This window comes from Bacillus sp. SRB3LM (genome assembly GCF_015712745.1).
GTDB lineage: Bacteria > Bacillota > Bacilli > Bacillales > Bacillaceae_G > Bacillus_A > Bacillus_A thuringiensis_K.
The window spans coordinates 173,015-230,685 of sequence record NZ_VWVQ01000067.1 but is presented as its reverse complement, the minus strand read 5'-3'; the positions used below and the strand labels follow the sequence as shown (position 1 = coordinate 230,685).

The following is a 57,671-nucleotide window of genomic DNA, read 5'->3' as shown; positions in this document are numbered from 1 at the left end:
AAGGTGTTCCTTGCTCTACAATTAAGACGTCGTTTTCTTGTAAGAAATGGTACATTTGCTGCCAAAAACGTTTTTGTGTGACCATTTGTGCTTTTGGAATGAACTCTTCAGTAAAAGGTGATGATTCTAAAATAAATGGCTTAACGTCAAGGGTATCTTTATTACGATGCTCAATTGAATCACTTAAATGTTGTAAAACATCCTGCATTACAACTGGACCGTATTTTTTATCTATAATTTTCACAGTGTAGGGATGGATTTCTATAACTTGTTCTTTTGTAAAACCTTGTGTGAAGCCGCCTGTAATAGTATCAGTTAACTTCACACCAATACTAATAATACAATCCACTTTAAATTTTCATGTGGTACTACATCATCTAAAAAGCAAGATTATAATCACCAGGAACCCCGAATGTATGTTCAATTCCTAAGTCGTGTAGTCTATCCAATAAATATGTACTTACAGTATATTGTTTTTTCAAATGAATCATCTCCTAATTATGCAATGAATGTTTCAATAGACTGAACAAGTTCTAATGCGTTGATTAAAATATTCATTACTAGATTGTGGTATAATTTACATACAGGGGGAAAGTAGATGACACAACATAAAGAAGAACAGATGAATGAGGCATTAGCATTATTTTATTTTGCATATAAAACATTTACTGAAAAGCCAGATGAAATTATAAAAGAATATGGCATTCAACGAGTACATCATCGAATTTTATTTTTTATCGCACGTTTTCCAGGGATAAGTGTAAATGAGTTATTATCACTATTAGAAATAAGTAAACAAGCGCTCCACGGACCGCTACGTCAACTTGTGGAAAAGGGCTTAATTGAGAGTAATGAAGCTATGCATGATCGACGTGTGAAACAGTTGTCTTTAACAGAAAAAGGTACAGATTTAGAGAAAAAACTGAGTGATGTACAAAGACAACAAATGGGTGCTATTTTTTCAAAATTTGGTGAATCATGTGAGGACAATTGGCACCAAGTTATGAATGAAATGGCAAATAGCCGATCAGGTTTTGATGCTTGGATATCGAAACGTGAAATACCAGTCGATCAAAAATAATGAAAAAACTTCTGTTTTTATCGTTTGAAAAAGAACAAATTTTATCCATACATTTGGCAACTATCGATTAGTCATAGAGTGAATGGATAAAAAGATACATTACTAGATACTTTATACGTGTACGCAATGGAACAATAAAATTCACATTTCCGAAAGGGGAATTATAATGATAAAACTTGTACTTATTCGTCACGGACAAAGCTTATGGAATCTTGAAAATCGCTTTACTGGATGGACAGATGTTGATCTATCAGAGAATGGATTAAGTGAAGCGAGAGAAGCAGGAGCAATATTAAAGAAAAACGGATATACTTTTGATGTGGCTTATACATCAGTATTAAAACGCGCAATTCGGACGTTATGGATTGTACTTCATGAGATGGATCTTACTTGGGTTCCAATACATAAATCTTGGAAGCTAAATGAAAGACATTATGGTGCATTGCAAGGGCTGAATAAAGATGAAACTGCACAAAAATATGGTGAGGAGCAAGTTCATATTTGGAGAAGAAGTGTTGATGTAAGACCACCGGCTCTTACTGAAGACGATCCTCGATATGAAGCGACCGATCCAAGATATAAAACACTCAAAAAAGGTGAATTTCCATTAACTGAATGTTTAGAGGATACGGAGAAGAGAGTACTTGCTTATTGGCATTCAGAAATTGCGCCGACATTAAAAAGTGGTAACAAAGTAATTATTTCATCACACGGTAACACAATTCGCTCGCTAGTAAAATATTTAGACAACCTTTCAAGTGATGGTGTAGTTTCATTAAATATTCCCACTAGCATTCCGCTTGTTTATGAATTAGACGAAAACTTACGTCCGATTCGTCATTATTATTTAAGTATGGATGGAGAAGTACCTGAAGGGGAAATTCCGAAACATATTTCTTTTTAATACGAAAATTTGAAATGAATGCTTGTCTACATATACAATATAGACTCATGGTAAAGTGAAATTTTAATCAGTGGGGGTCTTACTGCCCACAAATAACAGGATAAAAGACGTGGTACTTTCTAATATATATGCGATGTAGCTAATTTTAGAAGCTTGTCCACGTCTTTTGTCATAAAGAGAGCAGCTTGCGCATGTAATGATATCGTGAGTAGTTTTTGAATGGAGGGTGATGTGATTAATGATCTCTAACATTCGAATTGGCTTATTTGTTTTAGCGATTGTCTTTGTAGTCCTTGTTTTCTTTTATTGGAAAAATGAGGAGTTGTACGAGGAGAAAAAGCAACGTATTAGAAAGACTTGGTATGGTTTGTTTATCATATCTGTCACCGTGTATTTCATGATAAAAGGAATTGATTTAACCCTCTGGAAAAATCTTTTAATGTTTACTGCAATGGCTATTTTTGTTGATATTGCGTTCATTTTAACACCTAATATTTCTGAAATATGGGGTGCGAAATTTAGCGATATTGGCAAGACAGTTCAATCAATAAAACGATCATTAATTGCATCTAAAGCGAGAGGAGAAATATACACGACAATTATTCAAAATGTTAATCCAGCAGTATTCGGTACGATGGAATGGCATACGGAAGAGGAATATACAAAGAGCTTAAATGCATTTTTAGATTCATATGGGGAAAAGATTGGCGCGAAAATTGTTGTTTTTGAAGCTGCGAAAGAGTTAAATACAAACTTTCGTGGTATTCGCTCGCAATTTAGTATTATCGTTCCGTTAGAACATATCGAGCAATTGAATGAGCAGAAAGCGGTGCAAGTAGAAAATGTCGGGATTATACCAGCAAAAATAGTAAGTGACGTTTTCATTGTTATTGATGGAAAGAAAAATAACCTGCAAGATCGGGATTTTGAAAATGTATATAATTTAACAATACATCATAGTTATTTTAGTAAATAAGGACAGAATCTTTTTCTGTCCTTTTCTTCTATACATAAATTAAAAACAAAATCCGACAAAGTTGAATAAAATTGGACAATCATTCCTACACTAGCATGTAGAGGTGATTGTAGTGGTAAAAGATTATGACAATGATTTTTTTAAAGAAGGTAACGAAGATACAACAGATTTCTCTTTAATAAAAGGAGATACGTTGCAGCAAGTAGAAGAATTAGAAGAAGAATTAAAAAGAAAATCATAAGTGTACACTCTTTTTACATTTGCTATATAATATAAATAAAAGGTTGTATCTTTTTGAAAAGGGGGAGAAGAGATGGCTGAAGTCAATGTGCAAAAGTCTTCGTTTTTTAAAGAAAAAAAAGAAGAATCCAATACAGATTTCTCTCTTGTGAAAGGTGCATTAACGGAGAATATAAATCGGTTAGAGAAACTGATGAATAATAGTAGTTCAAAATATATACAGGTGAAAAGAACAAAAGAAAATGCATAGAGCATTTTCTTTTGTTTTTTTATTTAATAGTAAACTTATCTTTTACTTTATTAGGTAAATCTGTTTTCTGAATTTCTTCATAAGACTTTACTTCAATTGATGATATTTCATTTTTGCTATTATCATCTTGATCTACATAAAGGCGTAAAAACGCGTCTTCATTTAATTTATGATTGTTTTCTTTTTTTGTACTTCTAAATGTAATTTGTTTTTTGGCTCCATCTTCATCATATGCGGGCAGCGTATAGTTTCGTAAGTTTCTACCATCTACTTTTTCGATAGTTCCTTCGCCTTTTATCTGCATGTAATATACATCTTTACCAATTCTATTTAGTGACGCTCTCTCACAGCCAATAGTAAAACTAAAAAATAATAAACATAGTGTAATAATTGCTAAAAACTTTTTCATTTTCTTTATCTCCTTTAATGTGTTTCTTTAAAAAGTATACGACTATTATTAAATGAGAAAAATCGATGTAGATTACAACGCCCTTACAATGTTGTAAGAGTGTTGTACATAAAATGAACAATAAAAGTTAAAAGAAAGATAAAATAATGAATCATGGTATAATGATATGAGACTTACATATTATTTTTTCATTTTGAGAGGAGCTTGAAAAATGTATTCTACTTTAGAACAATTAACAAAGCACCCTGTATTTTTTCATTTTGCAGAAATTTCAAAGATTCCTAGAGGATCAGGTAATGAAAAGGAAATTAGTGATTATTTAGTGGGCTTTGCAAAAGAGCGTAACTTAGAAGTCATTCAAGATGAAGCATTAAATGTCATTATTAAAAAAGAAGCAACAGCTGGTTATGAAAATGTACCAGCTATTATTATTCAAGGTCATATGGATATGGTTTGCGAAAAAAATCAAGCAACAGTACATGATTTTGAAAAAGATCCAATTGAATTACGAATCATTGGGGACATGTTATATGCAAATCAAACAACTTTAGGTGCTGATAATGGTATTGCAGTTGCGTATGCATTAGCTTTATTAGATTCAAAAGAAATTCCGCATCCAGCACTTGAAGTCGTTATCACTACTGAAGAAGAAACGACAATGGGCGGGGCTTTTGCTATTGATCCAAATCATTTTGAAGGAAAGATATTTATAAATATTGATTCTGAAGAAGATCATAAATTACTTGTAAGTAGTGCAGGTGGTGCGAAAGCTGTTGAAACAATTCAAGTAATTTGGGATGAAACGCCAGCGAATATGGATGCATACCGTCTATATGTTGGTGGTCTAAAAGGCGGCCATTCTGGTATGGAAATTGATAAACAACGCGGTAATGCGAACAAAGTATTAGGACGAGTATTACGTGATTTATCAGTACATACGGAGTTTTACATAAGTGAAGTTCACGGCGGATTAAAAACGAATGCAATTCCGCGTGAAAGTGTAGCTACAATTTTAATTCGTACAGAAGATGTAGGACAAGTAGAAGAAAAACTAGAATCATGGACACGTGTATTACAAGAAGAAATGCGTGCTGTTGATCCAGATGTTCATGTTACACTGACAAAATTGGATGAAAAAGTTGAAAAAGTATTTGCTAAAGAGACACAAAAGCAGCTTATTTCATCATTATTCTTAATTCCGAATGGCATTCAAAGTATGAGCATGGATATTAAAGGTCTTGTAGAAAGCTCAACAAATTTAGGCGTTATTGAAACGTTGCAAGATGAAATTAAATTACGTAACGAAGTGCGAAGTTCTGTAAGTAGTTTAAAACAACATGTTGCAGAAGAAATCAAATATATTGCTGAATTAGTTGGTGCTACATTTGAAATAGAGTCAGAGTATCCAGAATGGCCATACAATCCAAACTCACAAATTCGTAATTTATTTGAAAAAGTACATCAAGAAAAATACAATAAAGAAATTGAAATCTTCGCTGTACATGCGGGGATTGAGTGTAGCGCATTCGTTCAAAAGATGCCTGAATTAGATGCAATTTCATTCGGACCAGACATTTTCAACGTCCACACTCCAGATGAACATATCAGTATTTCTTCTGTAGTGAATAACTGGGGATTCTTCATTGATGTAATGAAGGGTACGAAAGAATTAGCTAAGTAATAACGACGAAATAAAAAGGAGCCTATAAAAATTTATAGGCTCCTTTTTTGTATTGGAATTTATCAAGCTATTTGCCGGGCAGCCCGATTGGTTTAAATAATAATCAGTGGGGGATGAATAAAACCACTACTGATTAAAGGTTCACTTTATGAGAAGTCATTTTTCGTTAGTATGTAATATTAAGCTTGAACAATTAATAAGGATGAATTGTTGATGTTTTTTAGTACTGATGAAGGGGTGGAGAAATGAAGGAAAGAAAGCATTTTATTGTTTGTATGTTTTTATTGTTTTTCACATTTAGTTTTATTGGTGTTCAGAAAATAATAGCAGAAGAAGTTGAATTTTCAGGAACAACAGCTCCATTGAATGTAAATGTTAGAGAGGCAAAAAGTTTAAATGCAAATATTGTAGATGTGATTCCCGGAAATACAAAAGTATCTTTTAAAGGATGGGAGTATGGTGAAACGGTTAAAGATTATTGGACAGGAAATTTAGATAATCGTTGGTTTTATTATTTTAAAGATGGAAAAAAAGTATATGTAACGTCAGCGTATATTAATGGAAATCCTCCAAATACATCAATAGATCGTAAATTATCTGTACCTAACATATTACAAGAAAGGTCAAATTGGTGTTGGGCAGGCACTTCGGTTTCAGTTTTAAATTATTTTGGGAAAACTCCTTCACAAGATCAGTACGTTAGGTATGTTAAGGGTGGATCATATAATAATCCTGCAACTTCACGTGAAATACAATATGGATTATCCGGATATGGGGTTAGCTCAGCTATAAGTTCTGGAGCAAAATCGTATGATTGGTTCAAAAGTCAAATTAATAGTAATCAGCCGATGATTGCACTCATTATGTGGCAAAATGGAGCTAACATCGGACACTTTCTAGTACTTGATGGATTTTATAAAGGGACAAATGGAACAGATTATATAACGTACATGGACCCTTGGTATGGTGATCATTATAATCATAATTTCAGTACGTTCCATAACAATAATAATTTTTGGTGGAGTGAAACTGTTTATAATATCCATGCAAACTAATAATATTAAAAGCGGGGGTTCATAAATGGGAAAACTACTTAAGCTTGTGATACCGTGCATGTGCTTAATGACCGTTATTATTTTCGCTAGTAAAATTAGTTATGCATCAAAAAATAAAAGTGAATCAGTACAATCGATCGCATTAAAAGATTATCAATATAGTAAGGGAAGTTCTTCTGAAAATTTAAGTTTTGAAAAAATAACAACATCTCCATTTTCGTTACCAATCTATGAAACAATTTCAGCACAGCAAATTTTAAATAGCTCTGAATTTAAGCATTTACTATTACCAACAAATGAAAAGCTATGGTTTATTATGAAGGGTGAGCAGCCAGAAGGACTAATTGTTGCGAATGATATTGAACCGATTCGAACGGGCGGAGAAAATAAAAGTAAAGATTTATATGGATTATATAAAGCAATAAAAAATAATACAAATGAAACAAAAGATATTAGTTATTTCGAATTTGAAGGGCAAGGAATATTGGTAGTAAATCAAAATAATGATCAAGAAATATACCTTAGTAAAGGTACCGCTGCCATATTAAAACTTCCTGCTGGTCAAAAAGTATTGAGCAGTGAAGTAATACAGAAAATGAAAGAGAGAATTGTAACTGGTTTTGAATAGTGAGAATGTCTGATTTTTTTTGTTTATACAGGGTTGAATAGGGAACAGGATTAATGGTAGCATTAGGGCATCTTTACTGTTTGAAACCTAGTAGTGTATATAAAAAGGTTAGAGAAGTTAATTCTCTAACCTTTTTATATTAATGTCTGAAATTTAAAAAGTGATGGAGTAAACCAAATAATAAAAGTATGTCTGCTCTTATATTTTTATTTGCAATTTAAACTCGTTATATTCCGCTATCTATTGTACAACCTTTTTACATAGTTGAATTTTTTTATTTGAAAATAAGGGTGCATCTATAAAACCATAATGATAAACTAAAATACCTAATTCCACTCTAGAATTAATATGCCATTTTTCTTTAATATGATTAATTATCGTTGAAATTCTTCGAGGGGTAACATATATTTTTTTGGAAATTTCTGCATCTGTATATCCTTTTGCTACATAAATAGCCACTTCTAACTCTCTTTCGGTCAACATTCTTTTCATAAAATACGCTCCTTCGAAATTATTTATATAAAAATCAAAAGAAACTATTAAAAGAAATAAAGGTGAAAAATCATATTTATTTTAATCCGGCTATTTGCGGGTAGTAAGACTTCCACCTCAAAATTTAGATGTGGCAAAGAAGTCGGACTCCCTGTAAAAGCCTGCCTGGAGTGGACTAATAATCAGTCGGGGGATAAAACTCCCCTTAATTATTAGTGAACCATATTTTAATAATTTCTCGTATTGTGATACAAGTTTGTAAAAGAAACTATAAATCCATATAATTAGTAATTATAACTATATTAATTTTACATTACATTAAAAGTTGGAAAATATTCTTATACTCATAAAGTGTTACATTTGAGGGAGGAAATATGGAATTCTACAATCTTGGTATTATTATTAAAGAACTTAGAAAGAAAAAAAACATGTCACAATCTGAATTATGTCATGGAATATGTTCACAAAGTCAAATTAGTAAGATAGAAAAAGGTATTATTTATCCATCTAGCATATTGTTGTATCAATTATCTGAAAGACTTGGTATTGATCCAAATTATATATTTGCACTAACTAAAAATAAAAAAATAAAATATATTGAAAATGTAAAATGTGTAATGAGAGATTGTGTGAAACAAAAAGAATATAATGAGCTTTACGAAATAGTGAAAAAAGAGAAAAACGAAAATAATTTCCAATCAAAAGAAGATAAACAATTTCTATTATGGCATGAAGCGATTGCTATATATTATGTAAATGGAGCAACAATTAATGCTTTTGACATTTTAAATAGAGCACTAAAACAAACTTTAAGTAGTAGTAACTTTTTATCAGAGAAAGAAATAAGCATAATGAATTCAATCGCTATAATACATGCAGAAAATGAAGAGTATGAGAAAAGCATAAATATATTAAAACAAAGTTTAATTAATTTTAATAAGATAGAATTCCCTAGAGAAAAAGAAATCAAATTAAGACTCATTCATACGTTAACAAAATGTTTATACCTTGCAAATCAATATGAAGAAGCGATAAAGTATAGTGAAATAGGTATAAAATTAGCCATAAATATGAATACTTTATACTTATTAGGTGAATTATTCTTTGAAAAAGGTGCAATTTTATTAAAAGTTCAGCACTCTAATGAAGTTGGTTTAACATACATAAAAAAGGCATTATTTATATTTGAACTAACAGAGAGAAAACAATATATAAAAATGATCAAGGAAAAATATATTAAAAATCAAAAATAAACGAGAAAGAATTCTAACATAAACTATTCCTAATTGTTATTTATTCCTAAAAAAGTACTGTAATACGAACTATTCCTAATTGTTGTTTATTGCTAAAATAAATACCGTAATATTAGATAAATATAAAGGGTGGCATTTTATGAAATCAAGAGGAATTACTCGTAAAGCAGATAGTATGGGGCGTATTGTTATTCCAATGGAAATAAGACGGAGTTTAGGAATTGTAGAAAAAGATTCTCTTGAAATGTTTATAGAAGAGGAGCAGATTATTTTACGAAAATATCAATCTCCAAGAGCTTGTGCACTTACAGGAGATATTTCAGACAGCAATATTTCGTTAGCGAATGGGAAGATTATCGTAAGTCCAAACGGTATGGAACTGTTAATAAAGAAGTTACAGCAATATCTTTTAAAGTAAAAGGTAAGTAAGAACTTTAAAATAGAATATACTTGGAAAAAGTTCTCTATTCATTTAGGGGGCTTTTTTATTGTTATCAATAAAATTGAGAGGCCGTAGTTGGTTCAATGAAATACGGATTACCTTATGAATAGTCTGACTATTTTTTATAAAAAAACTATTTATTTACATTTTTTTGTTTCGTGTTATATTTTTAGTGTTAACATAGTTGTATTGAAAATTCTGATTTTAAAATTAGGAAAACTTTAGAAAATGAAATACTCTTAATTGAATTGAAAATCATATAAACATAGTTTGAAAGTAAAGTATGAAAATGAATCAGATTTTCAAATTAAATTTGCCAAATCAATGGAGGTTCGTGGGGGAAATGTAACTAAGAAGAAATCTCTTATACTCCACGTTTTTTATTTGTAAATCGGTAATTCTAATAGCTCTGACGAAAAGTAAAGGAGTAAAAAAGAAGTGGATAGTTTGTTTAATAGAAGATAGGGTGTAAAAAATAAAACAACGGAGGTTTTATAATGAATAAAGGAATACTGCAGATTACGGAAATTGAAGAAATTACTATTCCTAATGTATTGAATGATAAAATGAAGAGTTTGATAGACAATGAATTGAAAACCCATAATCCCTATACTTGTGATCAAGAAATAGCAGCATATTTTTCAAAAGAGTGGCTTACTTGTTTGATTGAATACTCAATGGAAACTCCGAATTCAGATATAAAAAAACTACTACATATGATAAAAGTAGCGAATTGTGGTGGGAACGTACCGCCTACTCTTATTAAAAATACTCCATGTGATCCTATGGAAACCCTATTACCTGGAGAAAATCGCAAAGGTTTTAATTATGGTGAAGACGAAAACGATAGAATGAAAAAATATTTTTATGCAGAATGGGTGACATGGCTTTTTGCCACACTTTTTAATTATGATGCTTTAATTCATCCATCCGAACATGCAGGGAAAAATAGATTTCATCTCATTTCCCCTTTAAACAACGATGAAGTTTTGCGAAATGTCGGTGCAAGCACCGGTGGCGGGAACTTTTATCAACATAACGATGCCACAGTGTATACAGATATGAAAGACCAGTCAGATATTGAAGCGAGATTGAATACATTCAATACGAATTTAGAAATTGTATCAAATAGACTTAATAAATCCGTGGAACGAATAGTGTCTGAAATTACTTGTGGCAAATTTACTAGAGTTGATGCTCTTTTATTAAAAGGAGTGTTAAATTTAAAAACTCAAACTCATATTGGAACCCCAAAATTACTTCAAAAGCATCTTGAAGAAGATTTCTTCAATAAAGATGACATATTGGCGATAAGTAAAATGCCTATTGCTCATATCGCAGGAATGGCTGATGGTGAAATATCTGGATTTGTAGGGGAAATAAACCAAATTATATTTTTGGATGATAATGGCGATATTATTGCAACTTGTTTAAATGGAGCAGAAAATAGATTGATTTATGTGGGAGAAAGTGAAGAAGAAAAATTGAAATTTGACATGTTTTTAGAACTCTTACGAACAACGCCTACTTATAAGGTTCCACTTACATCTGAAGATTTATTACTTATACCAAATTCATACTATGGTAAACAAACAAATGTAACTCATGGTAGGGAAAGATTATCTGAGGAAGAATATAAAATCCCGATTGGAAATAATAAATACGGAAGAAGAATTGTTTGCAGGCAATACGTTTCCAGCCGATTACGTGATCAGAAAGAAAGTTACTTTACAGATTTAATTAACTAGTTTAAAGAGAGGAGGGATGATGGGGAGGTTTGGGGTATAATAGCTCAAGCCTTCCCATATTCTTTGTATGGATTTTACTATTGAATTACTCATACTACTATTTTTAGTAGCTGTATTAGCAGGATGGATAGATACGATTGCTGGAGGCGGTGGTATGATAACTATCCCGATAATGTTATTAGTAGGTATGTCTCCTTCTGTAGCGATAGCAACTAATAAACTGCAAGGGAGTAGCGGAACTCTCATGGCGACAGTGTTTTTTATTAAGAAGAAAGAAATTAATCTTAAAGAAATGCGTTTGTCCATCTTAATGACCTTTTTTGGATCAGTTTTGGGTGGATGGCTTGTTTTACAGATACGAGCAGAATATCTAATTATGATATTACCTTTTTTACTTGTTTTTATTGGCATTTATTTTCTATTATCTCCAAATATAGCAAACGAAGATCGACCGAGAAAAATAAGTATGTTGTTGTTTGCGTTAACAGTGGCTCCGTTAGTGGGATTTTATGATGGTTTCTTCGGCCCAGGAACAGGTAGCTTGATTGCTTTAGCATTCATTCTTTTATGTGGATATAGTGCTACACGGGCAACTGCAAATGCTAAGATTTTGAATTTTACTAGTAATTTCGCTGCTTTGTTGTATTTTATTATTTTTGGCCAAATCGATTGGACAATTGGATTGATTATGATGCTTGGTCAAATTATAGGGTCATATATTGGGGCGAAGATGGTGCTTACAAAAGGGACGTCATTAATACGACCAATAGTGGTTATTGTTTGCTTTGCCATGGCAATTAAGATTTTTTTACAAAATATGAACTAAATGTAATGAATATAGTGTTTGTATCGAAGTTAGATTGTTTTCATGTTGTTATTGCAGTATTACACTGTTTAAGATGTGTTCAAAATTAAACAATTTGACTAGTGTAATGTATTGCGTTATGCTTTTTCTAGTATAAAAGAAAGGCTTGAAGATAATGATTCGTCGTTTGAGAAAGCTAAAAAATGTAGCAGTCGTAGTAAGCTTCTAAGTAAATTATAAAATCTACTATACTTAGAAGCGAGGAATAAAGTTATGAAGTATCCATTATTTAATCATTGGTCAGAAACAAAGTATATAAAAGATATAGTAACAAATCCACTCATTGAAGTAGGAGAGTACTCCTATTATTCAGGGTATTATAGTCATCAAAATTTTGAAGATGGCTGTGTAAGGTATTTGTGGGGAGATGCTAAGTCCCAAGCACTGTTCAATCCAATTGAACAGATGGGATGGCACCTTGACAAACTCATTATTGGGAATTATGTTTGCATTGCAAGTGGAGTAGTCATTTTAATGGGTGGTAATCATAACCATCACTCAGAATGGATTACAGTATATCCATTCGCTGAGCAAATTAAACAATCATATGAACCAAAGGGTGATACAGTCATTAAAAGTGATGCTTGGATTGGAATGAATGCTATAATAATGCCTGGCGTTACTATTGGTGAAGGTGCAATTGTTGCTGCAGGATCTGTCGTAAGTAAAGATGTTCCGCCGTATACAATAGTTGGTGGAAATCCTGCTAAGGAAATAAAGAAACGATTCACTGATACAGAAATAAACATGTTAATGGAAATGCGTTGGTTTGATTGGGATAGGAAATTGATTGAGAAGGCAATTCCGCTGTTATCTAGTCCATCCATCGAATCATTATTTGCTTTTTATAAAAATGAAATGAAAAATAAATAAATCAGTTAGAAAAACTACATCCAGTATAGGGTGTAGTTTTTTATTTTTTGTAAATGTGGAACAAATGTATTATTTAGATTGTCTATTAACTGTAATCCTAAAAAATATGAAAGTGTGAATCATTTTGAAAAATATAAGGGGATTAAAAATAAGGATATGTGTGGAAATACAAAGTATTAGCGCACCTAAAAGTGTCGGATGAGATGGTCTATATGAAAGCGATTCTAACGTTTTATATGTATATACAATTTGAGAACACTGTCTATTTTTTTGCGGGATTATGTTAGAATAACGCTTTTTTAAGTACAAAGAAATTGGAGGTAACAGAAGTGAAAGGTATGTTTTGCAAGAGAGTTATTGCAATAGTAACAGTGCTTACAATATTTTGTAGCATGGTCGTTACAATTGGAAGAGCAGCAGCGGAAACAGTTCCTGCTATAGACGTTGAAGCAGGATCAGCAATTTTAATAGAAGCAAATTCCGGGAAAATTTTATATGAAAAAAATGCAGATGAATCATTGGCAATTGCTAGTATGACAAAAATGATGAGCGAATACTTAGTTCATGAAGCGGTGGATAAAGGAAAACTTAAATGGGATCAAAAAGTTAAAATCTCTGAATATGCACATAAGATTTCGCAAGATCGTTCACTATCAAATGTTCCATTAGAAAATGGTGGCTCTTATACGGTAAAAGAGTTATATGAGGCAATGGCAATTTACTCTGCAAATGGTGCAACAATTGCTTTAGTTGAACAGATTGCTGGTAAAGAGGTCAATTTTGTAAAAATGATGAACGATAAGTCAAAAGAGTTTGGTATGAAAGATTATAAGCTTGTAAACTCTACCGGCTTAACAAATCAAGATTTAAAAGGATATCATCTAGAAGGGACAACTCTAGACGAGAAAAATAAAATGTCTGCAAGGGATTGTGCAATTTTAGCACAACGTCTTATTCAAGATTTCCCCCAAATATTAAATACAGCAAAAATTCCTAAAAGAACATTTCAAGAGGGTGGTAAATATCCAATTGATATGGCGAACTTTAATTGGATGTTAAAAGGTTTAATTAAGCAATATGAAGGTGTAGATGGTTTGAAAACAGGAACGACTCCAGAAGCGGGAGATTGTTTCACTGGTACAGTAGAAAGAAATGGTATGCGCCTAATTTCTGTAGTGATAAAAGCAAAATCTCATACGGCACGTTTTGATGAAACAAAGAAATTATACGATTATGGATTTGCGAATTTTGAAGTGAAGAATGTCTACGGAAAAGATTCAGTAGTAAAAGGGCATGAAACAGTTCGAGTAGCAAATGCAAAAGAAAAAGATGTAGTAGTTCAAATGAAACAAGCTGTTTCGCTTCCAATGCCGAAGGGCAACAAAGACATTTATAAAAAAGAATTTAAAGTATCGAATACGGAACAAGAAGCGCCTATTAAAAAAGGTGTAACAATTAGTAAAATGATTATCTCGTCTAAAGATAATACAGATCCTGGGTTCTTATCAGGTAATTCATTACAAATAGACCTTGTAACAAAATCTGATGTGGAACAAGCAAATTGGCTTACACGTTTTATACGTAAAACAGGATCTTTTTTTAGTGGTATGTGGGATCGTGCGATTGATATAGTAAAAAGCTAATTTTATAGGATACAACTAAATATTAGTTTGAAACAAAAGGTTTCAAAGCACTATAGATTCTTATGTGGATAGCTTGGAATGTCAGGGTGTAATTTTTTCTTCTTACTTTGTGCATTGCAATGACACTACTTTTTTCTATAGTTTCGTATCATTTAATCGAAAAGAAATGTATCAACTGGGCAAAACAAAGCACAACAATTTTTTTGAAAAAAAGTATAATTCCTAGGGAGATTTTATTTCTTTAGTAAATATACGAATATGACCGATTCCTTAGTATACTTGGGAATCGGTCAATTTTGGATTCTAAATGTAAATATAGTAAAGTGGAATATAATTGAAATCGAAAACCACTTAGAAATAACAATTACGGTGTGAGCTATTGTATAGTATAGATATGTTTAAAAATAAAGGGGGAATACATATGTGGAAGCGATTTGTAGCAATTGGTGATAGTTTTACAGAGGGGATAGGGGATGAAGTTGAGGGAATTGCATTAAAAAGCTGGGTAGATCATTTTGTTCAACTGTGTGAAAATGATATAGAATATGCCAATTTTGCAAAGCGTGGGTTAGTAACTGAAGAAATTCGCTTGCAGCAATTGGAAAAGGCGTTAACTTTTAATCCAGATTTGGTTAGTCTCATTGCAGGGGCAAACGATGTTTTAAAAGGACGTTGGAATCATGATGCATATAAGAACGATATGGAATTTATGATAGATACATTAAGTAAAGCAGGGGCTGATATTATTATAGCAAACCTTCCAGATTTTACAGTTAGGCTCCCTTTTGCTTCTGAAAAAAAACAAGTAATAAAAGAACAATTATTAGAGGCAAATGAAGTTATACATTCACTGAGCAGAGAGTATAAGCTTCATCATGTTGATTTTTGGAATCATCATTTAGTTAATGACAATACGCTTTGGTCTAAGGATTTAATTCATCCAAACTCAAAAGGATATGTAAAAGTTGCTGAATTAATTTTTAGTAGTTTGCCTGTACAGAAGACAAAATAATAGTTTGCAATGTAACGAATATGATATTAAGTGTATGAAGCTATGTTTTTTAGTAAATGGAAAGAACTAAACATTTAGCAAACAAAGCGTTTCTACGATATATTTCTACAGTAGTGCACAAATACAGAATCACAAAGAAAGATCACCTACGGAAATAGGTGATCTTTAAACATTCTTATACCTAAATTAATATATTAGATTACTAAATAAATTCGTACTACATAAAAATTAAGTTCTTTTATAGAAAAACTGATGATACATTAGCGTAAAATATATTATATCTTACAAGAGATTCATAACAACATTATATAATAATATAGTCAAATTATATTTTAGGGATTTATCCCGATTGTGTATAATGTGTAATTTTTTTGAAGCAGTAATGTCTAATAGATTAAATAGGTAGTAAATGTATAGGTTCAATACTATATGATTCAATCTTTGTTATGAGTGCATTAGTAATTGTTAGTATTATATTTTTAATATCTATTTTAGTTATTGGAATTAATTTGAATAGAAAATATGTAGGATAGAGAAAGGTACATATACTTTAATGTATATGTATCTTTTTATTTAGTAGGATTTATAGTCTCTATAAACTATTATGTTAATAAAATTAAAAAACTTTATTCTTAATATCCCTATGGTTAAAGCTATCTATAAAATGAAAATATAACTAAATAATAGTTTTGTTATGATTTGTGGATTTGGTTTTTTATCCGAATTTTCTGATTCAAATATTTCAACTTTATGAATATAGTAGGTGAAATATTTGTGTGATAGTATTTGAGATAGAAAAAAGCCAACTTTAAAAAGGATGTGAATTGAATGTGCAAACAACTGTAAATGGTTATATTAAGGTAATGTTTAACTAAGGCAAAGGTCTATTTTGTAACAGTTGATATAAAGACGAAGAAATAGGTGCACTCTTATTTATCAGACTATTTAAAATATGAGAAACCTTGAGATTAGTCTAGGTTTTGACGAAGTTAAATTCTAGATGAAATCTTTATAATGATTAATTAGGTTTAATAAAGGGGTACCTTATACGCAAAGGTGTTTATATTAGTAACCTAAGGAGCTTGCTTTTATGAAAACTACTGATTCAAAAGGCCTATTAGGAAATAGGGTTTATTTACAAGTTTTCTCTGCTTATTCATTGCTTATGCTTGGTGTTTTTATTGATATGTTAGCGATTATGACTATAGTTGGATTTGAATGGGAAGTAGATCCTACTATGATTGGATTGATTCCTGTTGCATACGCACTTCCAGGAATTATTTTTGGCTCATGGGCAGGTGTTATTGCAGATCGTTTTAGAAAAATTCCAATTATGATGTTCTGTAATCTAATGGTTGGTCTAATAACGATTGCTCTTTTATTTGTACAAGATATCCACTGGCTCTTAGTAGCATTAATGATTCGTTCCATTTTTATTGTTTTCTATTATCCTGCACAGCAAACACTAACAAGACAGATTGTATCCCCGGATTTGCTTACTAAAGCAGTAAGTATCAACGGAATAGTAGAGCAGGGTACCAAAATAGTAGGCCCGCTTATAGGGGGGATGTTGCTGAGTTGGTTTCAACCAGAGTTCTGCCTCATTATAAGAGCTATAAGTTGTTTATTAGCTACCTTAGTTCTGATACCCACAATAAAATTTAAAGAAACTATATCGAAAGAATTTGTTGAAAAGCAAAAACAAAGTACTTGGACCGCTTGGGTACAAGGATGGAGTTATGTGTTATCTAATCGGATAATATTATCAACTATGATTTTCGTTACAATAGCCATGGCAGTATTACAATTAGTAGACTCACAATTTCCAACTTTATTTAAGAGCTTATTCCCACATGATAAAAGTAAAATGGGATATATCATTTCTATTATTGGTCTTGGCGGAATACTTGGTGCATTACTAACTCAGAAATTAAAACAATTTCAATATGGCTGGGTAGTATGTGGAGGTATGGTTTTAATGGGAATTGGTTTTGGCGGGATCGGTTTGATAACGCCCAGTACGGTCTTCGTTTTGGCCTACTTAATTAGTTTTATCGCTGGTATTGGAAGTGGGCTGATGCTTGTATCTAATCAAGTCATTTTACAAATAGAATCCGATCAAGATCAAGTAGGAAGAGTATTTGGTATTCAAAGCAGTTTAACAAACGCAGTTCTAATTATTTCTCCTGCTATGAGTGGCCCATTAGTGCATTTGTTTGGAGTAACTCAACTCTATGTTTATGGAGGGGTTGGGCTTGTTATTATTGGAGTAATTGGAGTTTCACTGCAGAAATATTTATGGGCTAAACATAAACACGAACCTATAAGAGCAAATAATTTTTGAAGGGGAGATTTTTATGACCAATGAGGAATGTTATCCATTAAGCCATCCGCAGCGAAGAATATGGTATACAGAAGTTATTCATTCTGATAAAGGAATATGTAATTTAAGATTTTTATTTAAACTTCATCGGAAAATGAATTATTCAAAATTAAACCAAGTTGTGAATCGCGTTATCAGTGAAAATGACGGTCTGTGCATTAGGTTAAAAGAAAATGGGCATCAGGAACCAAAACAATATTTTATTAAACATGAAGAACAAGAATTTGAGTTTTTTGATTTCAGTAATGTGGAGAATACAAATTTGCTTGAGGAATGGATTGAGCAGAAAACAAAAGAAACGTTTACATTATTTAATTCAAATTTATATTATTTCGCTTTAATAAAATTAAACGATAATGAATGTGCAGTCTTTGGAAATGTTCATCATATTATTATGGATGGTTTATCAATTCAAATATTTACTGAGCAAATTGCAAAATATTATTATGAAATGCATAACGAGAATGAGGAAGGCGAAATTAAAAATTCATATGTTCAATTCCTGACTAATGAACAAACATACTTGAATAGTAGTCGCTTTCAAAAAGATCAAAAATTCTGGTTAGAGGAATTTAAAACACTGCCATCTGTGACTGGATTGAAGCCCTATAATACGTACCAAGTTAGTACCAAAGCATCACGTGAGACATTTATATTAACGGAGCATTTGAAGAGAAAGATAGAAAAATTTTCTGAAGATTACAAAATTAGTTTATACACTTTTTTTGTTGCTGCTTTCTCGTTGTCCATGTATCGGTGGACTTTATCGCTTGATATTGGTTTAGGAATGGCTTACGGCAACCGTATGACTAAAATGGAACGAAAATTGATTGGAATGATGGTGAGTACAGTTCCTTTAAGAATGGATATTGATCCAGAAGAAGAAGTACTTTCATTTATTAGTAGGGTGTCCAGAAAACAAAGCAAATTATTGAGACACCAGAAATATCCATTTGATTTGTTGTTAAAGCAGATTAATAAAGAGAATAATAGTAATGTGAGACTTTTCGGAACTACGATTGATTATAGGGATCGCGATGAAAGTGGTGACTCACTATGGATTCCAAACCATGAAGAGGTACAAGATTTTGCAGTGCATATTGAAAATCTAATTGATATTGACTCTTTACATGTACATATTGATTATCGTGAGGAGCTATTTTCTAAGGAAGAGATAAAACGGTTTTTTAACGTGATGTTAGCGATAATGGAAAACACTTTTGAAAAACCAAAGCAGAAGGTAGCTGAAATCGAAATCATTTCTGATGAAGATAAAAGAAAAAGTTTAGTTGAGTTCAACAATCCTAAGCTGGATTTCCCATCTCAAGTAACTATTCATGAATTGTTCGAACGGCAAGCGTTGAACTATCCAAGCGATATTGCAGTTACGTATGGCAAAGAAAAAGTTACTTATAGGGAGCTTAATGAACGCGCAAATCAGTTAGCTCATTATTTGCAGAAAAAGGGAGTAAGACCTGATACTTTAGTTGGACTGTGTGTTGAACGTTCCCTCGAAATGATTGTAGGTATTTTAGGAATTTTGAAGGCTGGTGGGGCTTATGTTCCACTTGATCCAACATATCCAGAGCAGCGACTTCAATATATTCTAGAAGATGCTAGCATTCAGTTATTCGTAACGCAAGAAAGTTTAAAAGAATTGAAATGTTTACCAGAAAATGTTAAGTCGATTTTCCTGGATCGTGATCAAGATGAGATTGGGAAAGAAAGTAAGACTTTGCCTGTTTCTGATGTCAGTCCCAAAAATCTGGCATATGTAATCTATACTTCGGGATCAACGGGAAATCCAAAGGGCGTTATGATAGAGCATCACAATGTCATTCGGTTATTTAAATCGACGGATTGTTGGTATCAATTTAATGAAAAAGATACTTGGACGCTTTTTCATTCGTATGCATTTGATTTCTCAGTATGGGAAATTTGGGGAGCATTATTATATGGTGGAAAATTAGTTGTTGTTCCGTACTGGATTAGTCGATCACCTAAGGATTTTTATCAATTATTGGTGGAGGAAGAAGTCACAGTTCTAAATCAGACACCTTCCGCATTTCGACAATTAATACGAGTGTGTGAACAAGAAGATAAGAATAAAAATTTGCAGCTGCGTTACGTAATATTTGGCGGAGAAGCGTTAGAACCTATTAGCTTGTTACCGTGGTTTAAAAGGTATGGGGAGAAAAAACCACAGTTAATTAATATGTATGGAATTACAGAAACTACAGTTCATGTTACATATTATCCAATTACTTTAGATGATGTGCAGCATGCTTCAAGAAGTAATATTGGAAAGCGGATTCCCGATTTAGAAGTGTATATACTAGATGCTTATCAACAACCTGTTCCTATAGGTGTTGATGGTGAACTTTATATTGGTGGAGCAGGATTGGCACGTGGGTATTTAAATAGACCTGAATTAACAGCAGAGCGTTTTATATCTCATCCATTTAGTAGTGATCCGAAAGCAAGATTATACCGGACAGGAGACTTAGCGAGGTATTTGCCAGATGGGAATCTAGATTATCGTGGAAGAATTGATCATCAGGTTAAAATACGTGGTTTCAGAATTGAGATTGGGGAAATTGAGTCTACTTTACATACATATGCATATGTAAAAGAGGCAGTTGTAATTGTAAGAGAAGATCAGCCGGGTGATAAAAGATTAGTAGCATATGTTGTAGGAGATGGAAATGTAGATGCGTGGAGAGAGTATCTTAAAGCGAAACTACCAAGTTATATGGTTCCTGCGGGATTTGTGGCGATGGAAGCTATTCCACTTACAGCTAACGGTAAAGTTGATCGTGAGGCCTTACCTATGCCGGAGGAAACGCAGATTAATAGTGAATGTGTTGGCCCTCGGAATAGTAACGAACAGATACTAACTACCATTTGGAAGAGAGTATTAGGTGTTAAAAAGGTGGGAATCTATGATAATTTCTTTGAAATTGGTGGCGACTCGATTCTCAGTATTCAAATCATATCTCAAGCAAGTCAAGTGGGGTTAAAACTTACTCCAAAGCAAATGTTTGAATGCCCAACTATCGCTGAGCTGGCACAAGTGGCTATAGAAACGCAGGGAGTACAAGCGGAGCAGGGAATTGTGATAGGTGATGTGCCTCTTACTCCAATTCAGTGCTGGTTCTTCGAGCAAGAACATCCACATACAGAGCATTGGAATCAATCAATGCTTTTAAGAGTAAAAGAAAGATTGGATGTGAAATTACTAGAGGGAGCGATATTAAATTTACTGAAACATCATGATGCTTTACGTTTCCGGTACGAACAGTTACCAAACGGAACGTGGAGGCAGAGAAATGAAGGGACTGATGAGCTGTCAGTACTGCATGTTGTAAAACGGAATCAAGTTAATGAAAAAGAGTGGAATAAAATAATACAAGAAGAGATGAATATTCATCAAGCTAGTTTCAATTTAATTACTGGTCCGTTAATGAAAGTAGTGTACTTTGAAGATAACTTGACTGAAAATGATCGAATATTCTGGGTGATACATCATTTAGTAGTAGATGGAGTGTCATGGAGGATTCTATTGGAAGATTTACAGGTGGTATATAACCAGATGAAACAAGGTCAAGAAATTCGCTTACCTGCGAAAAGTACATCTTTTAAAGAATGGTCTGAACGACTTCAGACATACAGTGATTCGGGTATTTCAAAAGAAGTAAAGGATTATTGGAATGAACAAGTAGAAAAAGCAACGATGAAAATTCCAATGGACTATCCAATACAAGAAACGACAGAAGAATCGATTGATCAAGTGACGAGGACTTTAGGAATAGAAGAAACACAATCCTTGTTTCACGAAGTTCTAGTCACTCATAAGACAAGGATTGATGAGGTATTATTGGCGGCATTAGGACAAGCTATCGTCGATTGTACAAATCAGCAAACCGTTTCTATTCATCTAGAAGGACACGGGAGAGAAGAGATGATTGAAGGTATTGATTTATCAAGGACAGTGGGCTGGTTCACGAGTATTTATCCCGTTCATCTCAATTTTCAAGGAACTCAGACACCTATTGAAGGGTTAAAGGCAGTCAAAGAGCAATTGCGTCGAATCCCAAATCGCGGAGTTGACTATGGTATTTTACGTTACTTGAATAAAGGATTACTTCCGTTTTATCAGCAAAAGCCTTCAATAAGCTTTAACTATTTGGGCCAATTTGATCAGGTGTTTTCAAGGGACTCTTTGTTTATGCAAGAGACAGGATTTACATTTTTAGATCATGCTCCAGATTCCAAACCATCTCATCTAATTGATGTTATCGGAATGGTGAAAGATGAAAAGTTACATTTTATTTGGATGTATAGTAGGGAACAGTTTTCTAAATTAAAAATTCAAGTGATAGCAGATGGTATGTTGAGGCATCTTCGTCAACTTATAAATAAACCAACAACAGAGTCTGCTTTTACGGTATCAGATTTTGCTGATGCAGAGGATCTTACGGAAGAAAGCTTGAGCAAAGTATTACTTAAATTAACAAAGAAGAGGGTGTAAAAATGGGAGACGTTATTGATATATATGGTTTATCACCTTTGCAAAAAGGAATACTGTTTCATACTTTATACGATCAAGATGATGAACATTCTTTTTCCTATATTGTACAAGTAGGTTTCTTGCTCGGGGGGAAATTGGATGTTGATACTTTTGAAAAGGCTTGGGAATATGTTATTAATCGACATGAGGTTTTACGTTCAGTATTTGTATGGGAGGAAGTAGAAAAGCCACTACAAGCAGTTTACGAACGTCTTCCTTTTACTATTCATCAAGAGGATTGGAGTGCCCATTCGCATGAGGAAAGGGAGGAGAAATTACAACAGTTTTTGACTGCAGATCGTAGGAAAGGATTTTTATTGGATGAAGCACCATTGATGAGAGTCGCTGCGATTAAAGAAGCAAAAGAGGAAACGAGAATTATCTGGACACATCATCATATTTTGCTAGACGGATGGAGTGTGTCACTGGTCTTTAGTGAAGTGATGGAAGTTTATCTCAAGATGATAAAGGGAGAATTATTGAATCTTCCTAAATCTCTTCCTTATAAAAAATATATCCAGTGGATAAATAAACAAGATCAAAGTCTAGCAGAGGAATTTTGGAAAGAAGAATTAAAAGGGTTCTATGCACCTACTCCATTAGCAATGGAAAGAAAGGATCAAGGACAAGAGAAGGGTTATGGAGAGTGTGCTTATCAAGTATCTGAGGAACTTACGGAGAGTTTACAAAAGTGGGTACGAAATAGTCGATTAACGTTGAATACGTTAGTACAAGGTGCATGGGCTTATTTGATGAGTAGGTATAGCGGTGACAGTGACGTCGTATTTGGCGTAACTAGCGCTGGACGTCCTACTGATTTAATAGGAGCAGAGAATATGGTGGGGCTATTTATTAACACATTACCTACCAGAATTCGATTAACGGATAATACATCAGTAGTAGATTGGCTTCGTAAAATACAAATGAAAGAAATGGAACGAAGACAGTATGAGTATAATTCGTTGATAGATATTCAAGGCTGGAGTGAGGTTCCGCGAAATAGCTCCTTATTTCATACCTTGTATGTGTTTGAAAATTATCCAATTCAAGGTGAGAGAAATGATGATTTAAGATTACTAGATGTTACAAGCACGGAACAAACAAATTATCCTTTAACACTCATTGTAATGCCCGGTAAGAAAATTACTTTAAAGTTGATGTATGATCGAAGCTATTTTAATGAAGAAACAATAAATCGGATTCAGAATCATTTATTGCAAATATTAATTCAGATGACGAAAAGCCTAGATTCAAAACTATTTGAAATTACTCATTTAACAGAAGAAGAACAGATACAGTTACTAGAGGAATGGAATCATACTCAATTTAATTATTCGGCTGAAGGCATGATTCATACGATGTTTGAGGAGCAAGTTAAAAAAACACCGGAAGCAATCGCGGCTAGTTACGAAAATGAACAAATTACCTATAAAGAGTTGGAGAAGCGTGCAAATCAGCTAGCTCATTATCTACAAAAGCATGGTGTAGGCCCAGAGTCTCTAGTTGGGGTATATATGGAACGTTCATTACAAATGATGATAGCGTTATTAGGTATTCTAAAATCAGGAGCAGCGTATGTTCCACTTGACCCTACTTATCCAGAAAGTCGACTTCGATATATATTAGAGGATGCTGGAATCGAAGTACTAGTGACGGAAGAAAATTCTAAAAATTTGTTTGTATCTGAAAAAATAGAAACGATTTGTATGAATAAAGATTACACTGCAATTGAAAAAGAAGAATCAACCCCATGCATAAGTGGTGTAACAGGAGAAAATTTAGCGTATGTTATGTATACTTCAGGATCTACAGGGAATCCAAAGGGAGTAATGATTGAGCATCATTCAGTAATTAATTATCTAGAATGGATGCAACATAAATATCCGCTTTCTGAAAAGGATGTGGTCTTGCAGAAAACGCCATTCTCATTTGATGTCTCTGTTTGGGAATTGTTTTGGGGCATTCACGTTGGTGCAAGTGTATCTTTCTTACCTCCAGGTGGAGAAAAAGATCCTTCTATTATAGCTGAAGTGATTAAACAACATCAGGTTACTATAGTTCAATTTGTACCTTCGATGTTATCTGTTTTCTTAGATCACTTCAATCATATTGAATTGAACATGAATTGTTCCTCTGTACGCCATGTATTTTCTGGTGGAGAAGAACTAAGTTCAGGGTTAGTTAGACGATTTCAGCAGAAATGGAATTATAGTGGACAAGTGAAATTAACCAACTTTTATGGACCAACTGAAGCCACTATTTATATGAATGCATTTGATATCCAGCCTAATCAAGAATTTGTTTCTATTGGGCAGCCAATACAGAACACGCAATTATATGTATTAGACCAAAACCAACGCTTGCAATCAATAGGAACTGAGGGTGAGTTATATATTGGTGGTGCTGGTTTAGCGCGTGGATACTTAAATCGTCAGAATCTTACTGCTGAAAAATTCATTTCGCACCCATTTCGATTGGGGGAACGACTATATAGAACAGGAGATTCAGTAAGATATCTAACTGATGGAAATATAGAATTTATAGGTAGAATGGATCATCAAGTCAAAATGCGTGGTTTTAGGATTGAATTAGGAGAAATTGAAGCAACTTTAGAAAAATGTTCGTTTATTAAAGAGGCTGTCGTATTAGTTAGAGAAGATCGTCCAGGTGATCAACGATTGGTTGCATATGTAATAAGCGATGGAAATACCGAGGAGTGGAGAGAGTATTTACAAAACCAATTACCGAATCATATGATTCCAGCGCACTATATAGAGTTAGAACACTTCCCGCTTACTCCGAATGGGAAAATTGACCGAAAGGCCTTGCCAGCACCTGATGAGCAAGCTATTGAAGATTTAAATGTGCTACCTCGGACGCCATCGGAAGAGCTTATTGCCTCGGTTTGGAGTCAAGTGTTAGGAACAGAAAATATTGGCATTCAAGATTCCTTCTTTGAACGTGGTGGGCACTCTCTACTTGCTACTCAAATCGTCTCTAGATTGCAAGAACTGTTCCAAATTAAAATTCCATTACGTGAACTTTTCAAGCACGATACAGTGGAAGCATTGGCGAAACGAGTGGATCAGTTACGAAAAGAAGATAAAAAACGAGAGGTTGCTCCTCTTGTACCTATGAAACGAGAAGAAGTTATCCCACTTTCCTATGCGCAGAAACGTCTATGGTTTATTGATCAATTAATGCCAAATAGTGCTATGTACAATATTCATGCAGCGTGTCGCTTAACAGGTAAATGGTCAATTGAAGCATTGGAGGTCGGATGGAATCAATTGTTGGAGCGTCATGAATCATTAAGGACGACAATTCTAGAACGAGAGGGTGAACCTTTTCAACAAGTTCAATCTCCTGTGTTCAGACATATTCCTCAAACGAATCTAACAGATCTTTCTTTGGAAGATAGGGAAAGAGAAATGAAACGCCTTATTCAAAACGAGGCGGAGGCACCATTTCATTTTGGACAAGGTCCTCTAATTCGAACACGCATATTGAAAGTGGACAGGGAAGAATGGGTTCTCATTTGTACGATGCATCATATCATTTCAGATGGATGGTCAATGGGAATCTTACTTAAAGAATGGATGGCTTTTTATGAAGGAGCACTAACCGGAAAACCAGTGGAATTGAAGGAGTTATCTATCCAATATGCAGATTTTGTCATGTGGCAGAAGGAATGGCAAAAAGAGGAGAATTTGAATCAGCACCTTCAATATTGGAAGGAAGAATTATCTGGGGAACTACCGATTTTACAATTACCGATGGATCGTCCACGACCTGCAGTTCAAACCCATCGTGGTGCAAGTCAGTCCTTAATAGTGGCGAATTCCCTACAGGAGAAGCTCAAAGATTTAAGTTTGCAAGAAGGATGCACTTTATTTATGACATTGATGGCAGCGTATCAAAGCTTCCTTTCTCGTTATACAGGACAGGACGACATTATAGTTGGAAGCCCAATCGCTAATCGAAATGTGAAAGAGATTGAGGGATTAATAGGTTTCTTTGCAAATACGTTAGTTTATCGAGCTGATTTCAGTGAAAATCCGACGTTCCAAGAACTTTTGTCGCAGGTAAGAAAAAAAGCGCTAAAAGCATACGAGCATCAGGACATCCCATTTGAGAAAGTGGTAGAATCCGTAAAACCTGAACGGAATACAAGTCATTCACCAATATTTCAAACTATGTTTACTTTACAGAATATGAAACAAGAATTTCTTCAGCTATCTGAAAGACAAATGGAACTCATGGAAAGCCATGCTTCTGTTGCCAAATTTGATTTGAGTTTATTTGCTTCTGAGACGGAAGAAGGATTATCACTAACCTTTGAATATAATACTGATTTGTTTAATGATACAACCATTGAACGTATGACAAGTCATTTTAAACATTGGTTAAATCAAATTGTCTCTCATCCAAAATGTGTCCTATCAGAACTGAATATGTTATCGAAAGTAGAATATAAGCAACTACTAGAGGAATGGAATAAATCGCGTGTTATAGATATGGAAGAAAGTACGATTCATACAATGTTTGAAGAACAAGTGGAAAAAACACCAGAAGCAATTGCAGTAGTGTGCGAAGATGAAGAACTAACATATCGAGAGTTGGACGAACGCTCGAATCAGTTGGCACATTATTTACAAAAAAATGGTGTAACATGCGAATCATTAGTTGGGATTTGCGTTACACGTTCATCCGAGATGATTGTCGGTCTCTTAGGGATTATGAAGGCAGGAGGAGCATATGTCCCAATTGATCCAACGTATCCGGAAAGTCGACTGCAGTACATTTTAGAAGATGCTCAAATAAAGGTACTGGTGACACAGGAAAAGTTACAACAAAAAATGGTTATACCTACATTCGTCAACGTCATTTGTATTGATCGTAATCGAGCAGAAATAGAACAAGAAGTTACTACGGTATGCACGAGTGAAGCGACGGGTGATAACTTAGCTTATATTATCTATACTTCAGGTTCCACGGGAAATCCAAAGGGAGTAATGATTGAGCACAGAAATACAGTAACAATGATTCATTGGGCGCATCATACGTATTCTCGAAAGGAATTAGCGGGAGTATTAGCTTCAACTTCACTATCTTTTGATTTATCCGTTTTTGAAGTATTTGTTCCCTTAACGATGGGTGGTAAGGTGATTGTCGCTGAAAATGCTCTACATCTAGACAAGTTGTCTACCAAAGGTGTGACTTTGGTTAATACTGTGCCATCGGCAGCAAAGGAACTGGTTCGAGCAAAAACAATTCCTTCTTCAGTAAAGGTAATGAATTTGGCTGGAGAACCGTTACCATATCCGCTTGTTCAAGATTTATACGAGAGAAGTACGATTGAGAAGGTGTTCAACTTATATGGACCGTCTGAAGATACTACGTATTCCACGTATATGGAATTAGAAAAGGGTGTCATGCATAGGGTACCACCAATTGGTAAACCAATCTTCAATACAGAAGTATATGTATTGAGTGCTGAACAAAAAATGGTTCCAATTGGTGTAGTTGGTGAGTTGTACATTGGTGGATCAGGGTTAGCACGTGGATATTTAAAACGCCCTGACTTAACGAAAAATCGATTTATAACGCATCCGTTTAAAGAAGACGAGCGAGTATACCGGACTGGAGATCTAGTAAGGTATTTGCCGGATGGAAATTTGGAGTATGTTGGACGAATTGATCATCAGGTGAAAATTCGTGGGTTCCGGATTGAACTAGGAGAAATCGAAGCGGTATTACAAAAGCATACATTAGTTAACGAAGCTATTGTGATGGTGCGGGAAGATTATCCTGGCGATCCACGTTTGATTGCCTATGTTGTAGGAGACGGGGATGCTCAAAAGTGGCGTGATTATCTCAAGGAACAACTACCAAACTATATGATTCCATCCTATTTTGTTGGATTAAATGCATTTCCACTCACTCCTAATGGGAAAATTGATAGGAAGGCTTTACCAGCACCAGAGAAGCAGGAGATAGCAAGTTGTTATATTGCTCCTCGTACGTCTACGGAAAAAACAATTGTTTCGATATGGCATGAAGTTTTAGGTATGGAAAACATCGGAATTCAAGATTCGTTTTTTGAAATTGGTGGACATTCATTACTTGCTACGCAAGCTGTTTCCAATCTTAAAGAGGCTTTTGGAATCGAGATACCATTGCATGATTTATTTATATTTCATACGGTGCAGCAATTGGCAGAACAGATTGATCAATTGCTCGATAACAAAAATCAAGAAATGCAGAATGATAGTAAGGAGAATGTAAGTCTTCAAGACTATATTCAAAAAGAAGCAGAAGTCAGTAATGATGAAGAATTACTAGAACTGCTTAAGCAATTAGAAGAGCTATCAGAGGAAGAAGCACATGGGATATTCGAGAGTAATTTGATTGAGGAAGGGGTAAAAAAATGAGAAGTGATTTACTTGCAAAGCTGAGTTCACTTTCTCCTGAGAAGAGAGCATGGCTTCAGAAGCAAATGCAAAAAAAGGAGAATAAAGAAGCACTCCCGTTGTCTTATGCACAACAACGTTTGTGGTTTATGGACAGATTTAACCCAAACAGTTCTTTATATAATATTCCAACAGTATGGCATCTAAAAGGAAATTGGATACCTGAAGCATTAGAGAAGGGATTCAATCGACTCATTGAACGTCATGAATCATTACGAACTGTTTTTAAAGAAATAGGAGAACAGCCTGTGCAACAAATTGTCGAATTCCTTCCTAGAGCATTACCTGTAAGGGATTACTCTCAACTTCCTCTAGAAGTAAAAGAAAAAGAGGTAAATAGTTTAATTGCGAGCGAAGCGCAAGAACCATTTGATTTAATGAATGGTCCTTTAATTCGTAATCAGCTTGTTCAATTAGAGAAGGATGAATGGTTATTACTGTGTACGATGCATCATATTATTTCTGATGCTTGGTCCATTGGTATATTCATGAATGAATGCCTTGCTTTCTATGAAGAAGAAACGGGTGGAAATCCTGCTAAATTAAGTTCATTATCTATTCAATATGCAGACTTTGCGAAGTGGCAAAAGGGGTGGTTGCAAGGTGATGTGCTAAATCGTCAGCTTACGTATTGGCAGGAAGAATTGTCTGGTGAGCTTCCTATCTTACAACTGCCAGTGGATCGACCTCGACCGGTTAAGCAGACTTACTCTGGGGCTGCGCATCACGTGATTTTTCCTTATAAATTGCTCAGTCAATTGAAGGATATAAGCCGACAAGAAGGATCCACTTTATTTATGACTTTAATGGCCGCATACCAGAGCTTTCTTGCTCGTTATACGGGACAAAAAGATATTCTAGTTGGTAGCCCGATTGCAAATCGGAACCATAAGGGAGTAGAAGGATTAATTGGTTTCTTTGTTAATACGTTGGTTTATCGATCAGATTTGAGTGGCACCCCTACCTTTCGGGAGATTTTGAACCAAACAAAGAAAAAAGCGTTAAAAGCTTACGAATATCAAGATATACCATTTGAAAAAGTGGTAGAAGCTGTGCAACCTGAACGAAGCATGAGTCATTCCCCTATATTTCAGACCATGTTTACGCTACAGAATATAAAACAAGAACGACTAGATTTGCCTGATAGAAGTATTGAAATGGTAGAAAGTAATATGTCTATTGCTAAATTTGATTTGAGCTTAACTGCCTATGAAGTGGAAGAAGGTCTATTCGTCTCATTTGAATACAACACGGATTTATTTGATAGTAGTACCATTGCACGTATGGCAGGACATTTTGAGAACTGGCTAAATGAAATCACGTATCATCCAGATGAATCATATACAAAGCTGTCAATGTTATCGGATACTGAGCAAAAACAACTCCTAGAAGAATGGAATGATACGGACGTAGTTTATGGTCATGATTGTATGATTCATGAGCTATTTGAGCAGCAAGTTGCACGGACACCTGACGCAGTGGCGGTAGTTTATGAGGGTGGAAAGCTAACGTATCAAGAACTAAATGAAAAATCGAATCAATTGGCACATTTTCTACAAAAACGAGGTATCGGACCTGAATCATTGGTTGGTATATGTATTGAACGTTCTCCTGATATGATTATCGGTCTCTTTGGGATTTTGAAGGCAGGTGGGGCTTATGTCCCACTGGACCCAAGTTATCCTGAAAACCGCCTGAGATATATTTTGGAGAATTCACAAATTCAAGTGCTGTTAACAAAAGAGGCACTACAGGACTGGTTACCTAAAGATATTCAAGCAATTTGTTTAGACCGGGATCAAGTGATGATTTCTAAAGAGAGTAATTTAGCTCCGGTAAGTGGAGTAACAGCAAATAACTTAGCCTATATTATATACACTTCGGGTTCGACGGGAAATCCAAAGGGGGTAATGATTGAACATCATTCCGTTATCAACCGCCTACAGTGGATGCAGAAAAAATACCCATTGTCCGAGGAGGATACAATCCTACAAAAGACACCGTTTTCATTTGATGTTTCTGTATGGGAATTATTTTGGTGGTCATTTGTAGGAGCACGTGTTTGTTTACTTCCACCAGGAGGAGAGAAAGATCCTGCGGTGATTGAGGAGTATATTGAACGATATCGCGTGTCCACCATACACTTTGTTCCGTCGATGTTATCTACTTTTTTAGATTATATGGAACTATATAATTCGAAAAGGGATGTATCGTCTTTAATTCAAGTTTTCACTAGTGGAGAAGCGTTAAACACTGAGCATGTTCGCCGGTTTAAGGGGATCTTTTACAATGTTCAGCAAACAAAGTTAATTAACTTGTATGGTCCTACTGAAGCGACTGTGGATGTGACTTATTACAATTGTGATTTAGAAAAAGAAGCAATGATTATTCCGATTGGTCGTCCAATTGATAATACAGAGTTGTATGTGTTAGATCAATATCAACAAGTAGTCCCGATTGGTGTGGCAGGGGAACTTTACCTTGGAGGAGTAGGATTGGCACGTGGCTACTTCAATCGACCGGATTTAACTACTGAACGTTTTATTCCGCATCCTTTTAAGGACGGGGAACGATTATATCGAACGGGTGACTTGGTGAGATATATGAATGATCGTAACTTAGAATATATTGGAAGAATAGATAACCAAGTTAAAATTAGAGGATTCCGAATTGAATTGGGAGAAATTGAAGCAGCTTTACATGATCACTCATCTGTAAAAGAGGCAGTCGTGTTGGTGAAGGAAGAACGACCAGGAGATAAGCAGTTAGTAGCTTATGTAGTGGGTGAAGGGGATGCTGGAGAATGGCGTGAATATCTCAAGAAGCAATTACCACATTATATGGTTCCGGCATACTTTTTCCAAATTGAAGGTATGCCACTCACTCCAAATGGTAAAGTGAATCGGAAAGCATTATTGGAATTAGAAGAACAGTTCATAAGTGAAGATATTACTTCATCACGAACACCAGTGGAGGAGCTCATCGTTTCCGTTTGGAGCCAAGTGTTAGGAATAAAAAATATTAGTGTTCAGGATTCCTTTTTTGAAATCGGTGGTCATTCACTACTAGCTACTCAAGTAGTGTCACGTTTACAGAGAATTTTTCAAATCGAATTACCAGTACGTGAACTATTTGAATATACAACGGTGGAGTCACTGGCAAAGCGATTAGAACAGTTACGTAAAGGAGATAAAAAACGAGAGATTCCGCCACTAATACCAATGAAACGAGGAGAAGCTATTCCACTATCTTATGCCCAACAACGTTTATGGTTTATTGATCAATTTACACCTAATAGTGCCCTTTACAATATGCCAATGGTATGCCGTCTTACAGGGAATTGGCTACTTGAAGCATTGGAAACGGGATGGAATCAACTAATAGAACGTCATGAATCACTGCGGACGGTCTTTCAAGAGGTGAATGGTCAACCCGTACAGCAAATTGAACCGTATGCTTTTCAATCAATTCCGAAAACGGATTTAACTATGCTTTCTTCTGAAGATCAAGAAGAAGAAGTTAAACGTTTAATTCAACAAGAAACAGAAGTACCATTTGATTTAACAGAGGGTCCATTAATCAGGACAAGTATTTTGCACGTGGGAGAGGAAGAATGGATACTCCTTTGTACTCTACATCATATCATTTCAGATGGATGGTCAATGGGAATCCTACTTGAAGAATGGATGGCATTTTATGAGAAAGCAACGGATGGAAAGGTAGCGGAACTTGAACCATTACCGGTTCAATATGCCGACTTTGCTCAGTGGCAAAAGGGATGGCTAAAGGAGGAGGTGCTTGATCAACAACTCCAATATTGGAGGGAAGAATTGTCTGGGGAGCTTCCTGTACTCCAACTTCCTGTGGATCGCCCGCGTCCCGCAATACAAACACATCACGGGTCGACATACACTCTGGTTCTGCCAAGCACGCTACATGATAAATTGAATGAACTTAGTCGAAAAGAAGGGGCTACACTCTTCATGACGCTTTTAGCTGCATATCAAAGTTTTCTATCTCGTTATACGGGACAAGAAGACATTCTGGTCGGAAGCCCAATTGCGAATCGGAATTATAGAGAAATTGAAGGACTAATTGGTTTCTTCGTTAACACGCTGGTTTATCGAGCTAATTTGAGTGGTAGACCGACATTTCAAGATGTACTGTATCAGGTTCGTCAAAAGGCATTGAAGGCGTATGAATATCAAGATATTCCATTTGAAAAAATTGTAGAAGTTGTGCAACCGGAGCGAAGTACAAGTCATTCGCCAATTTTCCAGACTATGTTCATCTTGCAAAATATGAAACAAGAGTTACCGGTGTTATCTAGTAGAAGTATTGAAATGATAGAAAGCCATAGTCCAATTGCAAAGTTTGATTTAAGTGTAATGGCAGTTGAGACGGAAGAGGGATTACTTTTTACTTTTGAGTACAATAAGGATTTATTCAATGCTACTACTATTGAACGGATGGCAGGACACTTTGAGAAATGGCTACATGAAGTTTCTCATCGCCCACAAAATCCGTTGCATGACCTGAGCATGCTATCAGAAACCGAGCGTACTTTGTTATTAGAAACATGGAATGACACTGTAATGGAAATGTCTCATCAGGGTCTTATTTGCGACAAATTTGAGGGGCAAGTAGCAAGGCGTCCTGATGCGATTGCGGTAGTTGATCAAACAAAACAGTGGACTTATGGTGAATTGGATACACAAGCAAATCAGTTGGCAAATGTTTTACAGCGAAAGGGAGTAGCTCCAGAGTCAGTGGTAGGGGTTTATCTTCCGAGATCAGCTGAGCTGATGGTAAGTTTACTAGGCATTTTAAAAGCTGGTGGAGCTTATGTCGTTTTAGATCCGTTGTATCCAAAATCAAGGTTAGAATACATGATTGAAGATGCAGGAATTCAATTTGTAGTGACGGCGGAAGGACAAGACGGACATTTCGCACACGTCGAAATGGTGAGGTTAGAAGAATTAACGGTGGAAAGCGTAATCGCACCTACACGTCAAATAAATCCAGAGAACTTAGCCTATATTGTTTATACCTCTGGTTCTACAGGAAAACCGAAGGGTGTAATGGTTGAATATCGCTCATTAATGAATATGGTTTCTTGGCATCAGGAAGTTTATCATATTTCAGCAGAGGATCGTGCGACTCAGATTGCAGGGGTTGCTTTTGATTCGGCTGTCCAGGAGATTTGGCCGTATCTAACTGCTGGCGCAGCGCTCTACTTGTCAACAGAGGAACTGAGAATTAATCCAGAAGCACTAAGGGACTGGCTCATTGATTCACGAATAACAGCTAGCTTTGCACCTACGCCTATTCTGGAAAGACTCTTGAAATTATCTTGGCCAGATAAAACGGATCTTCGTTTTATCATTACTGGTGGGGATCAATTAACGCAGTATCCATCTAACGATATTCCTTTTGCGGTAATTAATCAGTATGGTCCATCGGAGAATACCGTTGTTACCACAGATTGTTATGTACCTGTAGGAGTGACAACAGGTACGCCATCGATTGGTCGACCGATTGCGAATACAGAAGTTTATGTGTTAGATTCTCATCTTCAGCTAGTACCAACTGGTGTAATTGGAGATCTCTATATCGGAGGGAAGAGTCTTGCACGTGGATATGCTAATCGTCCGGATCTTACAAAGGAAAAATTTATTCCACATCCTTTCAAGTCAGGAGAACGTCTCTATTATACAGGAGACAAAGCAAGTTATCTTTCTGATGGTAATCTCCAGTTCCATGGACGTATAGATGACCAAGTGAAAATTCGTGGTTTCCGGATTGAATTGGGAGAAATAGAAGCTGTTTTGCAGGCGCATTCTTCTGTGAAAGAAGCTGTTGTATTGGTGCGAGAGGATAATCAAGGTGATAAGAGATTAGTAGCTTATGTAGTTGGTGAAGGAAGTGTCCATGAATGGCGAGAACATCTACAAACACATTTACCTAATTACATGGTTCCAACAAACTTTATTGAGATGGAATTTTTACCACTTACACCGAATGGAAAACTTGATTTGAAGGCATTGCCTATACTTAGTGAACAATCCGCTGAAAATACTGTATACCCAAGAACTCCGCTGGAAGAACTTATTGCTTCAGTGTGGAGTCAAGTGCTAGGAATAAGAGGCATTGATGTTCAGGATTCTTTCTTTGAGCTCGGTGGTCACTCTCTACTTGCTACACAAGTGGTCTCACGCTTACAGGAAGTCTTTCAAATCAAATTGCCAGTACGTGAACTGTTCGAATATTCAACGGTCGAGGCATTATCGAAACGAATAGATCAGTTACGTAAGGGGAGCGAAAAACGAGAAATTCCACCATTGATGCCGATGGAACGAGGGGGAAATATTCCACTGTCTTATGCCCAACAGCGCTTATGGTTTATTGAACAATTTGCACCTAATAGTGCACTTTATAATATGCCGATGGTATGCCGGCTTACAGGGAATTGGTTACCTGAGGCATTGGAGTTGGGATGGAATCAGTTGATAGAGCGTCATGAATCTTTGCGGACTGTATTTTATGAAGAGGATGGCCATCCTGTGCAGCAGATTCAAACGTACGTTTTCCGTCCGCTTCTGCAAATGGACTTAAATAAGCTTTCATTAGAGGAGCGAGAAAGAAAGTTGGAGCAATGGATTCAAACTGAAGTCGAATCTCCATTTGATTTAGAACAAGGGCCATTATTCCGTGGGAAACTCATAAGAATTTCAGAAGAAGAATGGGTTCTTCTGTGTAATATGCATCATATTATCTCGGATGGGTGGTCGATGGAAATCTTGCTTCAAGAATGGATGGCATTTTATGAGAATGCGATTGGTGAAAAACAAGCAGAGCTGGAACCACTACAAGTTCAATATGCCGATTTTGCTCAGTGGCAAAGAGACTGGTTGAAAGATGAAGTACTATATCAACAGCTTGCATATTGGAAGGAAGAATTATCTGGTGAGTTACCAGTCTTAATGTTGCCAATGGATCGTCCGCGTCCGCCAGTGCAAACCCATCATGGATTAACTCATAATGTTTTGTTGTCACGCTCATTACTGGATAAATTAAACGAACTAAGTCGTCAAGAAGGGGCCACACTTTTCATGACCTTATTGGCATCGTATCAAAGTTTCCTTGCTCGTTATACGGGACAAACGGATATTATTGTTGGTAGCCCAATTGCAAATCGAAATTATCGAGAAATTGAGGGGCTGATTGGTTTCTTTGTCAACACTTTGGTTTATCGAGCTGATTTAAGTAATGCACCGGCATTTCAAGAGTTGTTGTCTCAAGTGCGGATAAAAGCATTGAAGGCGTATGAGTATCAAGATGTTCCGTTTGAGAAAATTGTAGAGGTTATCCAACCTGAACGAAATACAAGCCATTCCCCGATTTTTCAAACCATGTTTACTTTGCAAAATACGGGACAGAAGCTACCAGAATTACATGGAAGAAATATAGAAGTAATGGAAAGTAATGCTCCGATCACTAAGTTTGATTTAAGTTTAACTGCTGCAGAAGTGGAAGAGGGTTTATTACTTACTTTTGTTTATAGAACTGATTTATTTGACAGCTTAACTATTGAATCCATGGCTGAACATTTTGGGAACTGGTTGAATGTAATCGTGGAGAATCCTGATAAATCATTAGCTAAGTTGCCTATATTATCAGGATTACAGCAAAAACAGTTGGAGGAGTGGAATAATAATAATGTAGCATATCCACAGGAAAGTACGATTCATCAGCTGTTTGAAGAGCAAGTAAATCGTACACCTGATGCGGTAGCAGTGGTAGATGAAAAACAGCAGTTAACATATCGAGAGCTGAATGAAAAAGCTAATCAATTGGCCCACTATCTTCAGCAATGTGGGATTGGGACTGAATCATTAGTTGGAATTTGCTTTGAGCGTTCAGTTGAGATGATTGTTAGTATTATGGGGATCTGGAAGGCTGGAGCAGCATATGTTCCATTGGACCCATCATATCCAGAAAGTCGCCTACGATATATTTTGGAGGACACTGAAATTCAAGTATTAGTTACGAATGAGTCATTGGAAGGCTGGATACCCAAAGAAGTCAAGGCAGTTTGTCTAGATAGGGATCAGGCAATGATTTCAAAAGAAAGCATTTTTTCACCAAAATGTGAAGTAACAGGAGAAAACCTAGCGTATGTTATCTATACTTCGGGATCGACGGGGAATCCAAAGGGTGTCTTGATACAGCATCATTCTGTACTAAACTTGTCGCATGGTTTACAAAAAGAGGTTTTCGAACATGAGATACCATCTAACATGCATGTCGGTTTAAATGCGTCAATTGCCTTTGATGCATCTATTCAGCAATTACAAATGCTGCTTTATGGTTCAAGTTTGTATATTATTCCGAATGAAGTACGAAGTGATCCGGAACAGTTTGTAGCTTATATTAGGGAGAACAAGTTAGCAATCTTTGATATAACGCCTTCAATGCTTCAATTACTTATAGATGCCGGATTGTTAGAAACGTACGATGGCGTTCATGTTCCAAGTAAGGTATTGGTTGGCGGCGAAGCAATTATGCCGTCATTATGGGAACAGCTAGTAGAGACTGATAAAATGGAGTTTTATAATGTATATGGTCCTACAGAATGTACGGTTGATGCAACATGCTATCATATTAAAAAAGATAGTAAGAGAGTAACAATTGGGCGTCCATTGCCTAACATCCAAACTTATGTATTAGATAGAAATAGGTTGCCAGTTCCAGTTGGTGTGATGGGGGAACTTTATATCGGAGGAGCAGGTCTAGCAAGGGGGTACTTGAATCGTCCAGAGTTAACATCCGAACGATTTATTTCTCATCCATTCAAAGAAGGCGAGAGGTTATATAGAACAGGTGATCTTGTGAGATATCTTCCTGATGGTAATATAGCCTACTTAGGAAGAATGGATAATCAAGTGAAGATTAGAGGATTTCGAATTGAACTTGGAGAGATTGAGTCGACCTTACAGGAGCATTACTTAGTAAAAGAGGCAGTTGTAATGGTTAGGGAAAATCAGTCGGGAGATAAGAGGCTGGTAGCTTATGTAGTGGGCGAAGGCAGTTTAGAAGAATGGCGAGAGTATCTTAAAACAAAACTGCCAATCCATATGATACCTTCCTACTTTGTCGAAATGAAAGAATTACCGCTAACCATAAATGGAAAGGTTGATCGGAAATCGTTACCTATACCAGATTATCAAGGAACAAAAGAAGGATACGTGGCCCCAAGAAATGAACGTGAACATAGGCTTTCTATCATTTGGGAACGTGTGCTAGGTTCAAAACGTATTGGTATGAATGATAACTTCTTTGAAATTGGTGGAGATTCAATTCTTAGCATTCAGATTGTCTCGCGCGCGAAGCAAGTTGGTTTACAATTGACACCAAAACAAATATTTGAACACCAAACGATTGCTGAGTTGGCGCAAGTAGTCAAAGAAGAACAAGGTGTACAAGCTGAACAGGGAATTATAACTGGAGAGACGATACTTACACCTATTCAGCAAAGGTTTTTTGCACAAAATCATCCTAACCCACATCATTGGAATCAATCCATGTTCTTTAGAACGAAAGAGAAATTGGACATAGGATCACTGGAAAAGGCGGCAGGTAACCTTCTACTTCATCATGATGCTCTGCGTTTAAGATATGAACGTTTGCCTAATGGGGTTTGGAAACAGTGGAATGAAGGAATAGAAGAACAATTGATGCTTACTGTCATTTCATTAGACGAAGTGCCGGAAGCTGATTGGCATCAGGTTATTCAAAAAGAGATTAATGTTGCACAAGAAAGTTTGAATTTACATGATGGTCCGCTAATGAGAATGGTGTATTTTGATGAAGGTGAGCACGCTGGCCGATTATTTTGGACAATTCATCATTTAGCCGTGGATGGTGTTTCTTGGCGAATTTTATTGGAAGATTTGCAAACAGCATATACGCAAGTAGTCCAAGGGCAGAAAATTCAATTACCTATGAAGAGTACATCTTTTAAAGAATGGTCGGAGAAATTACATCATTACGCTGAAACTGGACTATCAAAAGAAGTGCTACATTACTGGGAGGAGCAGGCTGAACAAGACGTAGTTAAATTGCCGGTAGATGGTACTATAAGTAATCCAGTAAGCGCAGTAACTGAGGAAATTACTGTGGTGTTAAATGAGAATGAGACCCGTATGTTATTGCAAGAGACTTTAAGCACTCACCGTGTCCAAATCAATGAAGTATTATTAGCAGCATTAGTACAAGCTACGGCAGCATGTACGGGGCAGCCGATATTGAGCGTAGATTTAGAGGGACATGGTCGAGAAGAGATTATTGAAGATGTTGATTTATCGAGAACTGTGGGATGGTTTACAAGTATTTACCCAGTTCATTTAAATATTACTAGTGCTAATACGCCAATTGAAGCATTAAAAGCAGTTAAAGAACAAGTTCGCAAAATTCCTAATAAGGGTGTTGATTATGGGGTGTTGCGTTACATGAGCGCAACAATGTGTGAGCAATTAAGCTCCCAATATACACCGTCTATTAGTTTTAACTATCTTGGACAATTTGACCAAATGTTTTCTAGCGATGCAATGTTTATTCCGGAGAACGAATTTAAGCGTTTAGATCATGCAGCCGGTTCCAAGCGATCGCATGTAATTGATGTAATTGGGGTTGTAACGGATGGAAAACTTCAGTTCACTTGGGTATACAATGTTGGACAATTTGCCAAATCAACGATTCAAAGTATTGCACAGAATATGCTATATCAACTGAGTACATTGATTCAATTTTCAGATAGAGAATCTGCACTGACCATTTCGGATTTTGCAATGGCTAATCTTAGCCAAGAAGGTTTGACAAATGTACTAAACAAAATGCATCGCGGAAAGAACAATCAGATTACTGATTTATATCCACTATCACCTTTGCAAGAAGGTATGATTTTCCACACATTGCATGACCAAGGGGATGAACATGTTGCACCGTATATAGTGCAATTGAGTTTTATGATTCGAGGAAAAATGAATATTCCTACATTTGAGCAGGCGTGGAAATCTGTAATTCAGCGGCATGAAATTTTTCGTACAGCATTTGTATGGGACGAAATTGAAGAACCTGTACAAGTGGTGTATGAAAATATCCCATTTAAAGTGAACAAAGAAGACTGGCGTACAATGACAAGTGAAGAGATAGAGGAAAAAAGAAAAGTCTTTTTGGCATTAGATCGAAAACAAGCCTTCCAATTTGATGAAGCACCATTGATGCGGGTAACAGTCATTCAAGAAGGTGAGGAAGAATATCGGATTGTTTGGACCCATCACCATATTTTACTGGATGGATGGAGTTTACCATTAGTATTTAATGAATTACTTACAGTCTATCAGAAGAGAATGAATGGAGAAGCTGTGAAGTTACCTAAGTCCTCACCATATAAGAAATATATCCAATGGTTAAGAGAGCAAGATAAGGAGCAGGCGGAACAATTCTGGAGAGAGAAGCTAAAAGGTTTTACTGCGCCAACTTTGCTGGGCTTAGAAAGTAAAGAGGAAGAAAAAGGTTACACAGAGAAGGTTACGTATTTATCAGAAGAGCAGACTCAAGCGTTACAAGGATGGGCGAAACGCAATAAACTTACTTTGAGTACAGTAATTCAAGGTGCATGGGCATATCTCATGAGCCGATATAGTGGAGAAAATGACATTGTTTTTGGTGTAACAAGCTCAGGGCGTTCTACGGAGATTATTGATGTTGAAAACATCGTAGGTCCTTTCATTACAACGTCACCGACGCGAATTCAATTGGTGGATGATATAAAATTAATAGATTGGTTGCAGAAGATACAAGAGGAAGAGATAGAAAGAAGACAATATGAGTATGCTTCTTTGACAGAGATTCAGGGGTGGAGTGAAGTTCCTAGAGGAATACCGCTGTTCAATAGTTTATATGTGTTTGAAAATTATCCAGTGAAAGAGGAGTCTTCAGAAAATCTGGAAATTGGTGAATTGGAAGGGGTAGAACAAACCCACTACCCATTAGGGTTAGCTGTAGTTCCAGGAATCCAGTTATCGTTAAAGTTAATGTATGACTGTAGTAAGTTTAATAGAGTAACCATTGAACGAATGCTGGGTCATTTACACCAAGTGTTAATGCAAATGCTCAAAAACATTGATCAAAATCTATCGGAGCTAGTATATATTACGGAAGCTGAACAAAGAAAGCTATTGGAAGAATGGAATAATAATACTATATCCTATCCACGTGAGAATGCAATCCATCAACTATTCGAAGAGCAAGTAAATCGTACGCCTGACGCGTTGGCAGTGGTAGATGAAAAACAGCAACTAACATATCGGGAGCTGAATGAAAGAGCTAATCAATTAGCCCATCATTTACAGAAATGTGGAATTGGGACAGAGTCATTAGTTGGCCTTTGCTTTGAGCGTTCAGTTGAGATGGTTGTTGGTCTCATGGGAATTTGGAAGGCTGGAGCAGCCTATGTTCCATTGGATCCATCGAATCCGGAAAGCCGCCTGCAATATATTTTAGAAGACACAGGAATTAAAGTGTTAGTTACAAATGAGGTATTACTAGGATGGATACCTAAAGACATCAAGACAGTTTGCCTAGATAGGGACCAAGCAATGATTTCTCAAGAAAGCAAACTTTCACCAATATGTGAGGTAACAGGGGAAAACTTAGCGTATGTTATCTATACTTCTGGTTCGACAGGGAATCCAAAGGGGGCTTTAGTACAGCACCATTCTGTAATAAACCTATCCTATGGTTTACAAAAAGAAGTTTTCTCACATGAGATACCTAGTAATATGCGCGTCGGTTTGAATGCATCAATTGCCTTTGATGTATCTATTCAGCAATTACAAATGTTGCTTTATGGTTCAAGTTTATATATTATCCCAAGTGAAGTTCGCACTAATCCGGAACAATTTGTATCCTATATTAGGGAGAATAAATTGGAAATGTTTGATATGACACCTTCATTGCTTCAATTACTTATAGATGAAGGATTGCTAGAAATAAGTGCAGATGTTCATGTACCAAGTAAGATATTAGTCGGTGGTGAAGCAATCATGCCATCATTATGGGAACAGCTAGTAGAGACCGAAAAAATTGATTTTTATAACGTCTACGGTCCTACAGAATGTACGGTTGATACAACGTGTTATCATATTCAAACAGATAGTAAGAGAGTTACAATTGGACGTCCGTTGCCGAACGTGCAAACTTATGTATTGGATAAAAATTTGTTACCTGTTCCAGTTGGTGTAACAGGTGAGTTATATATCGGTGGTGCAGGTATAGCGAGAGGATACTTGAATCGTCCAGAATTAACAGCAGAGCGATTTATCCGTCATCCATTTAATGAAGAAGAGCGTTTATATCGTACTGGAGATTTGGTTCGTTATTTACCTGATGGTAATTTAGATTACTTGAGAAGAATTGATAATCAAGTGAAAATTAGGGGCTTTCGTATTGAACTTGAAGAGATTGAAGCGAATCTAGAGAGGCATCCATTGGTAAAAGAAACAGTAGTTTTGGTAACAGAGGATAAATTAGGACAGCAGAGATTGGTTGCTTATGTAGTTGGAGATGGAAGTATGCATGATTGGCGTGAATATCTCAAGAGACAAGTACCGAATTATATGGTTCCCGCACACTTTATTAAGGTAGACGAGATTCCTCTTACAACGAATGGAAAAGTTGATCGAAAGGCATTGAACAATTTAACTATTCAAAGAGAAAATAACTTCTCTACACCAATCATTCCAAGGGATGAAATTGAATATCAGTTGATTAAAATCTGGCAGGATGTGTTACAGATAGAAGATGTGTATGTAAATGATGATTTCTTTAATAGAGGGGGACACTCTCTCCTTGTAATTAAATTAGTTTCAAAAATTAAGGAGAAGTTTGGAAAAGAGATTAAGGTGTCTACATTGGTTAAGAATCCAACAGTGGAAGGAATCGCATGCCTTATTCGTGATAAGCATGATATGACGAAATCGGTATCAGCGCTGGTTCCACTGCAAGAATCAGAAAAAAGACCTTTCTTCTGCGTTCATCCGTTTATGGGGAATGTATTTTGTTACATTCAACTAGCAAGATTGCTTAAGAACCATTGTTCATTTTATGGTTTACAGAATCCTCTTATAGAAAAGAAAGAAATTGACGAGTTAACTTTGCCGGAAGTAATTCAACTTTACATCGAAGAAATAAAACGTGTTCAGCCAGAAGGCCCATATCGTCTTGGAGGATGGTCTTTAGGCGGTGCAATTGCTTATGAAATCGCAACTGTGTTAAAGAATCAAGGTGAGGAAGTTGAGTTGTTGGTACTCATGGATACTAAAGTACCTTCAGAGCAGGACTATAAAACAACGGAGGATATGCTCTCATATATATATGAGCATCTCATTCCTAGAGATTTTACTGAGCAGGGGGAAGGCCTCTTCCATGAACAAGATATGCTTGTAGAGCGACTAATTATGGAGGGAGTACTCCCTCCTGATGCAGATCTTATGAATTTGAAGCAAGTTATCAATGCTCATAGGAAATGCCTGAACATAATGGCAGAGCATGACTTGATACCATACTTTGGGGAAGTTATCTACTTTAGTGCTGAGGAGGGAAAAGAGTTGTTTACAGATTGGGGACCTTTATTAAAAGGAAGAGTAAATAAGTATTCTGTCCCTGGATCACATGAAGAAATAGTGAGCTCCCCGGCAGTTGAAAAGATAGTTAAGTACCTATTAAATGAATTTGAAGGGATAAAAGAGAAATCCATTTTATTAACGGAAAAGTAGAGAGTATAAAAGATGCAACGCAATGAACGAAAAGGGTAGACCAATACCTGCATATCAAGTGCAGGGAATAATGAATATATTAAGAGCATTACTTTTTAAGGGGATAATGTAAAAAGTAATTGGTAAAGACGTAGAAATCTTTATGAGTTATTCATAGTATGATGTAAATACTATGAAATCTTTGTAATAGAAGCGAATGCCTGATGATATTACTGAGGGAAGGTGCATATTTTCATTGATATGTAAATATGCACCTTTTCTATTGTATTTGCAATTTAATAAAGTTAATTTGAATTTATGTAACGCACATATATGAAGCCATCCTTTAAAAAAAGGAAGTGATTTATCATACACATTCAAGCTGTGAAAATACCAAAGAATATTGAAAGTCATTTGTTTAAGCAACTTAGTAACTTGGTTTCAAATGAGAAGAAAGAACGAATGAAGCGTTTATTAAACTCATGCGACATTAATAGAACTTTGATAGGGGATTTACTAATCCGATCTCTAATCTGCCAAAAGTATAAAATTAATAATGAAGAAATTAGATTTATATATAATGAGTATGGAAAACCTTTTGTTGAAAATTTTTCTGACTTTCATTTTAATCTGTCACATTCAGGAGAATGGGTGGTTTGTACTACTGCTAATTTTAATGTGGGTATTGATATAGAAAAGGTTTCAGAGATAGAGGCTCTTAAATTAGCAAATGAATTTTTTTCAGAGGAAGAATTTTATGATATATCTAATATAAATTCTGATGAACAAATTAATTATTTTTATGATTTATGGACATTAAAAGAAAGTTATATAAAAACGATTGGAAAAGGGCTTTATATCCCGTTAAATTCATTCTCTATAAAAAAAGAGTCACCAACTTTAATTTCATATAAGTATATACCTCAAAACTTTTACTTTAGACAATATAACATTGAGCCAAATTATAAGATATCTGCTTGTGCAACAAGGGATGAATTTCCGCAAGAGATAATAATTAAAGACATTTATGCAATTTGCCAAAATATATACAAATTTGAAAGTAAGGAGAAAATCAATGCAGAAGACTAAACTTTTTTGCTTTCCACATGCTGGGGGATCTGCGTTTAGTTACGCAAAATGGAAAAATCACTTTAATCCATATATTGAGGTAGTCCCGATAGAGTTAGCTGGTAGAGGATATAGAATTGAAGAAAACTTGTACCAAAGTATGGAAGAGGCAGTAAATGATGTCTACAATAAAATAGTTATGCAGATAGATGATTCGCCCTACATTCTATTCGGGCATAGCATGGGAAGTTTGATTGCCTATGAAGTAGCAAGAAAAATAAAAGATTCTAAAAACGTATCGCCTGAATTTCTTGTTTTGTCCGGTAGAAATCATCCAAATAGTAAAATAAAAAATATCCGACATAATCTTTCTAATGAGCAATTTAAAAGAGAAGTTATTGCAATGGGAGGTACACCATCCGGGGTACTTCAATCAGAAGAATTAATGGAGATTTTTCTCCCAATTCTAAGAGCAGATTTTAAAATTGTCGAGACATATATTCATGACAATAATATACAACCATGTGATATTGATTTTCTTATATTTAATGGGGAAAATGATGAATTTACTACATATGATCAAGTAATAAAATGGGAGCAATATACAAGTAGAACGTGTACTCTTCATTCTTTTGAAGGTAATCATTTCTTTCTAAATGAAAATATTGAAGAAATAGCAAAGAGTATTATAAGAAAGTTAGATTCTAAAAGATTATCAAATAGTTTTTAGAGGTTTTCTTTCATCATCAGACAGTCGTTGGATAACTGGTGAGTTAATTGATGTAAGGGGTGGATCTTGCTTATAATGCTAATTGTAAGTATTATTTACTTTAAAAACCAAAACTTTCTCAATTTAATGTTGAGAAAGTTTTGGTTTTTATTATTCTAGTAGTAATCACTTTTTAAAGTTATAGAAATTTAAAAATAAAGTATTGTATACATGTAAGTATGATTAAAAATGAAAAGTTGTAAATGCTAAATTTAATTAAATACGCCTTACTCTCTTTAACATTGGCCTGAATGAATAGTTTATAGGAGATTACACTGGCTAAAGATGCGATAATTGTTCCAAGCCCTCCAATATTTACTCCTAGTAATAAAGCTTTCCAATCAGAAGTAAAGTTTGATAGAAGAATTGAAGTAGGAAAATTGCTAATCAATTGACTCAAAAATATGGAACTAAAGAAGACTGAAGTATCTCCTCTTAAATTAGCGCGAGCAAAGGTCCCCAGCGCATCAGAATGAGAAATGTTTCCAATAAAAATAAAAAAACAGACAAAGGTTATTAGAAGAAAGTAATCAATCTTTAATAGTAAGTTTCTATCTAACGTAAAAGCTGCCATCAATGTAACTATTAGCGCAATGTAATAATTAATGAAACCAAAAATAGATGCAATGATAGTGATAAGTATCAAAATCCAGATGGTAGCTTTTTTTCGATTCTTCACGGTAATAACAGGTAGTTCTATTTTTAAATCTGTTTTTTGAAGTTTTTGAGTAAATATAAACAACAAACTAATTCCAAGTACAGCTAAAAGCAGGATTGAACCTAAAAATGGGATGAGCTTAATTCCATAGTAAGAATATAGATATAAATTTTGTGGGTTTCCCATAGGCATCAAGCTACTACCGATGTTTGCCGCAATTGTCTGCAGGATGATTGTATCCATCATGTTCATTTGTGTTTTTTTACTAATGACAAGTGTTATTGGTACAAAAGTGAGGAGAGCAACATCATTTGTTACAAACATGGAGCAAATAAAGCATAACAAAATTAGAATAATAGATATTGACCTGCTGTTATTGCATTTATTTAAAATCGCAACGGCAAGTTTGTCTAATATCTTTAGTTGTTCCAAGGCCTTAATGGCCACCATTAGATTAAATAAGCTAATTAACACTTCAAAGTTAATATATTCGACCTTTGGCGAATGTATGAAGCAGCTTACAATTGCTAGTATCAGTGAAATGGTAAGTACTAAATCCTTTTTTAAAAATTCGAATTTCATAAGGAGTCTTTTTTTATTTTGAACGAATACTATTTCTTTCACAATACACCACCTGTAATCTATGTTAGTAAATATACGTTTTTTGGGATAACTCGATATTGCTAGAAAAGAGGATGTCATAAGGTCCTAAATAAGAGTTTTGTAATGTTTCATCCCTTCAACAAAATCCTTTTTTTCTTAGTGTCTTTCATGTTGCAAATATGTCAATATAGACGAATCAAACTAGGGGGATTAATTGAGAAAACAAATGTTTTTTGTATGATACCATAAATAAATTAAATATTTTATTTTTTAAATATTCTTATAATATCCCGTTGATTCTTGATTTCAAATACTTTATATGAACTTCTAAAAGAGAAAAAATATGCATGTTTTTATGAAGAAAATAGAGGCTTGTCAAAGGTTAGGTAGAACAGCATCCGCGATGTTTGGATACTGTATAAAATTCACAAAATCTCACTGTTTTTTAGATGAAAAATCTTAAAATATTTTTTTGTTTTTATAAAAATCTGTACTTTTTCGTAACATTCTGTACTTTTAATTATAAATTAAAGACAAGCTTCTCTTAGTTGAAGATTGAAAGCGCTTTATAGATTTTTCGTGAAGTTTTTATCTAGCCTATTTTTGAGATTAGTAGTGAGAAAGGAGATATTTCCATGTTCTTGAGAAAATTAACAAAAAACCACTTAATCACTATTGATTATTATGATTTAAATGTAAATCACCGGTAAACGAAACAAACGTAATAGTACAACAACAATAGTGGATAAGAATATTAGTTTTGCAGAAAGGGATAGAGCATCGTGTGTATAATCGATAATTTTTTGAAAATTTGGGTTTTTAGGTGCATGTTGCGATGTTTGCTTAAACAGGCCAATTCTATTCATATAGAAAATTTTTATCCTTGTTGTATTTCAATATGAATGAGGTATTTATGCCACGGAATATAGGTGATTTTATATAGATTATGATAGATAAATTTTTGGTATGGAGTGATAATATGGAAAGATTTTTTGTAGAGTTAGTCGGATCAACAAATGATTTTTTATGGTCTAAATTGTTAATTATTATGCTTGTTATTTGCGGAATTTATTTTACATTTAAATTGAATTTTGTACAGTTTCGAATGTTAAAAGAGATGGTCCGTGTATTAATGGAGGGAAAAAGTGGTTCTAAAGATCAAATCTCTCCTTTTCAAGCGTTTTGTATTGGTATGGCAGCTCGCGTTGGAACAGGGAATATTACAGGAATTGCGATTGCGATTGCATTAGGAGGTCCTGGAGCTGTATTTTGGATGTGGATTATTTCTATTATTAGCTCGGCATCCAGTTTTGTTGAAAGCACATTAGCACAGATATATAAAGTAAAAGATAAAACTGGTTTCCGCGGTGGGCCATCCTATTATATGGAAAAAGGGTTAAATAAACGTTGGATGGGAGTATTATTCTCTATTTTAATTACAATTACTTTCGGTCTTGTATTCAATTCAGTACAATCAAATACAGTTACAATTGCTTTTCAAAATTCATTTGGTACAGATCGTTTAACAGTTGGGATAATCATGGCCATTGCTTTCGCCGCGATTATCTTTGGTGGTGTACAACGTATTGCAAAAATGGCTGAATACAAGGTGGTATTTTTAGCGGTATTATACATTGGAGTTGCATTATTTGTTGTAGTTACCAACATATCAAAAATGCCGGAAGTTCTTTCTCTTATTGTTCAAAACGCATTTGGTTTTAAACAAATAGCAGGAGGTTCAATTGGTGCAGCACTTATGAATGGAGTTAAACGTGGTTTATTTTCAAATGAAGCTGGTATGGGAAGTGCACCAAACGTTGCTGCAACAGCAACAACAAGTCATCCGGTGAAACAAGGACTGATTCAAGCATTTGGTGTATTAACCGATACACTGATCATTTGTACTAGTACTGCCTTTATTATTTTGCTGTCTGATGCATATAAACAACCGGGGTTAAATGGTATTGCACTTACACAAGCAGCATTAAGTGAACACATCGGTTCTTGGGCATCGGGTTGTCTTGCTATCTTTGTCTTTTTATTTGGATTTGGTGCGTTAATTGGCAACTATTATTATGGTGAAACAAATATTCGCTTCTTACATACAAGTAAAGTGTGGTTAATGACATACAGAATAAGTGTGTTGGCTATGATTGTATTTGGTTCTGTTGCAAAGGTTCAAATTGTATGGGATTTAGCGGACTTATTTATGGGATTTATGGTTATTATTAATTTAATTGCTATTACCTTACTTTCAAAAGTAGCATTTGCGGCGTTACAAGATTATATAAACCAGAAAAAAACTGGTAAAGATCCTGTTTTTTATAAAGAAAGCATTAAAGGACTTGAAAATGTTGAATGTTGGGATAGTTATGAGGAAACTTCAAAAAAGAAAAGTGTGTAATAAGAAAGATATTCAGACTGCAATGTGTCTGAATATCTTTCTTGGTTCTAGTGCAAATATTATTGATGATATTAAAGAAAAAATTATTCTATATAAAGTTAATAGTACGGGGGAATATTGTTAAATGATAAAGGATTCTATCGTTCAAATTGAGGGTCAAGAAAAAGTTTGCTTAGATCAATGGGTAGCTCATTATCGAACGTATGCAGCTAAGGGACGAAGCGCCAGTTATATTCCCGCTCTGGGGGAAATAAATGTATCGCAGTTAGGGATTTGTATAGTAAAGCCAGATGGAACAATGATAAAGTCAGGAGATTGGGAGGTACCTTTCACATTACAAAGTATATCAAAAGTAATCGGGTTTATAGCCGTTTGTTTAAGTCGTGGTATTTCTTATGTATTAGAACGAGTTGACGTAGAGCCAACTGGAGATGCCTTCAATTCGATTATTCGTTTAGAGATACATAAACCAGGAAAACCTTTTAATCCTATGATTAATGCTGGAGCGATTACGATAGCTTCACTTTTGCCAGGGATATCGGTGAAAGAAAAATTAGAATCTCTATACGTATTAATTGAAAAAATGATAGAGAAGCGTCCTGCTATTAATGAAATAGTATTTCAATCAGAATGGGAAACGGCTCATCGTAATAGAGCTTTAGCATACTATTTAAAGGAGAATGGTTTTCTAGAATCAGATGTGGAGGAGACACTAGAGGTTTACCTAAAACAATGTTCAATTGAAATAAATACAGAAGATATTGCCTTAATAGGGCTTATACTAGCACATGATGGATATCATCCTATTCGCAAAGAACAAGTGCTCCCTAAAGAAGTAGCTAGGTTAACAAAAGCTTTAATGCTTACTTGTGGAATGTACAATGCTTCCGGGAAATTTGCTGCTTTTATTGGATTACCAGCTAAGAGTGGGGTATCCGGCGGAATTATGACACTTGTTCCCTCAAAATCTAGGAAGGATTTATCGTTTCAAGATGGATGTGGTATTGGTATTTACGGACCAGCCATTGATGAATATGGGAATAGTTTACCAGGAGTTATGTTGTTAGAACATATTGCAAAAGAATGGGATTTGAGTATATTTTAAAAAGGAGCACAAATATTTTGGTGTTAGAGCGAGTCCAAAAGTGTTCAGGCCATATATTGTGTCTGAACATTTTTGAGTTATAAAGTATCTTTCTAAAGTAGAAGACTGTAATGAATACTCACAATCTGTAATACTTTCGTTTATATCTTATTTATTAGTTTTTGAAAAAAATAGAGTAAGTGTTGTATTAATACAAATAGGTTTGTATACTGACTGTTAGGCGAAAGTGGGAAGTGATTATTTTGAATCTTAGTAATTTAGTAAAAAAAGACATCTATATTCTTGTTTTAATGATACTTACAGTACCCTTAGTAGGTGAAATAAAGTCATTTCCCTTAAACGAAACATTTAGAATGAGCTTTGGTGCACCGACATTTTTCTTTTTTTTGTTATTGTTTCGACGAGTTCCAGCATTTTTACCGGGTTTTTTAACAGCAATAGTCGTTGTAGTATTTCGTATGTCAATGGATGTAATAATAAAGGGAAATATGGATTGGTTAGCCGCTTTTCATACTCACTATCCTAGTTTTTTCTTTTATTTTACGTATTCGTATCTCTTTCATTTAGCAAAAATTAAACGTTTTTATCATCAACCACTAATGATCGGTTTGATTGGTTGCGTTATTGAAATATTGTCAGACTGTGTGGAATTAATGATTCAATATTTCGTATTAAAAACATCGATCACATCCGAGGCAATAAATGAGATCGTTGTTATCGCATGTTCCCATAGTTTTATAGTTCTAAGCTTTTTCAATATGATGAAATTGTATGAAGCGCAATCAAGGGAGAGACACATAAAGAAACAAAATGAACATATGTTTATGCTCATTTCTAATTTATATGAAGATGCTGTTCATTTAAAAAAAACATTACAAGATACTGAGAATATAACAAAAAAATCCTATGATTTATATAAAACCTTAGACTCTTTTGAGCATAAACAGATGGATTTTCAGTTTCAGGATTTAAGGCAACAGGCATTACAAATTGCTGGTGAGGTGCATGACGTTAAAAAGGATAATCAACGTATTTTTGCGGGACTTTCAAAACTAATTTCTGATGAAAGTTTTACAGATTATATGTCTGTACATGAACTAGTAAACATCATTATACGGGCAAATACGAAATATGCACGGTTGCTAGAGAAAGACATCCAATTTGTATATAAAATTGATGGTGTGCATCCTCATTATCATATTTATACAATCCTATCTATTGTAAATAATATCGTGACAAACGCTGTAGAGGCTATCCAAAGTATGGGAACTATTATAATTGACATTAATAAAGACCATCATTTCGTTGAATTTCGAATAGGAGATAACGGTCCAGGTATTTCTTCAAAATATAAAGATTCAATTTTTGAGCCTGGTTTTACTTCTAAATATGATGGTTTAGGCAATCCATCGACAGGCATCGGACTATCGTATGTTAAAGAAATGGTCGAACAACTTGAAGGTGATGTTACGCTTGAGGACAGAACCGAAGGAAGAGGATCAATTTTTATAATTAGATTAGGGATTGATCATATAATTTCGAAAGGGTGATTCTATGTATTTTTATATAGTAGATGATGAAAAAGCGGTTCGTTCAATGTTGGCTCAAATTATCGAGGATGAAGATCTTGGAGAGGTTATAGGAGAAGCTGAGGATGGTTTATCTTTAGAGCAATACATGCCGATCCTTAAAAATATAGACATTTTATTTATTGATTTGTTAATGCCCATTCAAGATGGAATAAAAACAATTCGTCAAATAAAGCCTTCGTTTAAAGGGAAAATCATCATGGTCTCTCAAGTAGAATCAAAAGAATTAATTGCTGAAGCTTATTCGCTTGGCGTTGAATACTATATTATTAAGCCAATTAACCGGATTGAAGTATTAACAGTTGTCCGGAAAGTCATTGAAAGAATTCGTTTGGAAAAATCGATAAAAAACATTCAAGAATCGCTTAATACGGTACTAAAATTGGATAGTAATTCAAGTGCGCAAGAAAAATACCGTAATGAAAAACATTTAAATACTTTTAATCATTTTCAAAATTCCATTCATTTTCTTTTGTCGGAATTAGGAATAGCCAGTGAAAATGGAAGTAAAGATTTAATGGATATGCTAGATTATTTATATAAATATGAACAAGATAACACGTTGGAACAAGGTTTTCCCTCACTAAAAGAGATTTTTATGAATTTAGCTCAAAAAAAACTTGGGGATTCAGCTGAAGATACCGAATTAAAAAGGTTCATAGAAGCTTCCAAACAACGGATTCGGAGAGCAATTTATCAATCATTAAACCATTTAGCATCTCTTGGACTTACTGATTTTTTAAACCCGAAGTTCGAAAATTATGCTTCTAGATTTTTTGATTTTACTACCGTAAGGAGAAAGATGACAGAATTGAATAATGAACCAACAGTACCTGCTCGTATTGATACGAAAAAATTCATTCAAGTTCTTTATTTTGAAGCAAAACGAATACACTTGGAATTAAGATGATAAACTCTTGCTCATTATCATTTTCAATTAATAGATTGATAGTTGTTTTCATGTTATTTGTTTTATATAGTTTTTCTAAGAGAGTATTTTCCTTTCTTTCATATCATTTTTAAAATCAGAAAATTCCGTATCGATTTGGTAGAAATGTACTAACTTGGAACAAAAGAATATGTATTTCTTACACATTAATATTCATTTAAAAACGAGTATTTCCAAAATAAAATATAACTACATAGTAAGTTGAATTTAAAAAAAGATGCTATCTTCTAGCATCTTTTTTTCTTTTAGAGAAAATATCATTCATACTTATATTATTTGAAATTCAAATGCAGGCATACAAATGAAGGAATAGGAGATAATATTTAACAAATTATAATTAAAAATGGTATTTTAGGTCAGAAATGTTTTTATACTAACTAGGTTATTGGTACTAAATAAGTATAATGTCTCGCTTTTCTGCTCTTTAATCTTATCGTTATTTTTTATTAAGTACATATCGTTCTTTAGAAATTTCAATCCTAACAGAGTATATAAATTGGGTGATAAACATGTGGAACATAATTACTTCTTATTTTCCAGATTGGAAAGTCTTTGTACAAGCTTTTATTTTGTTTTTAATTCCGTATACTATCTCAAGATTTTTTCATTGGGTTCGTATGACAGAGAAAGAGTGGGAAGAATGAGTTGGTGGAAGTCCAGAGACAAACAAGTGAAGAAAAATAATATTCAAAGTAAAACGAAACAAGAGTATAAACCTTCTCAAAATGCAACCGTTCATTTCACAAACGATTTTGCCTCTAACTTAGAACTTATAAAGCAACAGATCGGACATAATTCTGATGTTCGCTTTCGGAAGTTTAATATTGGACGCACAGATATTCAAGCTGGGATCATTTTTGTTGATGGTCTATCAGATAAAGAGATCATTGACAAACATATTATGAAATTACTAATGGATGATTTTTCTGACGAATATAAAAATGAATCTTCTTATGTGGAGGGGACTGTTTCAAAAGAATATATTAAAAATAAAGTTCTTACAATTAGTGAAGTAGCAGAAGTCCATTACATAAAAGATGTGATATCCAAAGTATTGATAGGTTCAACAGCTCTTTTAATTGATGGTTTAGCAGATGTGTTTATTCTTGGTACAACAAAAGCAAATAAACGAAACATGGAAGAACCAGTATCAGAGGCATTAGTCAGAGGGCCACGGGTTGGTTTTACTGAAGTATTAAGTGATAATACCTCACTTTTGCGACGGCATTGTGCAGATGAGAACTTATCATTAGTAAAGCTACCAGTAGGAGAACGTGCAAAGAAAGAATTAGTTGTCGCATTTATTAAAGATCTTGCTAGTACAGAATTGGTGGAAGAAATAAAAAACAGAATTCAGAAAATTGACATAGACAGTGTACTCGAATCTGGTTATATAGAGCAACTCATTGAAGATAATTATCTCAGTCCTTTCCCGCAGATTCAAAATACAGAACGACCTGATCGTGTTATTAGTGCTTTGATGGAAGGCCGAGTAGCTATTTTGTTAGATGGAACACCATTTGTTTTAATTGCTCCAGTTACATTTAGTATGCTGCTGCAATCACCAGAAGATTATTATGAAAGGTGGCTTCCTGGTACGCTTCTCCGCTTATTACGCTTCATGACAGCGTTTGTTTCATTATTTGCTCCAGCACTGTATATTTCTTTTATTTCATTTCATCCAGGATTAATTCCCACCAAGCTAGCTATTTCTATTATCGGATCGCGAGAAGGAGTTCCTTTTCCCGCTTTAATCGAAGCGTTGATTATGGAAGTAGCCATCGAAGTTTTACGAGAAGCAGGTTTACGTCTGCCTAAACCGATTGGACCTGCAATGGGAATTGTGGGCGGTCTAATAATTGGTCAGGCTGCCGTAGAAGCAGGAATCGTTAGCCCAATAATGGTTATCGTTGTTGCGGTAACAGCTATTTCTTCTTTTACTATCCCACAATATAGTGTGGGAATTACGTTACGCATTCTTCGTTTTGTAGCTATGTTTTGTGCTGCGATATTTGGATTGTATGGAGTTATTCTCTTCTTTCTTTTACTTTGCAGTCATTTAGTGAAACTGAAAAGTTTTGGCGTTCCTTATACTAGCCCTGCTGTTCCGTATCGATTTAGTGACTGGAAAGATTTTATGGTTCGCATGCCATTAAAAATAATGAGACGTAGACCAAAAATAATGCATACTAAAAAAACTATCCGCAAAAAGTAGCTGATGACGAAAGGAAGTGGCCTTCAGTGATTACTAAATCCCAAGACCGAATAACAACTTCGCAAGCAGTTGTTATTATTGTAAATTACATACTTGGAACAGGAATCCTCACTCTGCCCAGAGCATCTGTGGAAAAAGTGAAAACACCAGATGTATGGCTAAGTGTGATATTAGGTGGAATACTCGCAATGGTTTCAGGAGTAATCATGGTCAAATTAAGTCAAGGATTCCCAGAAAAAACCTTTTATCAATACAGTCAAGAAATTGTAGGGAAATGGATAGGCAGGTTGCTTAGTTTTCTTATTGTAGGTTATTTTCTTACAACCTCAGCTTTTCAAATTCGTTCAATGGCAGAAGTAATAAGCTTTTTCTTGCTCGAAGGAACTCCTACATGGGCTATTATTATGCCTTTTATGTGGATAGGTCTTTATTTGATTATGGGTGGTATTAACTCAATTGCACGGATGTTTGAAATAATATTCCCTATTACTGTTTTTATTTTTTTAGTCATTTCCTTTATGAGTATCGGAATATTTGAGATAGATAATCTCCGTCCCGTATTGGGTTTTGGGATTAAACCAGTGTTAGATGGGATAAAAACAACGTCTCTCGCATATACAGGTCCTGAAATTATGTTAATTCTTTTGGTGTTTATGGAACAACGAAATAAAGCAGTAAAAGCTATTTTAGTTGGAATTTCTATTCCGTTAATCTTTTATGTAATAACTGTTGTAATGGTCATCGGTGCATTATCAATTGATGGGGTTGTAACAAGAACATGGCCGACAATTGACCTTATGCGCAGTTTTGAAATTTCTGGTTTGATATTTGAACGTTTTGAATCTTTACTACTTGTAATATGGATTATGCAAATATTTGCTACCTATACAATTAGTTACTATGCAGCTGCATTAGGATTAGCCCAACTCTTTAAAAAGAGTATTCATCCATTTATTTTTGCTTTGATTCCAATCATTTACATCATTGCTATGACTTCGAAAAATATAAATCATTTGCTTAAATTGGGGGATATGCTCGGTAATGCTGCTATATTTTTATTTGGTTTACTGCCACTGCTCCTTCTTATTATTAAGCGATTAAAAGGAGGAATAGTGTGAAAACGAAATTTAATTATATGCGGTTCTATTTGGCTTTGTTATCGATGCTTGTGCTCCTATTTTTAACAGGATGTTGGAGCAGTAAAGAAGTAGAAGAGTTGAGTTTAACTGCAGGTATAGCACTAGATAAAGGGAAGGATTCAACAATTGAGAAAGAGGATGAGGAAGGAGGATATCCTAAAAGAAATCTTATAACAGCTACTTATCAAATTGTTAGTTCGCAAGCACAAAGTAAAGGAAACGGACAACAAAAACGGTATATAAATGTTTCTGAGACCGGTGATTCCATTCATCAAATTGTTCGGGAGCTTTCATTGAAAAGAGAGAGCGAAATGTTCAGCCCGCATTTAAAAAACATTGTTATTAGTGATAGTCTTGTACGTACATACAGTTTAGAACAATTACTTGAACAGTATCTCCGTGACAATGAAGTTCGGCTGAGCTCTATGATCTTAATTAGCAAGGGGCTAGCGAAGGAGGTACTGGAATCAAACAAAAAAGGAGAAATCCCAGCATTTCGTTTGTCTGGAATTGCAGATAATAGAAATAGAACAACAAGGATTTTGGCTCCTGTATCGCTCGCTAAATTAGAAGGAAAGATGCGGTCAGGGTCCAGTTTTCTTTTGCAAAATGTAATCTCGATGAATGGGGAAACAAAATTTGCAGGAGCTGCTGTAATTAAAGGGAAGACAAAAAAATTGATGGGCTTTTTAAATGAACAGGAATTGGAAGGAGTAGTATGGATAAACGGAAAAAGGAATGGTGGTGTGATAAAAACTTTTGATAAAGAATCAAAGAAACTCATTATATACGAAATAAAGTCAATAAAAAGCAAAATCATACCACATGTTAACGGAAATAATATTTCCTTTGATGTAAACATTGAATCAGAAGGACGTTTGTCTGAAAATTGGGTGCAACCAGGAAAAGATTTTGAAAATGAATTTTTAAAAAGGGAAGAAAAAGCTATTGAAAATGAAGTAAAGCACTTAGTACATCATGTTACAAAAAAAATACAAAAAGAATATCAAGTCGATATTGCGGGTTTTGGCAACCAATTAAGAATTAAACACCCGAGAACATGGGAGGAAGTCAAAAAAGATTGGGATCGAACATTTAGTAAGGTACCGATTAAATATCATATAAATGTAACTATACAAGATTATGGAGCGTCAAGTTTAAAACGGTGAGACGTCTTAATTGACCTTATATTTACACAAAAACAAAAAGTTACAAAAATTTTAATTTGAAAATTTTTGTAACTTTTTGTTTTTTTATGTCCTTCTTATTATAGATTAAAGAAATGATTTTACCCTATACATTTCTTTTACGTTATAAAAGTAGATCACAATAGTTACTATTGGCGTTTTATTTAACGTTAGGAAAGAGGAATCGT

The 57,671-nt window shown here is 34.8% G+C and carries 32 protein-coding genes and 3 pseudogenes (1 of these 35 cut by a window edge); 31 read left to right on the top strand and 4 right to left on the bottom strand.

What is annotated here, in order from left to right:
• Positions 1-346: pseudogene (locus F3I02_RS20835) on the bottom strand (thiamine pyrophosphate-dependent enzyme); its annotated part reaches 500 nt to the left of the window's first position; the annotation flags it as partial.
• Positions 347-598: 252 nt separating this feature from the next.
• Here F3I02_RS20835 and F3I02_RS20830 point away from each other — a divergent pair.
• The 5 genes from F3I02_RS20830 to spoIISB all read left to right on the top strand — a co-directional run bounded on the left by F3I02_RS20830 (position 599) and on the right by spoIISB (position 3,451).
• On the top strand, positions 599-1,081 hold the full coding sequence (locus F3I02_RS20830) for a MarR family winged helix-turn-helix transcriptional regulator (protein ID WP_000191888.1): 483 nt from the start codon (positions 599-601) through the stop codon (positions 1,079-1,081).
• Between the two features lie 166 nt (positions 1,082-1,247).
• Complete coding sequence (gene gpmA / locus F3I02_RS20825) at positions 1,248-1,985, top strand: 2,3-diphosphoglycerate-dependent phosphoglycerate mutase (RefSeq protein WP_000594152.1); 738 nt, start codon at positions 1,248-1,250, stop codon at positions 1,983-1,985.
• A 238-nt stretch (positions 1,986-2,223) separates the two neighbouring features.
• The gene (locus tag F3I02_RS20820) at positions 2,224-2,961 is read left to right on the top strand and encodes a type II toxin-antitoxin system SpoIISA family toxin (RefSeq protein ID WP_000624975.1); all 738 of its coding nucleotides are present in this window, start codon (positions 2,224-2,226) and stop codon (positions 2,959-2,961) included.
• A gap of 112 nt (positions 2,962-3,073) precedes the next feature.
• On the top strand, positions 3,074-3,202 hold the full coding sequence (locus F3I02_RS20815) for a hypothetical protein (protein ID WP_000237819.1): 129 nt from the start codon (positions 3,074-3,076) through the stop codon (positions 3,200-3,202).
• 72 nt (positions 3,203-3,274) lie between these two features.
• The gene (spoIISB, locus tag F3I02_RS20810) at positions 3,275-3,451 is read left to right on the top strand and encodes a stage II sporulation protein SB (protein WP_000852629.1); all 177 of its coding nucleotides are present in this window, start codon (positions 3,275-3,277) and stop codon (positions 3,449-3,451) included.
• 19 nt (positions 3,452-3,470) lie between these two features.
• On the opposite strand, the gene F3I02_RS20805 is transcribed toward spoIISB, so the two are convergent.
• Positions 3,471-3,860 (bottom strand): YxeA family protein, encoded by a 390-nt coding sequence (locus tag F3I02_RS20805; protein WP_000713861.1) that lies wholly within the window; start codon positions 3,858-3,860, stop codon positions 3,471-3,473.
• A gap of 211 nt (positions 3,861-4,071) precedes the next feature.
• On the opposite strand from F3I02_RS20805, the gene pepD reads away from it, so the two are divergent.
• The 3 genes from pepD (at position 4,072) to F3I02_RS20790 (ending at position 7,224) form a co-directional block, all read left to right on the top strand.
• A complete protein-coding gene (pepD, locus tag F3I02_RS20800; protein WP_000287516.1) occupies positions 4,072-5,541 on the top strand; it encodes a beta-Ala-His dipeptidase in 1,470 nt (489 codons plus the stop codon).
• Between the two features lie 245 nt (positions 5,542-5,786).
• Entirely contained in the window at positions 5,787-6,596 is an 810-nt protein-coding gene (locus tag F3I02_RS20795; protein WP_000664545.1) for a papain-like cysteine protease family protein, read from the top strand.
• Positions 6,597-6,621: 25 nt separating this feature from the next.
• Positions 6,622-7,224: a hypothetical protein gene (locus F3I02_RS20790; RefSeq protein WP_196478357.1), complete on the top strand. Its 603-nt coding sequence runs from the start codon at positions 6,622-6,624 to the stop codon at positions 7,222-7,224.
• Between the two features lie 240 nt (positions 7,225-7,464).
• Here F3I02_RS20790 and F3I02_RS20785 read toward each other — a convergent pair whose 3' ends face one another.
• Positions 7,465-7,716: a response regulator transcription factor gene (locus F3I02_RS20785; RefSeq protein WP_000827560.1), complete on the bottom strand. Its 252-nt coding sequence runs from the start codon at positions 7,714-7,716 to the stop codon at positions 7,465-7,467.
• Between the two features lie 374 nt (positions 7,717-8,090).
• Between F3I02_RS20785 and F3I02_RS20780 the strand changes: the two genes are divergently transcribed.
• The 15 genes and pseudogenes from F3I02_RS20780 to F3I02_RS35000 all read left to right on the top strand — a co-directional run.
• Positions 8,091-8,969: a helix-turn-helix domain-containing protein gene (locus F3I02_RS20780; protein ID WP_196478356.1), complete on the top strand. Its 879-nt coding sequence runs from the start codon at positions 8,091-8,093 to the stop codon at positions 8,967-8,969.
• 139 nt (positions 8,970-9,108) lie between these two features.
• Positions 9,109-9,387: an AbrB/MazE/SpoVT family DNA-binding domain-containing protein gene (locus F3I02_RS20775; RefSeq protein WP_000842217.1), complete on the top strand. Its 279-nt coding sequence runs from the start codon at positions 9,109-9,111 to the stop codon at positions 9,385-9,387.
• A gap of 521 nt (positions 9,388-9,908) precedes the next feature.
• The gene (locus tag F3I02_RS20770) at positions 9,909-11,159 is read left to right on the top strand and encodes a hypothetical protein (RefSeq protein ID WP_196478355.1); all 1,251 of its coding nucleotides are present in this window, start codon (positions 9,909-9,911) and stop codon (positions 11,157-11,159) included.
• Positions 11,160-11,226: 67 nt separating this feature from the next.
• The gene (locus tag F3I02_RS20765) at positions 11,227-11,985 is read left to right on the top strand and encodes a TSUP family transporter (protein ID WP_196478354.1); all 759 of its coding nucleotides are present in this window, start codon (positions 11,227-11,229) and stop codon (positions 11,983-11,985) included.
• Positions 11,986-12,237: 252 nt separating this feature from the next.
• Entirely contained in the window at positions 12,238-12,897 is a 660-nt protein-coding gene (locus tag F3I02_RS20760; protein WP_131251308.1) for a CatB-related O-acetyltransferase, read from the top strand.
• A gap of 329 nt (positions 12,898-13,226) precedes the next feature.
• Positions 13,227-14,540, top strand: a complete 1,314-nt coding sequence (locus tag F3I02_RS20755; RefSeq protein WP_277997820.1) for a D-alanyl-D-alanine carboxypeptidase family protein — start codon at positions 13,227-13,229, stop codon at positions 14,538-14,540.
• A 92-nt stretch (positions 14,541-14,632) separates the two neighbouring features.
• A pseudogene (locus F3I02_RS20750) lies at positions 14,633-14,785 on the top strand (acyltransferase family protein); the annotation flags it as partial.
• Positions 14,786-14,961: 176 nt separating this feature from the next.
• Positions 14,962-15,552 (top strand): SGNH/GDSL hydrolase family protein, encoded by a 591-nt coding sequence (locus tag F3I02_RS20745; protein ID WP_000265875.1) that lies wholly within the window; start codon positions 14,962-14,964, stop codon positions 15,550-15,552.
• A 1,090-nt stretch (positions 15,553-16,642) separates the two neighbouring features.
• Positions 16,643-17,896 carry an MFS transporter gene (locus F3I02_RS20740; RefSeq protein ID WP_000858617.1) on the top strand — a complete coding sequence of 418 codons (1,254 nt, stop codon included), beginning with the start codon at positions 16,643-16,645 and terminating at the stop codon, positions 17,894-17,896.
• A gap of 13 nt (positions 17,897-17,909) precedes the next feature.
• Positions 17,910-22,466, top strand: coding sequence for a non-ribosomal peptide synthetase (locus F3I02_RS20735; RefSeq protein WP_196478353.1), 4,557 nt, complete (start codon positions 17,910-17,912; stop codon positions 22,464-22,466).
• Between the two features lie 2 nt (positions 22,467-22,468).
• On the top strand, positions 22,469-28,939 hold the full coding sequence (locus F3I02_RS20730) for a non-ribosomal peptide synthetase (RefSeq protein WP_196478352.1): 6,471 nt from the start codon (positions 22,469-22,471) through the stop codon (positions 28,937-28,939).
• Positions 28,936-43,818, top strand: coding sequence for a non-ribosomal peptide synthase/polyketide synthase (locus F3I02_RS20725; protein WP_196478351.1), 14,883 nt, complete (start codon positions 28,936-28,938; stop codon positions 43,816-43,818). Before F3I02_RS20730 ends, F3I02_RS20725 begins: the two co-directional genes overlap by 4 nt.
• A gap of 363 nt (positions 43,819-44,181) precedes the next feature.
• Positions 44,182-44,886, top strand: a complete 705-nt coding sequence (locus F3I02_RS20720; RefSeq protein ID WP_061884170.1) for a 4'-phosphopantetheinyl transferase family protein — start codon at positions 44,182-44,184, stop codon at positions 44,884-44,886.
• A complete protein-coding gene (locus F3I02_RS20715; protein WP_001172939.1) occupies positions 44,873-45,595 on the top strand; it encodes a thioesterase II family protein in 723 nt (240 codons plus the stop codon). Before F3I02_RS20720 ends, F3I02_RS20715 begins: the two co-directional genes overlap by 14 nt.
• 1 nt (position 45,596) lies before the next feature.
• Positions 45,597-45,671: pseudogene (locus F3I02_RS35000) on the top strand (short-chain dehydrogenase); the annotation flags it as partial.
• A gap of 102 nt (positions 45,672-45,773) precedes the next feature.
• Here F3I02_RS35000 and F3I02_RS20710 read toward each other — a convergent pair.
• Entirely contained in the window at positions 45,774-46,916 is a 1,143-nt protein-coding gene (locus F3I02_RS20710) for an anion transporter (protein ID WP_000659270.1), read from the bottom strand.
• A 958-nt stretch (positions 46,917-47,874) separates the two neighbouring features.
• Here F3I02_RS20710 and F3I02_RS20705 point away from each other — a divergent pair.
• From F3I02_RS20705 to F3I02_RS20675, 8 genes are all read left to right on the top strand, one after another.
• Positions 47,875-49,299: an alanine/glycine:cation symporter family protein gene (locus tag F3I02_RS20705; RefSeq protein ID WP_000439288.1), complete on the top strand. Its 1,425-nt coding sequence runs from the start codon at positions 47,875-47,877 to the stop codon at positions 49,297-49,299.
• A gap of 124 nt (positions 49,300-49,423) precedes the next feature.
• On the top strand, positions 49,424-50,404 hold the full coding sequence (glsA, locus tag F3I02_RS20700) for a glutaminase GlsA (RefSeq protein WP_000588633.1): 981 nt from the start codon (positions 49,424-49,426) through the stop codon (positions 50,402-50,404).
• A gap of 233 nt (positions 50,405-50,637) precedes the next feature.
• Positions 50,638-51,954, top strand: a complete 1,317-nt coding sequence (locus F3I02_RS20695; protein ID WP_196478350.1) for an ATP-binding protein — start codon at positions 50,638-50,640, stop codon at positions 51,952-51,954.
• A gap of 4 nt (positions 51,955-51,958) precedes the next feature.
• The gene (locus F3I02_RS20690) at positions 51,959-52,903 is read left to right on the top strand and encodes a response regulator (protein ID WP_000274091.1); all 945 of its coding nucleotides are present in this window, start codon (positions 51,959-51,961) and stop codon (positions 52,901-52,903) included.
• Positions 52,904-53,451: 548 nt separating this feature from the next.
• Entirely contained in the window at positions 53,452-53,586 is a 135-nt protein-coding gene (locus F3I02_RS34465; RefSeq protein ID WP_000267086.1) for a hypothetical protein, read from the top strand.
• On the top strand, positions 53,583-55,157 hold the full coding sequence (locus F3I02_RS20685; RefSeq protein ID WP_000119240.1) for a spore germination protein: 1,575 nt from the start codon (positions 53,583-53,585) through the stop codon (positions 55,155-55,157). The genes F3I02_RS34465 and F3I02_RS20685 overlap by 4 nt, the downstream gene beginning before the upstream one ends.
• Positions 55,158-55,183: 26 nt before the next feature.
• A complete protein-coding gene (locus F3I02_RS20680) occupies positions 55,184-56,275 on the top strand; it encodes a spore germination protein (RefSeq protein WP_131251322.1) in 1,092 nt (363 codons plus the stop codon).
• On the top strand, positions 56,272-57,465 hold the full coding sequence (locus F3I02_RS20675; RefSeq protein WP_000850038.1) for a Ger(x)C family spore germination protein: 1,194 nt from the start codon (positions 56,272-56,274) through the stop codon (positions 57,463-57,465). The genes F3I02_RS20680 and F3I02_RS20675 overlap by 4 nt, the downstream gene beginning before the upstream one ends.
• Positions 57,466-57,671: the final 206 nt, after the last annotated feature.

Coding starts and splice junctions, on each gene's coding strand:
- F3I02_RS20830 (WP_000191888.1), top strand. CDS start 599: ATGACACAACATAAAGAAGAACAGATGAATGAGGCATTAGCATTATTT.
- gpmA (WP_000594152.1), top strand. CDS start 1,248: ATGATAAAACTTGTACTTATTCGTCACGGACAAAGCTTATGGAATCTT.
- F3I02_RS20820 (WP_000624975.1), top strand. CDS start 2,224: ATGATCTCTAACATTCGAATTGGCTTATTTGTTTTAGCGATTGTCTTT.
- spoIISB (WP_000852629.1), top strand. CDS start 3,275: ATGGCTGAAGTCAATGTGCAAAAGTCTTCGTTTTTTAAAGAAAAAAAA.
- F3I02_RS20805 (WP_000713861.1), bottom strand. CDS start 3,860: ATGAAAAAGTTTTTAGCAATTATTACACTATGTTTATTATTTTTTAGT.
- pepD (WP_000287516.1), top strand. CDS start 4,072: ATGTATTCTACTTTAGAACAATTAACAAAGCACCCTGTATTTTTTCAT.
- F3I02_RS20795 (WP_000664545.1), top strand. CDS start 5,787: ATGAAGGAAAGAAAGCATTTTATTGTTTGTATGTTTTTATTGTTTTTC.
- F3I02_RS20790 (WP_196478357.1), top strand. CDS start 6,622: ATGGGAAAACTACTTAAGCTTGTGATACCGTGCATGTGCTTAATGACC.
- F3I02_RS20785 (WP_000827560.1), bottom strand. CDS start 7,716: ATGAAAAGAATGTTGACCGAAAGAGAGTTAGAAGTGGCTATTTATGTA.
- F3I02_RS20780 (WP_196478356.1), top strand. CDS start 8,091: ATGGAATTCTACAATCTTGGTATTATTATTAAAGAACTTAGAAAGAAA.
- F3I02_RS20775 (WP_000842217.1), top strand. CDS start 9,109: ATGAAATCAAGAGGAATTACTCGTAAAGCAGATAGTATGGGGCGTATT.
- F3I02_RS20770 (WP_196478355.1), top strand. CDS start 9,909: ATGAATAAAGGAATACTGCAGATTACGGAAATTGAAGAAATTACTATT.
- F3I02_RS20765 (WP_196478354.1), top strand. CDS start 11,227: ATGGATTTTACTATTGAATTACTCATACTACTATTTTTAGTAGCTGTA.
- F3I02_RS20760 (WP_131251308.1), top strand. CDS start 12,238: ATGAAGTATCCATTATTTAATCATTGGTCAGAAACAAAGTATATAAAA.
- F3I02_RS20745 (WP_000265875.1), top strand. CDS start 14,962: ATGTGGAAGCGATTTGTAGCAATTGGTGATAGTTTTACAGAGGGGATA.
- F3I02_RS20740 (WP_000858617.1), top strand. CDS start 16,643: ATGAAAACTACTGATTCAAAAGGCCTATTAGGAAATAGGGTTTATTTA.
- F3I02_RS20735 (WP_196478353.1), top strand. CDS start 17,910: ATGACCAATGAGGAATGTTATCCATTAAGCCATCCGCAGCGAAGAATA.
- F3I02_RS20730 (WP_196478352.1), top strand. CDS start 22,469: ATGGGAGACGTTATTGATATATATGGTTTATCACCTTTGCAAAAAGGA.
- F3I02_RS20725 (WP_196478351.1), top strand. CDS start 28,936: ATGAGAAGTGATTTACTTGCAAAGCTGAGTTCACTTTCTCCTGAGAAG.
- F3I02_RS20715 (WP_001172939.1), top strand. CDS start 44,873: ATGCAGAAGACTAAACTTTTTTGCTTTCCACATGCTGGGGGATCTGCG.
- F3I02_RS20705 (WP_000439288.1), top strand. CDS start 47,875: ATGGAAAGATTTTTTGTAGAGTTAGTCGGATCAACAAATGATTTTTTA.
- glsA (WP_000588633.1), top strand. CDS start 49,424: ATGATAAAGGATTCTATCGTTCAAATTGAGGGTCAAGAAAAAGTTTGC.
- F3I02_RS20690 (WP_000274091.1), top strand. CDS start 51,959: ATGTATTTTTATATAGTAGATGATGAAAAAGCGGTTCGTTCAATGTTG.
- F3I02_RS34465 (WP_000267086.1), top strand. CDS start 53,452: ATGTGGAACATAATTACTTCTTATTTTCCAGATTGGAAAGTCTTTGTA.
- F3I02_RS20685 (WP_000119240.1), top strand. CDS start 53,583: ATGAGTTGGTGGAAGTCCAGAGACAAACAAGTGAAGAAAAATAATATT.